The sequence below is a fragment of the Rothia sp. SD9660Na genome, from assembly GCF_030064065.1.
Lineage (GTDB): Bacteria > Actinomycetota > Actinomycetes > Actinomycetales > Micrococcaceae > Rothia.
Genome location: NZ_CP125946.1, coordinates 686,746 through 744,019, shown reverse-complemented (window position 1 = coordinate 744,019; position 57,274 = coordinate 686,746). Strand labels below are relative to the sequence as shown.

General features: G+C 59.4%; 53 protein-coding genes and 2 pseudogenes (1 of these 55 cut by a window edge). 26 read left to right on the top strand and 29 right to left on the bottom strand.

The genetic code is table 11. From position 1 onward, the window contains the following. The 4 genes from QM007_RS03670 to QM007_RS03655 form a co-directional block, all read left to right on the top strand. Positions 1-945 carry the 3' portion of a glutamyl-tRNA reductase gene (locus QM007_RS03670; protein ID WP_283490598.1) on the top strand. It extends 348 nt beyond the left edge of the window, so only the last 945 of its 1,293 coding nucleotides appear in the window; its start codon lies beyond the left edge, outside the window; it ends in the stop codon at positions 943-945. Between the two features lie 63 nt (positions 946-1,008). Then, the gene (locus tag QM007_RS03665) at positions 1,009-1,665 is read left to right on the top strand and encodes a TetR/AcrR family transcriptional regulator (RefSeq protein WP_283490597.1); all 657 of its coding nucleotides are present in this window, start codon (positions 1,009-1,011) and stop codon (positions 1,663-1,665) included. A 138-nt stretch (positions 1,666-1,803) separates the two neighbouring features. Further along, on the top strand, positions 1,804-2,031 hold the full coding sequence (locus QM007_RS03660) for a DUF3107 domain-containing protein (RefSeq protein WP_237185793.1): 228 nt from the start codon (positions 1,804-1,806) through the stop codon (positions 2,029-2,031). A 270-nt stretch (positions 2,032-2,301) separates the two neighbouring features. Continuing rightward, positions 2,302-3,924: a DEAD/DEAH box helicase gene (locus QM007_RS03655; protein WP_283490596.1), complete on the top strand. Its 1,623-nt coding sequence runs from the start codon at positions 2,302-2,304 to the stop codon at positions 3,922-3,924. A 79-nt stretch (positions 3,925-4,003) separates the two neighbouring features. On the opposite strand, the gene QM007_RS03650 is transcribed toward QM007_RS03655, so the two are convergent. Next, positions 4,004-5,437 carry a GuaB1 family IMP dehydrogenase-related protein gene (locus QM007_RS03650; protein ID WP_283490595.1) on the bottom strand — a complete coding sequence of 478 codons (1,434 nt, stop codon included), beginning with the start codon at positions 5,435-5,437 and terminating at the stop codon, positions 4,004-4,006. 189 nt (positions 5,438-5,626) lie between these two features. On the opposite strand from QM007_RS03650, the gene QM007_RS03645 reads away from it, so the two are divergent. After that, positions 5,627-7,324, top strand: a complete 1,698-nt coding sequence (locus QM007_RS03645) for a glycoside hydrolase family 13 protein (protein WP_283490594.1) — start codon at positions 5,627-5,629, stop codon at positions 7,322-7,324. A 115-nt stretch (positions 7,325-7,439) separates the two neighbouring features. On the opposite strand, the gene QM007_RS03640 is transcribed toward QM007_RS03645, so the two are convergent. Next, complete coding sequence (locus QM007_RS03640; RefSeq protein ID WP_283490593.1) at positions 7,440-8,264, bottom strand: PHP domain-containing protein; 825 nt, start codon at positions 8,262-8,264, stop codon at positions 7,440-7,442. Positions 8,265-8,384: 120 nt separating this feature from the next. Between QM007_RS03640 and QM007_RS03635 the strand changes: the two genes are divergently transcribed. Further along, complete coding sequence (locus QM007_RS03635; RefSeq protein ID WP_283490592.1) at positions 8,385-9,935, top strand: aminopeptidase P family protein; 1,551 nt, start codon at positions 8,385-8,387, stop codon at positions 9,933-9,935. A gap of 224 nt (positions 9,936-10,159) precedes the next feature. On the opposite strand, the gene QM007_RS03630 is transcribed toward QM007_RS03635, so the two are convergent. Then, a complete protein-coding gene (locus QM007_RS03630; protein WP_283490591.1) occupies positions 10,160-10,525 on the bottom strand; it encodes a hypothetical protein in 366 nt (121 codons plus the stop codon). Beyond that, the gene (locus tag QM007_RS03625) at positions 10,522-11,622 is read right to left on the bottom strand and encodes a YflT domain-containing protein (protein ID WP_283490590.1); all 1,101 of its coding nucleotides are present in this window, start codon (positions 11,620-11,622) and stop codon (positions 10,522-10,524) included. The genes QM007_RS03630 and QM007_RS03625 overlap by 4 nt, the downstream gene beginning before the upstream one ends. 138 nt (positions 11,623-11,760) lie before the next feature. Between QM007_RS03625 and QM007_RS03620 the strand changes: the two genes are divergently transcribed. The 3 genes from QM007_RS03620 to QM007_RS03610 are packed head-to-tail and all read left to right on the top strand — an operon-like array spanning position 11,761 to position 14,905. Beyond that, complete coding sequence (locus tag QM007_RS03620) at positions 11,761-13,068, top strand: magnesium transporter MgtE N-terminal domain-containing protein (protein WP_283490589.1); 1,308 nt, start codon at positions 11,761-11,763, stop codon at positions 13,066-13,068. Then, positions 13,061-13,759 (top strand): DUF1003 domain-containing protein, encoded by a 699-nt coding sequence (locus QM007_RS03615; protein WP_283490588.1) that lies wholly within the window; start codon positions 13,061-13,063, stop codon positions 13,757-13,759. Before QM007_RS03620 ends, QM007_RS03615 begins: the two co-directional genes overlap by 8 nt. A gap of 12 nt (positions 13,760-13,771) precedes the next feature. Then, positions 13,772-14,905: a P-loop NTPase gene (locus QM007_RS03610; protein ID WP_283490587.1), complete on the top strand. Its 1,134-nt coding sequence runs from the start codon at positions 13,772-13,774 to the stop codon at positions 14,903-14,905. Positions 14,906-15,006: 101 nt separating this feature from the next. Here the strand turns inward: QM007_RS03610 and QM007_RS03605 are convergent, their stop codons facing one another. Beyond that, on the bottom strand, positions 15,007-15,372 hold the full coding sequence (locus QM007_RS03605) for a twin-arginine translocase TatA/TatE family subunit (RefSeq protein WP_283490586.1): 366 nt from the start codon (positions 15,370-15,372) through the stop codon (positions 15,007-15,009). Positions 15,373-15,482: 110 nt separating this feature from the next. On the opposite strand from QM007_RS03605, the gene QM007_RS03600 reads away from it, so the two are divergent. Continuing rightward, positions 15,483-16,124, top strand: coding sequence for an O-methyltransferase (locus QM007_RS03600; RefSeq protein ID WP_283490585.1), 642 nt, complete (start codon positions 15,483-15,485; stop codon positions 16,122-16,124). Between the two features lie 55 nt (positions 16,125-16,179). On the opposite strand, the gene QM007_RS03595 is transcribed toward QM007_RS03600, so the two are convergent. The 3 genes from QM007_RS03595 to QM007_RS03585 all read right to left on the bottom strand — a co-directional run bounded on the left by QM007_RS03595 (position 16,180) and on the right by QM007_RS03585 (position 18,144). After that, entirely contained in the window at positions 16,180-16,341 is a 162-nt protein-coding gene (locus tag QM007_RS03595; RefSeq protein WP_135013726.1) for a DUF3117 domain-containing protein, read from the bottom strand. A gap of 122 nt (positions 16,342-16,463) precedes the next feature. Further along, entirely contained in the window at positions 16,464-17,750 is a 1,287-nt protein-coding gene (locus tag QM007_RS03590) for a putative hexosyltransferase (RefSeq protein WP_283490584.1), read from the bottom strand. Between the two features lie 37 nt (positions 17,751-17,787). Next, complete coding sequence (locus QM007_RS03585; protein WP_283490583.1) at positions 17,788-18,144, bottom strand: hypothetical protein; 357 nt, start codon at positions 18,142-18,144, stop codon at positions 17,788-17,790. Positions 18,145-18,350: 206 nt separating this feature from the next. Here QM007_RS03585 and QM007_RS03580 point away from each other — a divergent pair. After that, positions 18,351-18,722 (top strand): annotated as a pseudogene (locus tag QM007_RS03580) (ATP-binding cassette domain-containing protein); the annotation flags it as partial. A gap of 586 nt (positions 18,723-19,308) precedes the next feature. Next, the gene (locus tag QM007_RS03575; protein ID WP_283490582.1) at positions 19,309-19,467 is read left to right on the top strand and encodes a hypothetical protein; all 159 of its coding nucleotides are present in this window, start codon (positions 19,309-19,311) and stop codon (positions 19,465-19,467) included. A 128-nt stretch (positions 19,468-19,595) separates the two neighbouring features. On the opposite strand, the gene dapE is transcribed toward QM007_RS03575, so the two are convergent. After that, positions 19,596-20,744 carry a succinyl-diaminopimelate desuccinylase gene (gene dapE / locus QM007_RS03570; protein WP_283490581.1) on the bottom strand — a complete coding sequence of 383 codons (1,149 nt, stop codon included), beginning with the start codon at positions 20,742-20,744 and terminating at the stop codon, positions 19,596-19,598. A gap of 50 nt (positions 20,745-20,794) precedes the next feature. On the opposite strand from dapE, the gene dapD reads away from it, so the two are divergent. From dapD to galE, 3 genes are all read left to right on the top strand, one after another. Beyond that, positions 20,795-21,760, top strand: coding sequence for a 2,3,4,5-tetrahydropyridine-2,6-dicarboxylate N-succinyltransferase (gene dapD, locus QM007_RS03565; RefSeq protein ID WP_283490994.1), 966 nt, complete (start codon positions 20,795-20,797; stop codon positions 21,758-21,760). Positions 21,761-21,915: 155 nt separating this feature from the next. Further along, positions 21,916-24,027 (top strand): 5'-nucleotidase C-terminal domain-containing protein, encoded by a 2,112-nt coding sequence (locus tag QM007_RS03560; protein WP_283490580.1) that lies wholly within the window; start codon positions 21,916-21,918, stop codon positions 24,025-24,027. A 122-nt stretch (positions 24,028-24,149) separates the two neighbouring features. Continuing rightward, positions 24,150-25,163 (top strand): UDP-glucose 4-epimerase GalE, encoded by a 1,014-nt coding sequence (gene galE / locus QM007_RS03555; protein WP_283490579.1) that lies wholly within the window; start codon positions 24,150-24,152, stop codon positions 25,161-25,163. A gap of 85 nt (positions 25,164-25,248) precedes the next feature. Here galE and QM007_RS03550 read toward each other — a convergent pair whose 3' ends face one another. From QM007_RS03550 to QM007_RS03525, 6 genes are all read right to left on the bottom strand, one after another. Further along, positions 25,249-26,529 carry a citrate synthase gene (locus QM007_RS03550; protein ID WP_283490578.1) on the bottom strand — a complete coding sequence of 427 codons (1,281 nt, stop codon included), beginning with the start codon at positions 26,527-26,529 and terminating at the stop codon, positions 25,249-25,251. 226 nt (positions 26,530-26,755) lie between these two features. Next, positions 26,756-27,886 (bottom strand): succinyldiaminopimelate transaminase, encoded by a 1,131-nt coding sequence (gene dapC / locus QM007_RS03545; protein ID WP_283490577.1) that lies wholly within the window; start codon positions 27,884-27,886, stop codon positions 26,756-26,758. A gap of 109 nt (positions 27,887-27,995) precedes the next feature. Beyond that, complete coding sequence (fdxA, locus tag QM007_RS03540; protein WP_283490576.1) at positions 27,996-28,319, bottom strand: ferredoxin; 324 nt, start codon at positions 28,317-28,319, stop codon at positions 27,996-27,998. Positions 28,320-28,440: 121 nt separating this feature from the next. Then, complete coding sequence (locus QM007_RS03535; RefSeq protein WP_283490575.1) at positions 28,441-29,739, bottom strand: PIG-L family deacetylase; 1,299 nt, start codon at positions 29,737-29,739, stop codon at positions 28,441-28,443. A gap of 198 nt (positions 29,740-29,937) precedes the next feature. Next, the gene (gene typA / locus QM007_RS03530; protein WP_185174363.1) at positions 29,938-31,851 is read right to left on the bottom strand and encodes a translational GTPase TypA; all 1,914 of its coding nucleotides are present in this window, start codon (positions 31,849-31,851) and stop codon (positions 29,938-29,940) included. A 277-nt stretch (positions 31,852-32,128) separates the two neighbouring features. After that, positions 32,129-34,123, bottom strand: a complete 1,995-nt coding sequence (locus QM007_RS03525) for a BCCT family transporter (RefSeq protein ID WP_283490574.1) — start codon at positions 34,121-34,123, stop codon at positions 32,129-32,131. 302 nt (positions 34,124-34,425) lie between these two features. Here QM007_RS03525 and pgi point away from each other — a divergent pair, with 302 nt between their 5' ends. Beyond that, positions 34,426-36,105 carry a glucose-6-phosphate isomerase gene (gene pgi / locus QM007_RS03520; protein ID WP_283490573.1) on the top strand — a complete coding sequence of 560 codons (1,680 nt, stop codon included), beginning with the start codon at positions 34,426-34,428 and terminating at the stop codon, positions 36,103-36,105. A gap of 177 nt (positions 36,106-36,282) precedes the next feature. On the opposite strand, the gene QM007_RS03515 is transcribed toward pgi, so the two are convergent. Next, entirely contained in the window at positions 36,283-36,960 is a 678-nt protein-coding gene (locus QM007_RS03515) for a pyroglutamyl-peptidase I (RefSeq protein ID WP_283490572.1), read from the bottom strand. Here QM007_RS03515 and QM007_RS03510 point away from each other — a divergent pair. Further along, entirely contained in the window at positions 36,953-37,429 is a 477-nt protein-coding gene (locus QM007_RS03510) for a DUF805 domain-containing protein (protein ID WP_283490571.1), read from the top strand. The genes QM007_RS03515 and QM007_RS03510 overlap by 8 nt on opposite strands. 6 nt (positions 37,430-37,435) lie before the next feature. Here the strand turns inward: QM007_RS03510 and QM007_RS03505 are convergent, their stop codons facing one another. Next, positions 37,436-39,439, bottom strand: a complete 2,004-nt coding sequence (locus QM007_RS03505) for an alpha/beta hydrolase family protein (RefSeq protein ID WP_283490570.1) — start codon at positions 39,437-39,439, stop codon at positions 37,436-37,438. Between the two features lie 23 nt (positions 39,440-39,462). Continuing rightward, complete coding sequence (locus QM007_RS03500) at positions 39,463-39,930, bottom strand: NUDIX hydrolase (RefSeq protein WP_283490569.1); 468 nt, start codon at positions 39,928-39,930, stop codon at positions 39,463-39,465. A gap of 125 nt (positions 39,931-40,055) precedes the next feature. Between QM007_RS03500 and QM007_RS03495 the strand changes: the two genes are divergently transcribed. Next, on the top strand, positions 40,056-42,275 hold the full coding sequence (locus QM007_RS03495; protein ID WP_283490568.1) for an NADP-dependent isocitrate dehydrogenase: 2,220 nt from the start codon (positions 40,056-40,058) through the stop codon (positions 42,273-42,275). Between the two features lie 261 nt (positions 42,276-42,536). Continuing rightward, entirely contained in the window at positions 42,537-44,360 is a 1,824-nt protein-coding gene (locus tag QM007_RS03490; protein WP_283490567.1) for a DUF262 domain-containing protein, read from the top strand. A 217-nt stretch (positions 44,361-44,577) separates the two neighbouring features. Here QM007_RS03490 and QM007_RS03485 read toward each other — a convergent pair whose 3' ends face one another. From QM007_RS03485 to QM007_RS03475, 3 genes are all read right to left on the bottom strand, one after another. Then, entirely contained in the window at positions 44,578-45,198 is a 621-nt protein-coding gene (locus tag QM007_RS03485; RefSeq protein WP_237223381.1) for a thymidine kinase, read from the bottom strand. A gap of 244 nt (positions 45,199-45,442) precedes the next feature. Next, the gene (locus tag QM007_RS03480; RefSeq protein WP_283490566.1) at positions 45,443-46,921 is read right to left on the bottom strand and encodes an amino acid permease; all 1,479 of its coding nucleotides are present in this window, start codon (positions 46,919-46,921) and stop codon (positions 45,443-45,445) included. 114 nt (positions 46,922-47,035) lie between these two features. Next, a complete protein-coding gene (locus QM007_RS03475) occupies positions 47,036-47,488 on the bottom strand; it encodes an OsmC family protein (protein WP_283490565.1) in 453 nt (150 codons plus the stop codon). Between the two features lie 134 nt (positions 47,489-47,622). Between QM007_RS03475 and QM007_RS03470 the strand changes: the two genes are divergently transcribed. The 3 genes from QM007_RS03470 to QM007_RS03460 are packed head-to-tail and all read left to right on the top strand — an operon-like array spanning position 47,623 to position 48,533. Continuing rightward, the gene (locus tag QM007_RS03470; RefSeq protein ID WP_283490564.1) at positions 47,623-47,988 is read left to right on the top strand and encodes an AzlC family ABC transporter permease; all 366 of its coding nucleotides are present in this window, start codon (positions 47,623-47,625) and stop codon (positions 47,986-47,988) included. Between the two features lie 4 nt (positions 47,989-47,992). Then, positions 47,993-48,214, top strand: coding sequence for a hypothetical protein (locus tag QM007_RS03465; protein WP_283490563.1), 222 nt, complete (start codon positions 47,993-47,995; stop codon positions 48,212-48,214). Continuing rightward, a complete protein-coding gene (locus QM007_RS03460) occupies positions 48,207-48,533 on the top strand; it encodes a branched-chain amino acid transporter permease (RefSeq protein ID WP_283490562.1) in 327 nt (108 codons plus the stop codon). Before QM007_RS03465 ends, QM007_RS03460 begins: the two co-directional genes overlap by 8 nt. A gap of 246 nt (positions 48,534-48,779) precedes the next feature. On the opposite strand, the gene tpx is transcribed toward QM007_RS03460, so the two are convergent. After that, entirely contained in the window at positions 48,780-49,274 is a 495-nt protein-coding gene (gene tpx, locus QM007_RS03455; protein ID WP_283490561.1) for a thiol peroxidase, read from the bottom strand. Between the two features lie 63 nt (positions 49,275-49,337). On the opposite strand from tpx, the pseudogene QM007_RS11085 reads away from it, so the two are divergent. The 4 genes and pseudogenes from QM007_RS11085 to QM007_RS03440 all read left to right on the top strand — a co-directional run. Continuing rightward, positions 49,338-49,502, top strand: a pseudogene (locus tag QM007_RS11085) (DNA excisionase); the annotation flags it as partial. A 5-nt stretch (positions 49,503-49,507) separates the two neighbouring features. Next, positions 49,508-49,672, top strand: a complete 165-nt coding sequence (locus tag QM007_RS11080) for a hypothetical protein (protein ID WP_502949075.1) — start codon at positions 49,508-49,510, stop codon at positions 49,670-49,672. A 235-nt stretch (positions 49,673-49,907) separates the two neighbouring features. After that, the gene (locus QM007_RS03445; protein WP_283490560.1) at positions 49,908-50,558 is read left to right on the top strand and encodes a TetR/AcrR family transcriptional regulator; all 651 of its coding nucleotides are present in this window, start codon (positions 49,908-49,910) and stop codon (positions 50,556-50,558) included. After that, positions 50,551-51,243, top strand: coding sequence for a TetR/AcrR family transcriptional regulator (locus QM007_RS03440; RefSeq protein ID WP_283490559.1), 693 nt, complete (start codon positions 50,551-50,553; stop codon positions 51,241-51,243). Before QM007_RS03445 ends, QM007_RS03440 begins: the two co-directional genes overlap by 8 nt. Positions 51,244-51,344: 101 nt before the next feature. On the opposite strand, the gene QM007_RS03435 is transcribed toward QM007_RS03440, so the two are convergent. The 7 genes from QM007_RS03435 to QM007_RS03410 all read right to left on the bottom strand — a co-directional run bounded on the left by QM007_RS03435 (position 51,345) and on the right by QM007_RS03410 (position 57,150). Next, on the bottom strand, positions 51,345-52,004 hold the full coding sequence (locus QM007_RS03435; protein WP_283490558.1) for a hypothetical protein: 660 nt from the start codon (positions 52,002-52,004) through the stop codon (positions 51,345-51,347). Between the two features lie 170 nt (positions 52,005-52,174). Beyond that, entirely contained in the window at positions 52,175-53,551 is a 1,377-nt protein-coding gene (locus tag QM007_RS03430; protein ID WP_283490557.1) for an MFS transporter, read from the bottom strand. Between the two features lie 24 nt (positions 53,552-53,575). Further along, a complete protein-coding gene (locus QM007_RS03425) occupies positions 53,576-53,932 on the bottom strand; it encodes a zinc ribbon domain-containing protein YjdM (protein WP_502949074.1) in 357 nt (118 codons plus the stop codon). Positions 53,933-54,053: 121 nt separating this feature from the next. Next, on the bottom strand, positions 54,054-54,551 hold the full coding sequence (locus QM007_RS03420; RefSeq protein WP_283490555.1) for a ribosome-recycling factor: 498 nt from the start codon (positions 54,549-54,551) through the stop codon (positions 54,054-54,056). Positions 54,552-54,708: 157 nt separating this feature from the next. Then, entirely contained in the window at positions 54,709-55,491 is a 783-nt protein-coding gene (locus QM007_RS03415; protein ID WP_283490554.1) for a hypothetical protein, read from the bottom strand. A 41-nt stretch (positions 55,492-55,532) separates the two neighbouring features. After that, positions 55,533-55,862, bottom strand: a complete 330-nt coding sequence (locus QM007_RS11075; protein WP_418950801.1) for a transposase family protein — start codon at positions 55,860-55,862, stop codon at positions 55,533-55,535. Between the two features lie 43 nt (positions 55,863-55,905). Beyond that, positions 55,906-57,150, bottom strand: coding sequence for an IS256 family transposase (locus tag QM007_RS03410; RefSeq protein WP_283489550.1), 1,245 nt, complete (start codon positions 57,148-57,150; stop codon positions 55,906-55,908). Positions 57,151-57,274: the final 124 nt, after the last annotated feature.

Here is a 57,274-nt window from a genome sequence, read left to right as displayed (position 1 = left end):
TCGGCCGTTGTGGGCGAACGCGAAATTACCGGCCAGGTGCGCCGCGCCCTATCTCTCTCCCAGGAGCAAGGACGGGCCACCGGCAACCTGGTGCGCCTCTTTGAGCACGGTGCCCAGACCGCCCGCCGGATCGGCCAGCAAACCATGCTGGGCTCCCGGGGCCGCTCCATCGTGTCGGTTGCCCTGGATATGGCCGATGACATCGCCGACAAAATCTGGGAGAACCGCCGGGTTCTGGTCTTTGGTACTGGTGCCTACGCCGGGGCTACCGTAGCTGCCCTGCACTCTCGGGGGACGACCGATATCTGGATATACTCCCGCTCAGATCGTGCAGCCACTTTTGCCGACAAACGCGGAGTACAGGCAGTGCCCCACGGGGAACTGCACGAGCAGATGGCAGCGGCCGATATCATCATCGGCTGCTCGGGTGGCGCTTCCCCCATGCTCCCCATCGAAATCCCCGCTGGTAAGCGCGTCATCCTTGATTTAGCGCTCTCTCGCGACTTCGCCCCCGAGGTAGCAGACCTACCCGAGGTAGAACTGATTACCCTCGAATCTGTGCGCCTGGCTGCCCCCGAAGAGACCGTAGAGTCCGTGCACACCGCCCGCACAATTGTGGACGAAGCCGCCGCAGAATTCTCCATCAAAGAGAAGGCCCGCAGTGTCGACGCTGCTATTGTTGCTCTCAGACAACACACCATGAGCGTACTCGACGCCGAGCTAGCTAAGGTGCACAACCAGTACGGATGCACCGCAGCAACTGAACAGCTTGAACTCGCAATGCGCCGCATGGTCAAGTCCCTCCTGCACACCCCGACCGTCCGTGCCCGAGACATGGCACGCGAAGGCCGGGTAGACGACTATGTAGCGGCCCTCGAAGCCCTCTACGGTATCGAAGTGCAAGAAACCCCCGAAGAGGCCGAGCCCCAAACCGACGCCTCCTAGCAGGCAGGCACCCCACCAGCCGTACCCCCGTCCGCCCACCATCCCAAAGGTTCGGCAGCAACGATGTCTACCACCATATTTTCAGCTGACTCCGACCCCGGCGACCCCATCGACCCGTCCGGAGCCTCCCGCCTGCCCAAAGACCTGCGCCGCCAGCAGCTCATCGGCAACGCCGTGCGTGTTTTTGCTTCCCGGGGCTATCACACCACTACCATGGACCACATCGCCACCGCCTCTAACGTGACCAAGCCTGTGCTCTACCAGCACTTCACCGGCAAACGCGACCTCTACCTGGCCGTGCTCGATGAACAAATCAATAACCTTATGACCCAGCTGGTGCAGCCCCTCTACACCACCAAGGTCAACCGCGAACGGGTGCAGGGCGTCATCGGGGCTTTCTTCAATTTTGCCCGCAACAATGTAGCAGGCTACCGCGTCATCTTTGAATCCGACATTCAGAACGACTACTCGGTACAAGAACGTACCGAAAACATGCACATCACTATCGCCAAGCGAATCGCCGAGGTACTAGCACCCAATGCGGGCATACCCTTTGAAGAGGCCCTGATGACGGCCCGCATGCTCACCGGTATGGTGCAGGCAGCTGCCCACATGGTCATCGGCACCGACGCCTCACCCCAGCAGCTTGCAATGGCTGAGCGCGCCGTCTTCCGCCTGGCCTGGGGCGGTATCTCCATCATCGACGAAGACTGGGAGTAGCGCTCTCACCCGCTGTCGCAGCCTTTCTCTACCCTGTCAGCTCAGACCGAAACCCCACCCCTTTCTTGCCCTTACTCACGTAGACTGGTGGGCAGAGACCCCCTACAGCCAGGTAGGGAACCATCGAAAGGAAACCTCATGGAAATCAAGATTGGCGTTATCAACGTGCCTAGCCAGGTCGTCATCGACACCGACGAAACCGCCTCAGACGTCCGCGCCAAAGTCGCTGCGGCTCTTGAACAGGGCGGCATCCTGGAACTGACCGATTCTAAGGGCTCCACCACCCTGGTTCCGGCCGCAAACATCGGCTATGTCGAGCTGGGCGCTGAAACCAAACACCGCATTGGCTTCGGTATCGGCCAGTAACATCGGGCTTACTCAGCCAGAGGGGCCCCGGGAGTTTGACACAAAACTCCCGGGGCCCCTCTTACATTTACAGCACTTGGCGGTAGAATAAAGAAGTTATTTGGTTGCCCGGTCGTACCATCCGTATAGACTCACCTGCCTTTAGCTCTCCCGCCCGACGCTCTGCAAGCGTCCACCCGGCGGTTGATAGAGCTTCTTTGCTGCATGAAAACCCACGATCGGCTTCCTCGTTTGCCCCGGGCCGGGGCCTCACCCGAAGGAACACGATTCGTGACTAACCCTGATACCACTAAAACTTTCGCAGACTACGGCGTGCGCCAAGACATTGCCGATGCCCTCGCCGAGAAAGGCATCGTCTCCCCCTTCCCCATTCAGGCCCTGACTCTGCCGGTGGCTCTATCTGGCCAGGACATCATCGGTCAGGCTAAGACCGGTACCGGTAAGACCCTGGGCTTTGGTCTGCCTGCCCTGCAGAGCGTTGCAGTTCCGGGTACGGACGCCTTCAACCAGCTTCCCGCCCCGGGTGCGCCTCAGGCCCTGATTATAGTCCCCACCCGCGAACTGGCTATCCAGGTGGGCGATGACCTCTCTGTCGCTGCCTCAAAGACCGGCGTGCGAGTAGCGACCCTCTACGGCGGCCGCCCCTACGACAGCCAGGTCAAAGAACTGGAAAAGGGCGTTGAGCTGATTGTGGGCACCCCGGGCCGCCTGATTGACCTGCACCGCCAGAAGTACCTCAACCTGAGCCAGATCAAGATTGTGGTACTCGATGAGGCCGACGAGATGCTTGACCTGGGCTTCCTGCCCGATGTGGAGCGCATTCTCTCAGCCATACCCGAGGTACGCCAGACCATGCTCTTCTCGGCAACCATGCCCGGGCCCGTCCTGACCATGGCCCGCCGCTACATGAGCCGCCCCATGCACATCCGCGCTGAATACGGCGAAGAAGAGACCATGACCAAGGCCTCAATCCGCCAGGTTATTTACCGAGCCCACCCCCTCGATAAGGACGAGCTGGTCGGCCGTATTCTGCGCGCCGAAGGCCGGGGCCGCACCGTCATTTTCACCAAGACCAAGCGCTCCGCTGCCAAGCTCTCTGACGAGCTGACTGCCCGAGGTTTTGCGGCCGGCGCTATCCACGGCGACCTCAACCAGGGGGCGCGTGAGCAGGCCCTGCGGGCCTTCCGCAACGGCAAGATTGACATTCTGGTTGCAACCGATGTGGCAGCCCGCGGTATTGACGTTGAGGACGTCACCCACGTCATCAACTACCAGTGCCCCGAGGATGAGAAGACCTACCTGCACCGTGTGGGCCGCACCGGTCGCGCCGAGAAGGAAGGCACCGCCGTTACCCTGGTGGACTGGGAGGACGTGCCCCGCTGGAAGCTCATCAACAAGGCCCTGGAACTGGGTGTGGACGAGCCGGTTGAAACCTATTCTTCCTCTCCCCACCTCTTCACTGACCTGGGTATTGCCAAGGGAACCAAGGGCCGCCTGCCCAAGGAGGAGCGCACCGCAGCAGGTCTGCAGGCTGAAGAGGCTGAGGACTTTGGTGGTGCCCAGGCTCGTGAGAAGCGCCAGGAGCGCGGTGGCCGCGGGAATCGTCGCGGACGTTCGGGCTCCCGTTCTCCGCGCCGCGAGGGCTCACGCTCTGGCGGTGAGGGCCGGGGGCAGAAGCGCGATGACCAGCGTGGCGGCCAGAGCGGGGAGGCTGATTCCAAGCCGCGCCGCCGCCGTACCCGCCGGGTCGAGGGGGAAGCCGGACAGGAGCGTCCGGCCCGCCGCCAGCGCCAGCAGAAGCCTGCTGACGCGGCTGAAGGTGGCCAGCAGGGTGAGGGCCAGAGCCGCCGTCGCCGCCGCACCCGCCGGGTAGAGGGCAGCCAAGACTCATAGGGACCGCAAAACTTAAAGGGGACCGCATATTATGCGGTCCCCTTTAGGTTTTAAGGTCCCCTTTCAGGGAAAACTTACCCTAGCGGGTGGCGCGGGCCTGGCCTTCTGCGTAGCCAGCGGCAGACTGGATACCCACAACAGCTCGCTCGGCGAACTCCTCGATGGAGGCAGTGCCGGCGTAGGTGAAGGATGAGCGGACCCCCGAGATAATCGAGTCAATCTGGTCTTCTACACCACCGCGGCCCTCGGGCAGGTAGATGCGGGCTGATGAGATGCCCTCTTCGAACATTTCACGGCGGGCCTTTTCAAAGGCTTCGGTCTTGGCGTTGCGGTTAATGACGGCGCGGCGGGAGGCCATGCCGAAGGATTCCTTGTAGAGGCGGCCGTCAGCGTCCTGCAGTACGTCGCCGGGTGACTCATAGGTGCCCGCGAACCAGGAACCGACCATGACATTGGAGGCACCGGCGGCCAGGGCCAGGGCGACGTCTCGGGGGTCCTTGATGCCGCCGTCCGCCCAGACGTGTACGCCCAGCTTTTTGGCTTCGGCGGCGCATTCCAGCACGGCGGAGAACTGGGGGCGGCCGACGCCGGTCTGCATGCGGGTGGTGCACATGGCACCGGGGCCAACGCCGACCTTGATGATGTCGGCTCCTGCTTCTGCCAGGTCGCGGACGCCCGAGGCGGTCACCACGTTGCCTGCGGCTATGGGGATGGAGGGGTTGAGGGCCTTGACCTTTTTGAGGGCCTCGATCATGGTTTCCTGGTGGCCGTGGGCGGTATCGACCACGAGCACGTCGGCACCCGCCTCGATCAGGGCGGCGGCACGACCTGCTACGTCACCGTTGATGCCAATCGCAACGCCGATGCGGAGCTTGCCCTTGGCGTCGGTGGCCGGTTCGTAGAGGCTGGCGCGCAAGGCGGCCGAGCGGGTCAGCACGCCGACCAGCTTGCCATCGGCGTCCACCACCGGCGCTACCTTGCGGGACTTCTCGTGCAGAATATCGAAGGCTTCACGCGGGGTGACGGTATCGGGCAGGGTGAGCAGTTCAGTGTTCATGAGGTCTTGTACCTGGTCAAAGTTGTCTGCCCCGCGCAGGTCCTTGGGAGTAATGACGCCGATGGGGGTCTCGCCGTCCACGACGACAGCAGCCCCGTGGGCACGCTTGGGCAGCAGGTGGCGCACGTAGCCTGCGGTGTGGTGGGGCTTGACGGTGATGGGGGTATCGAAAATCAGGTGAGAGTTTTTGACCCGCTGGATGGTTTCGGCAACGATGTCGGTGGGCACGTCCTGGGGAATGATGGCGATGCCACCGCGGCGGGCGACGGTTTCGGCCATGCGGCGGCCAGAAACGGCGGTCATATTGGCGATGACCAGGGGGATGGTGGTGCCGGTTCCGTCGGCGGTGGAGAGATCTACGCCCATGCGCGAGCCTACCGTGGAGCGGGAGGGAACCATGAACACGTCATTGTAGGTCAGGTCGGTGGTGGGAGTCATGTCGTTAAGGAACTTCATACCCTCAGTCTAGGCGGTGTGCCGCTGAGCAGGCAGTTTGTTAGCTTTGAGCGTGTAACCTGCGTAACTCCAGTTTCCGGCATTTTTGCCACGTGTACCTTTTCCGCTCTGGGGGCGGACGCCGGGGCGTAGGCTGGTGGGCAGGGGCAGATACCTGCCCTGTAGCTTCTTCCCGTGAAAGGTTCAACGATGAGCGATTCAAACCTCTTAGTCCCGGCAGCCGATGAACCCACCTGGTGGCGCCAGGCCGTGGTCTACCAGATTTACCCCCGCTCCTTTGCGGACGCCGACGGCAACGGAATCGGCGACCTCAAGGGAATCACGGCCAAGGTTCCCTACCTTAAGAAGCTGGGCGTAGATGCTGTATGGCTCTCCCCCTTCTACCCCTCAGCCCTGGCCGATGGTGGCTATGATGTCGATGACTTCCGCGATGTTGACCCGAAAATTGGTACCCTGGCTGACTTCGATGAGATGGCCAGCGCCCTGCACGCAGCGGGTCTGAAGCTCATTGTTGATGTGGTGCCCAACCATACTTCCAACCTGCATGTCTGGTTCCAGGAGGCCCTGGCGTCCGCACCGGGCTCGGCAGCCCGTGACCGCTATATCTTCCGTGACGGCCTGGGCGAGAAGGGCGAGCTGCCCCCGTCAGACTGGACCTCCATCTTCGGCGGCCCGGCCTGGGAGCCGGTGGGCGACGGCCAGTGGTACCTGCACAACTTCGCCGTTGAACAGCCCGACCTGAACTGGCATAACCCCGAGGTTCACGAAGACTTCAAAGAAACTTTCCGCTTCTGGGCCGACCGCGGCGTCGATGGCTTCCGCATTGACGTGGCCCACGGTATCGCCAAGGACCTACCTGAGGTTCTACCCAGCCAGGCAGAGCTCGACGCTATGCCTAAGGACGGCACTCACCCCATGTGGGACCGCGACGATGTGCACGAGATTTATAAGGAATGGCGGGCCGTTTTCAACGAATACACCCCGCCCCGCACCGCCGTAGCAGAGGCCTGGGTAGAGCGCGACCGCCGCCCCGCCTACGCGTCCGCCCAGGGCCTGGGCCAGGCCTTCAACTTTGACCTTCTCACCGCCCGCTTCGAGGCGGGTGAGTTCCGCAAGATTGTGACGGAGAACCTGGAACTCTCAGCGGAATCTGGTTCGTCGAGTACCTGGGTGCTGTCCAACCACGATGTGGTGCGCCACCCCACCCGCTACGGCCTGCCCTTTGTAGAGGGTAAGACCAACGAGAAGGTAGGCCACGAGTGGCTGCTGGCCGGTGGCCCGGCTGAGGAACTTGACCGGGAATTGGGTTCAGCCCGTGCCCGCGCAGCTACCCTCTTCGAGCTGGCCCTACCTGGTTCGGCCTACCTCTACCAGGGTGAAGAGCTGGGCCTGCACGAGGTCGCTGAGATTCCCGATGCAGACCGCCAGGACCCCACTTTCTTCAACTCCCCCGGCGTCAACGTCGGGCGCGACGGTTGCCGGGTCCCCTTGCCTTGGGAGGCGGACGGCCCCTCCTTCGGTTTTGGTACTGGCAAGCCCCACCTGCCCCAGCCCGCCTGGTTCTCAGGCTACGCGGTGTCGGCTCAGGACCAGCAGGAAGATTCGACCCTGAACCTCTACCGGGCAGCCCTGGCCGCCCGTCGCCAGCTCCAGGGCGCAGAAGAGCTGACCTGGCTTGAGACGGGGGACGAGGCCGTCCTGGCCTTTGAGCGCCCCGGCGGCTGGGTCAATCTGACTAACTTCAGCACCGAGCCCACTCCCCTGCCTGCGGCCCTGGCTGAGGCCGAGTTTGTGCTGGGCTCCGCCCCTGGCTCTCAGGACGCTTTCGCCGCGGGTTCCGTACCCGGGTCAGCTACGCTCTGGCTCAAGCGCTCAGTATCGGTCTAAATACGGTTCGGGCAGACGCGCCCCGGCGGCGACCCTCTCATGGCTCGCGCCGGGGCGCTCGTCATGATTCACGCCAGCCCCGAGCCAGCCGCCGGCTGGCGCGCCTGCCTTCGCCTTATGCCCGAGACATCTCACGAATCTTCTCAACCGTCTCGCGGGGCGTGGTGTTTTCGCCCAGACGGTTGGGTTTACCTGCGCCGTGGTAGTCGGATGATCCTGTGACGAGAAGGTCGTGTTTGGCTGCTGTTTCCAGCAGCCAGGTGCGGCCTTCTTCTGGGTTGTCGCGGTGGTAGACCTCAAAGCCGGCGAGCCCTGCCTCAATCATGGCGTAGATGGTTTCGTTGCTGGCGAGTTTGCCGCGGGCGGACGCCTTGGGGTGGGCCATGACCGGCACACCTCCTGCGGCGCGTACCAGTTCAACAGCTCGTACCGGATCCACGGCGTAGTGGGGTACGTAGTATTTTGAGCGTGTGGTCAAGATAGTTTCGAAGGCTTCTGACCGGTTGGCTACTGCGCCGAGGGCCACCAGGGCATCTGCGATGTGGGGGCGGCCTACGGTCGCGCCCACGTGCACCTGTTCTTGAACGGTCTCCCAGGTAATCGGGTAGTCTTCGGCGAGTCTTTCAACCATGCGCTGAGCGCGCCCCACTCGAGAATCACGGGCGCGATTAATTTCAGCTAAGAGAGCCTCGTTGGCCGGGTCGTGCAGGTAGGAGAGCAGGTGGATGCTTACCCCCTGAGCCGAACACGAGATTTCCATACCGGGCAGGAAGTCTAGCCCCAGGCGTCCGGCTGCCTGTTCAGCTTCAGCCCAACCGGCGGTGGTGTCGTGGTCGGTCAGGGCGAAACCGGTAAGCCCGGCGGCAGCCACGTCAGCGACCAGCTCGGTTACCGGCTGGGTGCCATCTGAGATTCGGGAGTGGGTGTGCAGGTCGTACATAGCACCAGACTACCTGCGGCGGCCCGTCCGTAACAGGCGGCAACCGTTAGCCGCCCTTAAGTATCGGTGCCACTATCTTCAGCTAGACGCGCCGTTACCCGGCTCACTAGACTGGTAGGCATGACTACTAGCGATAACACCCCCACCCCGGGCGACGACCAGCCCATCGAAGAGCGCGTCACCAACCGCTCTGCTGCCCCCAAGTCCAGCGCTTTCACTGACTTTATGGCAGCGAACTGGGCACCGGCGTCCGACGAGCTCCCGGCTCGTGCCCGTGTAGCCGACTTTGCTGCTGAGCGCCGCTCCAAGATTTCTGCGCTCTTCCCCGGAGAGCGCCTGGTTCTGCCTGCTGGCCCCCTCAAGGTGCGTTCAAACGATACCGACTACCGTTTCCGCCCTCACTCGGCCTTTGCCCACCAGACAGGTCTGGGCCTGGATCACGAGCCCGACGCCGTGCTCGTCTTTGAGCCCGTCGAAGAGGGCCAGGGCGATAACGGATCGAACCACGAGGTCACCCTCTACTTCCGACCCCTGGCAGGCCGTGATACCGAGATGTTCTACCGCGACCCCCGCTACGGGGAGTTCTGGATTGGCCCCCGCCCCACCCTCGAATCACTGGGTGCCGAGTACGGTCTGCGCACCAAGGACCTGGGCGAGCTTGAGGTAGCTATCACCAAGAACGCCGGACCCGAGGCTCTGGGCGGCGTGCGCATCCGCCTGGTACGCAATGTTGACCTGAATGTCGATGCCCTGGTCGATACCTCCCGCTACAACACCTCTGTTGACTTAGAAGAGTCAGATAAGCTCGACGCTGCCCTGACCGAGGCCCTGTCTGAGGCCCGTCTGGTCAAGGACGCCATCGAGGTGGAGAACCTGCGCCGCTCGGTTGATTTGACCATCGAGGGTTTTGCTGAGGTCGTCAAGGCCCTGCCCGCAGCTGTGGCCCACCGCCGCGGTGAGCGCGTGGTAGAGACTGCCTTCTTCGCTAAGGCCCGTGTTGAGGGTAACGACCTAGGCTACGACACCATCGCAGCCTGCGGCAACAACGCCACAATCCTGCATTGGATCCGCAATAACGGCACCGTCGATGAGGGTAAGCTGCTGCTGCTCGACGCCGGCGTTGAGGACGACACCCTCTACACCGCGGATGTCACCCGCACCTTCCCGGTCAACGGCAAGTTCTCCGAGGTTCAGGCTAAGGCCTACAACATCGTGCTCGAAGCAGCAGATGCTGCCTTTAAGGTTGCAGTGCCGGGTAAGAAGTTCCACGAGGTTCACGACGCTGCCATGCAGGTTTTAGCGACCCGCCTACACGAGTGGGGCCTACTGCCTGTCTCTGCCGAGGTTTCCCTGTCGGCTGAGGGCGGCCAGCACCGCCGCTGGATGCCCCACGGCACCAGCCACCACCTGGGCCTCGACGTGCATGACTGCGCCCAGGCCAAGAACGAACTCTACATGGAGGGCATCATCGAGCCCGGCATGGTCTTCACCATCGAGCCCGGTCTCTACTTCAAGGAAGAGGACCTCGCTATCCCCGAGGAACTGCGCGGCATCGGCATCCGTATTGAAGACGATGTGCTCATCACCAAGGACGGCAACGAGAACCTCTCTGCGGCCCTGCCCCGCACCGTTGAGGGTATCGAAGCCTGGATGGCAGAGAACTCCCGCTAAGTAAGGTGCTATGGGGCTTGTTCAGAGGAGTCGGTGAAGCAGGCTCGCAGCGAAGCTGCTGGCTCGGGGCTGGCGTGAATCGCTTGTGAGCGTTAGCGAACCAGCGAGAGGGTCGGCAGCGAGCGCGAGCCTGCGTAACCCCTGATGAACTAGCCTCTCAACTGCATAACGAAACCCCGCCTGCTCTCTTTCAGAGCGGGCGGGTTTTCATCAGGTTTTGCCGCTTAGACCTGGGTGATTTTCAAAGACTTGATGAACCAGTCTGAGAAGGTCCAGATGAAGGTAGCCTCGAAGCGGTGGGGGCCGGTGACGTCCTGTTCGTAGGCAGTTCCTACCAGCTGTACCTGGGCGGTAGCTGAGCCGGTTTCTTCCCCTGCGGTGGTGGCGATATCTTCAAGGGTTGCCTCGTCGAGGTCGAAGAGGTCTTCGTCGAGATCGTCAATCCATTCCTGGGCGGTTTTTACCGTACCGTTGGGTAGGGTGAGCTGAAAGTCGCCGGTGAGGAATTCGATAATCAGGTGCTGGTTGTTCTCGCCGATGTAGCCGATGAGTTCTTCAAAACGGGTGGCGAGTTTCTGGTCGGGTGTCATTGACCGTCCTTCTGCGGTGTCTGCTCGGCCTCTGCCGTTTCGGGGGCCTTACGGATGGTTGCCTCAAATTCTTCGGGGGTTTCCACGCGCAGGCCGTAGCGCTGCTCCCCCTTTTCTGCGCGGATCGCTTCGATACGCTCGTTGGTGGCAGGGGGCTCGGGGGCCTTACGGATCATCTGCTCAAATTCTTCGGGGGACTCCACGCGCAGACCGAACTTACCGGCGGCCTTGGAGCCGTCGCGGTTGGTTTCAGCGGGAGGGGTAAAGACTGGAGCGGACGGACGCTGCTCGGCTGCCGGCGCCTGGTCCTGCTTCTGCTCGGCGGGGTTGAAGCCGGGGAGGAAGGGTTCGGGCTTCTGCTCCTGCTGGGGTGCAGGGGCTGAAGGGTCAAACCACTGAGGTGCCTGCTGGCTGCCCTGGACTTGCTTGCTCCCCGGTGCCTGCTGCCCATTGGGAGCCTGCTGCTGGGGAGCCTGGGGCTGCTGGGCCGCGTAACCCTGGGGGTTAGCCTGGCTCATACCGGGGTGAACGTAAGGGCTGGAAGTCTGACCATTCTGAGCGAAGGGGTGAGCGCCGGAACCGTGCACACCGCTGTGGGCATCGCCGTTAGGCTGCACGGTGACGCGTAGCAGATGGCGGGCTGCCTGGGCGGTGGCGGGGATAGCCATCAGATCAAATCGCTGGGGTAGCATCTGGGTACGGGTACGGATACCGCGGCCCTTGGTGCGGGAAGCAACGATAATTGCGTAAATCATGCAGAAGGCAATAGCCAGGGGCACGATGCTCAAGAAGTTAGCCAGAATTGAGGTCTGGGTGATTACGGCGTTGAAGAGGGCGACCAGAGCGCCGAGGCTCAGGCCTTGGAAGACGCCGCTGAGGGCCGCCCGAGGGTAGGTGGCCTGACCGGTCACATAATCAACCTGCTGCACATCGTGCCCTACCAGGTACAGGGAGTGTACGGGGAACTTCTGGCTGGCCAGAAACTCGATAGCCTTGTTGACCTCTTTACGGTCGGTGAAGGTGGCTACCAGCTCACCGGGAGGTAGGTGGGTGCCATCTGCCATGGCCAGGGCGGGAGGTGCTTTAAGTTGATCCATGCTCCCATTTTTTCGCAAAGTGCACTGAGTTTGCGGGGAGCACGCCGGGGTATCGCCACAGGTGAACTAAGCAGGGTGATTCTCATTGTGCTGGCAACCGGTGGCAGCTCTGGGCTGAGGCGAGTACCCTTGATAACTGTGAGTAGCGTACCGAACAAGATTTTTATCGCCCGTCTTCTGGGCCTTGATGTTTTTGACCCCCACGGCGACCGCCTGGGCCGTCTGCGCGATGTGGTGGTGCTCAAAAGCGGCTTTACCCAGTTCAATACGGTGGGGTCTTTGGCCAAGCTCAAGGAGCCCGTTGTGGTGGGTATCGTCATCGAGATTTTGGGCAAGAAGCGCATCTTCGTGCCCATGACTCGCGTGACCAGTATTGACTCCACCCAGGTGATTCTGACCGGCCTGGTAAACCTGCGCCGCTTTGAGCAGCACGGCTCTGAGGCTCTGGTAGTGGGCGAGCTCTTTGACCGCAAGGTGCAGTTACGCGACGGATCGGGTCGGGCTCAGATTGAGGACGTTGCCATGGAGCAGCGCCGCAACGGCGACTGGTTTATCTCTGAGCTCTTTATCTCCCGCGGCCACGCTAGCCTGATGCGTCGCCGCAAGGAAACCCTGATTGTGGACTGGGATGAGGTTATTCTCTCCACCGATTTTGAGCCCCAGGCTGCAACAGCTTTTGTGGCCAGCCACGAGGACTCCAACCCCGCTGACCTGGCAGACGCTATTCACGAGATGCCCGATAAGCGCATGGTGGAAGTAGCCCAGGAGCTCCAAGACGAGCGCCTAGCAGACGTGCTCCAGGAACTGCCCGAAGAAGACCAGGTGCAGATTCTCTCCCACCTAGAGGTGGAGCGAGCCGTTAACGTTCTGGAAGAGATGGAGCCGGACGACGCCGCCGACCTTCTGGGTGAGCTGTCAGATACCCAGCGCGAAGAGCTACTGACCCTGATGGATCCCGAGGATTCGGACGACGTCCGCCGCCTACTCGAATACGAGGAAGGAACTGCCGGTTCGCTCATGAACCCGGTGCCCATCGTCCTCTCCCCCGAAGCCACCGTGGCTGAAGCCCTGGCCCATATCCGCCAGGAAGAAATTTCCCCGGCCATGGCAGCGGCGGTTATGATCACCCGCCCGCCCCTTGAAACTCCTACCGGCAAGTACCTGGGCATTGTGCACATGCAGCGCCTGCTCCGGCACTCACCCAGCGAGCAGGTGGGCAACATTATCGATACCTCCATTGAGCCGGTCACCGATGCTGCCAGCATTGAAGAAGTCACCCGTGTGCTGGCAACCTACGACCTCACCATCATCCCGGTGGTCAACGACCACGACCGCCTGGTTGGAGCGGTCACGGTGGATGACGTGCTCGATGAAATGCTGCCCGATGACTGGCGCACCTATGACGATGGAACCCCAATTCGAAAGGTAGGCCGCCGCTTTGAGTGATGCACGCGAACGCAACGATTCAGCGCAGACGCTAGGGACCCCGCAGCAGAAAAAGCGCCGCCCCCTCTTTCAGCTAAGCCCCAACCCCGATGCTTTCGGTCAAATGACCGAAAAAATTGCGCGTTTTATGGGTACCCCGCAGTTTTTGCTGTGGATGACGATTTTCTGTGCCCTCTGGCTGGGCTGGAATACTCTGGCACCTGAGGAGCTTCAGTTTGACCCCCGGGCCCTGAACTTTACCCTGCTGACCCTGATGCTATCTTTGCAGGCCTCTTATGCTGCGCCCCTACTGCTGCTGGCGCAGAACCGGCAGGACGACCGTGACCGTGTGGTTGCCCGACAAGACAGGCAGCGCGACCAGCGCAACCTGGAGGAGACCGAGTATCTGACCCGCGAGATTGCCTCCCTACGTATTACCCTGCGAGAGGTCGCCACCCGTGACTTCGTGCGCGGCGAGATGCGCGACATTATGGACGAGCTCGCTGAGGTGCAGCGGCGCCAGGAGGAACTGTTTACCCGGGCGGAAGCCCTAGCAACTAAGGCTAATAAGCGTGAAGAGCCCGAGGCTACGAAGCCCTTTGACCCCCGTGCGGCCCAGCCTGTGACCAGCGCCTTTGACGTGCTGAGCGACGACCACCCCAAGATGCGCAAGAAAAAGAAAGTTAAGGATATCGACCGCTCCTTTGAGTAGGCGATTTACCCCATGCACACATCACATCTGAACGAGGAGCTGCTTGCAGCTCTTGCAACCGTTATTGACCCTGAACTCCGCCAGCCCATCACCGAGCTGGGCATGGTGGACCGGGCCGAGTTGACCGGCTCAGTTGCCAGTATCAGGGTGCTCCTGACTATTGAGGGCTGCCCCCTGCGTTCAACGATTGAGTCGGACGTCCGCGCTGCGGTCTCTGCCCTGAAGCAGGTGAGCGAGGTGCAGCTTGAGATTGGTTATATGAGCCCGGATCAGCGCGCGACCCTGCGCCAGCGTCTTGGCCATACCAAGCAGAACCCTTTTGCTGCCCCCGGCTCCCTGACCCGTATTTTTGCGGTGGCTTCGGGTAAGGGCGGGGTGGGTAAGTCCTCTGCGACCGCTAATCTGGCTGCGGCCTGCGCCTCCATGGGTTTGAGCGTTGGCATTATTGACGCCGATGTGCACGGGTTCTCGATTCCCGGGCTGCTGGGCATTACCTCTGGCCTTACCCGCATGGACGACATGATTATTCCGCCGGTGGTTGAGGCCCCTTCAGGTGGCGGTGTCATCAAGGTCATCTCTATCGGTATGTTCGTGAAGCCCGACCAGCCGGTCGCCTGGCGCGGCCCCATGCTGCACCGGGCCCTGGAGCAGTTCCTCACCGACGTGCACTTCGGTCACCTGGATGTACTCTTCCTCGACCTGCCCCCGGGCACCGGCGATATCGCGATTTCAATGGCCCAGCTGCTGCCCCATGCCGAGATTCTGCTGGTCTCAACCCCGCAGCTGGCTGCTGTGGACGTGGCCCAGCGGGCTGGTACCCTCAGTCTGCAAACCGAGCAGAGGGTCATCGGGGTCCTGGAGAACATGGCTGCCATGCAGTTGCCGGACGGCACCGCCCTGCCCCTCTTCGGAGAGGGGGGCGGGGCCGTCCTCACCGATTCCCTCGGCAAGGCCCTGGGCTATGAGGTACCCCTGCTGGGGTCGGTGCCCTTGGAGCTTGCCCTGCGTGAGGGTGGGGACACCGGCACCCCGATCGTCTGGGGCGCACCCGAAACCGTCGCTGCCCAGGAACTGGTGAAGGCTGCCAGGGCTCTGACCCACCGTCCGCGCGGGCTAGCGGGAGCCCCCCTGCCCTTTACCGTCTAGCCCGGCCCAAGGGGACCGCAAAACTTCAAAAGGACCGCATCATATGCGGTCCTTTTTTGAAAATCAGGTCCCCTTGGTTCCTAGGCGGGGAGAGAAAGAGTTTAGGTGGCCTCGGTATCGAAGGGGGCCCAGGCGCCGCGGGGCAAGCGCACACTCACAGAGGGAGCCGGTGCAGCCGCCGCCTTTTCTTCAAGTTCCTTGCGGCGCTCTTCGTCGTCCTCGGCAAAAGCCTCGCGCACAATCACGCGAGGGTCGTACTGGCGGGGATCGTACTGGCGCCAGTTAATATCGCCCAGGTCGGGGCCGAGAGTTTCTTTGAGGTCGTCCTTAGCCTCAAAGGCCATACGGCGAACCCACTTGATAAAGTCTTTGAGCTGCTGGGCATATTCGGGCATACGTTCTGGCCCGATGACAACAAACACCAGGATCGCTAGAACGATAAATTCGAGGCCGCTAATTCCTAACACACAAAGAGATTACCAGCTCAGCCCGAGTGTTCGCCTATAAAACGAGCGGGGTTGATTAAGATGTTTCCAGAATCATTCCCACGCGCACTCATGTGAAGGTGAAGTACTAGGTGAATACTCAGGAACAGGCTCGAAGCTGGGTTTATGCTGAAGAGTTCCCGCTGGAGACTCCGGCGGTAGCTTCTGCCCGGGCTGGGGCCGAACGGTTGGACGCCGCCCCCGTCGCCCCGTCGATTGCCTCCCTGCTCACGGTGCTCGCTGCCGCTACCAAGGCCCAACACGCTGTAGAAATCGGTTGCGGGGCCGGGGTCGCTACGGCTGCCCTGCTCACAGGTCTGGCCCCCGGTGCCGCGCTCACAGCCATCGATATCGATGCCACCCGCTGCCAAGCAACCCGCACTCTGCTGGCAGCTGCCGGTCTCGATAAGAGCCACCGGGTGCGCGTCATCACCGGTGATGCTGCCGAGGTACTCCCCCGCCTCTCGGCGGCCTCCTACGATTTGGCCTTTATAGATGCCGGTAGCCAGCTAGCTGAACAGCTGGTCTACGATACGCTGGCCCTCCTAGAACCCGGTGGGCTCCTCATCCTGCACGATCCCCTGGTGGGTGGCGCTGTTGCTAAGCCCACGGCCCGCGATGCCGTTACCGTTTCGGTTCGCTCTGTCTTACACGAGGTAGCGGCCTGCACCGCAGATGTTTTTGTCTCGCTCGTGCACGCGGGTAAGGGTCTCTACCTGGTCTACAAACGCTAAAGCCCCCGCCCAAACCTGTGTGGTTCGAAGCAGGGGCCGGGCTTAGAGCCGAAGCCTAGACGTTTTCAACGCACTTGCGAATCGCTTCAACTTCTTCTTCGGTGATATCAAGAACCAGGCGGCCGCCACCTTCAACGGGAATGCGCATGACGATGCTGCGCCCTTCGCGCACGATTTCGAGGGGGCCGTCGCCGGTGCGTGGTTTCTGAGCTGCCATCTTGGTTCTCCTTCAACGAGGGTTGGTCTGCGGGTTCTCGGCTTCTGTTGCCGGTCTCACCTTCTTTTAATCATAGTGCTTAGTGGCTCACTTCTGGCGTTTTTGGGTGGAAACTTACAGGTTTAGGGCGGGTAGTCGCCGCCGCCGGGTAGCTGCTTCCAGTGCCAGAGCCAGCCGACCCAGCCAAACTGCAGGGTTGCTCCGCTGAGAATCAGCAGCCAGCGGTAGGCCCGCGAAGCAGATAGGGCAACAAGGGGCAGCAGAAGCGGGAAGAGGGGCAGCAGCAGGCGGAAGGTGGAGGACTGCGGGTTGAAGAAGGCCAGCATATACACCGCGTAGACAGCGCACCAGGTGATGAGCGCCGGGTGGAGTACCCTCCGGGTCACGGGAGCCAGCAGGGCCAGCAGGTAGGCGCCCAGTAGCAGAATAAGGACGAGGGGGCCTCTCCCCTGCCCCAGATACAGCTGGCTCTGGGTGTACCAGGGCACAAAGGGCAGCACATGCTCCCCGCCAGCTCTCCACGCGGCCTCGGTAGCGGTGTAGGCGTCGATACGCCCGGTGGACGCCCAGGCGATAGCCGGGTGGATAAAGGCGAAAGCACACACGGCCAGGGCAGAGGCAAGTTGCGGGGCGGTTACTTTCAAGGCGCTCAGCAGGTTCTCAGCGCGGGCCTGTTGAACCCAGCAGACGAACCACCAGATGCCAACCAAGGCCCCCAGGGGCACCCCTACAGGGCGGGACAGGGCCGCCCCAAGGGTCGGAAGAAGCAGAAGCACATAGCGTTGCTGCACCAGCCAGTAGAGGGCCCAGGCCAGGAAGAAGAGGCCAGTTGCCTCGGCATAGCCGGTTTGCAGAATCGGTGCAACGGTGCAGAAACTCACCGCCGCGGTTGCCCACAGGGCGGTTGTCTCTAGCTCAGTGCCCCGGTGGGCAGTAGCGCCCCTGGTCACTGCCCCGCGCACCTGTAGGCTGGCTTCAAAAAGTCGGTAGATAAACCAGGCCGCCCCAAAGCCAAACAGCAAGGAGACAGTAGGGGCAACCGTCTGATAGCTCAGCCCGGTCACGCTCGCAATGGCACCGCTGATCAGGGGGTAGAGGGGGTAAAAAGCCCACTCATTTTGGGCAACGTGACCGTTGGCGTCCACGGGGAGAACCGCAGGGTAGCCGCCGGCGGCTATCTTGGCGTACCAATCAGCGTCCCAAATAGTGACAAATTCCAGGTAGCCCATTGAGGTATTTTTCCAGGGGCTAAAGGTCTGGTGCAGGCCCACGGTTGAGAAAATAAACCAGCCCCAGAGCCGGCTTGCGGTATAGACCAGGGCTACCCGCAGAGCGATGGGCAGGCTCGTGAAGAACAGTAGGCCCCGGCTGGCGCTCACGCTCAGGGTCGCAGCGGTGCGGTCAAGCACCCCGCTGTGCTGTGGTGCGGACGGACGCCCCACTCCCCTAACCCTCCCCACCAAGGTCGGTAGCGGCGTCCTGACCCCGGGCACCGCGCAGGGCCTTAAGTTCTGCCCGCAGGCGGCCGTTCTCGGCAACCACCTTAGCAAGCACCCCATCAACCTCATCACGGTTATAACCCAGGGCCGAGATAGCAAAACGAACCTGCCCCAGCTCGTCCGCACCCGGGCGGTCCGAAAGAATCAAGGGCGGCTCAGCGGCAGGAACCAGCGCTACACCGTCCTTGCTTACCGCGTCGATAGCCTTCTGCCCCGGGATCAACCGGTCAGTACCCAGTACCGCACACCCGGCCATCACCGCCGCCAGCACCACAAAAGTCACCGCAACCAGTAGATAATTCATACCGTCCTCCCGCAGGAGCCAAGCCCTTTCGCCCAGCGCCACTCAACAAAACCCAACAAATATGACTGCAAAAACACGACACCCCGTGTAACAAGTTGTTCACCTTAAAGGGGGGTGAGGTAAGGCACATACACCATTTGGTTTGTGCCACAGCACCTCAATGCTACCGGCGCACGCACTGAATCCACCACAAGAGAGGAAGCCCAGTGACTACTGACGCACTGGTTCAGCTCACCCACGTCAACAAGCACTACGGTGAGAACCACGTCCTCAAGGACATCAACCTTTCCATCGGCAAAGGCGAGGTTGTCGTCCTTCTCGGCCCTTCGGGCTCCGGCAAGTCAACCCTCTGCCGCACCATCAACCGTCTTGAAACCATCACCGATGGCAACATCACCATCGACGGCAAAAAACTGCCCGAAGAAGGTAAGGAACTCTCCAACCTACGCGCAGAAGTCGGTATGGTCTTCCAGTCCTTCAACCTCTTCGCCCACAAGACCATCCTCGAAAACGTCACCTTAGGCCCCCGCAAGGTACGCGGTATAGGCAAGTACTCATCCGAGGTCCAGCTGGTGCAGCAGAACTCCTGCTCAGACTGCGTCGTCGCCCTCAACGCAGCCATCAACAAGATGGTCGAAACCGGCGCCTGGGAAGAAGCCATCGAAAAGAACGTAGGTGCCACTAACTACACCTACGACGTCATCGGCGCCTTCTGGACCAACGTCCAACTGACCTTCTGGGCAGCTATTCGGATCATTCGTCCTCGGCTCCCTCCCGGCACTTATGCGTATTTCGCCCGTGCCCACACCCGCATCTTCAACATCGTGGCTCTTCTGCTCTTGGCGGCAGGCTTTGCCTACGTCATGATGGTGATGCACCGCCAGGGCCAGCTGGAAGCCGATAAGTGGACTTCCCTCTTCTCTGGTAACCTCTGGACCAACTACATCCTGCCCGCCCCCTGGAAGGTACTGACCCTGATTCTGGTGCCCCATGCCTTGACCGCCATGATGCCCTCCCTGATCTCGCACTTCGTGGTTATTCTCAAGGACACCGCTCTGGGCTACATCATCTCCTACCCCGAGCTGCTGGCAGCCGCCCGCCGCTTCGGCTCCGGTGAAGGCAATATCTTGCAGATGATCCTGCTGGCAGCCCCCCCCCATCTTCGTGGTCATCAACTTCGCCCTAACCCTCTTCGCCGAGTGGCTGGCTAAGTACATGAGCTCCCGCTCCGACGTAGAGATCAAGCACGCCGACGGTGTGCCCGGTGAAGTGGACGAAGCCCGCCCCAAGACCGAGCTGATGTTCAAGATTCCCAAGCACTAGCGTCCACGCTTTGCGCTCCGGTTACAGGCCAAGGGGCCCCATCACACGATGGGGCTGTGCAGGGTTCTTAGGCTGTGAGCAGGTTTTTCTCTGCACACAGCCCAAGAAGTCTGCACAGGCTGGCAGGGTTAGGACGCCGTCAGCCAGCTTTCCAGCGCCGTATAGCAGGCGTGCACCTCGGAGGCTTTCACATGCTCGTTATCAGTGTGGGCCAGCAGGGCGTCGCCGGGCCCAAAGTTTACGGCGGGAATGCCAATCTCACTGAAGCGGGCGACGTCCGTCCACCCGTACTTAGGCTTGGGGGCCTGCCCGACCGACTCAATCAGAGACCTAGACAGCGGAGCGTCCAGGCCGGGGCGGGCCGCTGATGAAAGATCCACGAAATCCAGCTCGTAGCCCTCGAAGACCTCGTGCAGATGCGCGACGGCTTCATCCAGGGTCTTATTGGGGGCAAAACGGTAGTTGATGTGCACGCCCGTGTCATCGGGAATCACGTTCCCAGCAACCCCGCCTGAAATCTGCACGGCATTGAGCCCCTCGCGGTAGGCCAAGCCCTCAACCTCATAGGTGGCAGGCTGGTAGGCGGCAAGACGCCCCAGCACGTCCGCCATCTTATGGATAGCGTTGACGCCCTTCCAGGCCCGACCCGAGTGGGCTGCGATACCGGCAGTACGAATCCAGAAGCGGATGGTGCCGTTGCAGCCACCCTCAATGGTGCCGTCGGTTGGTTCTAGCAGGACGGCAAAGGCCGCGTCGGTCAGCTTCTCCCGGTGGTTGCGCATCAGGCGGGCAAGCCCTGAGAGCTCTGAGGCGACCTCTTCGTTGTCGTAGAAGACATAGGTAATGTCGTAGCGGGGTTCCTTCAGGTGGGCGGCTAGGGCTAGCTGCACGGCAACCCCGCCCTTCATATCCACGGCGCCGCGGCCGTAGAGAACCCGCTCCCCCGCTTCCTCAACCCAGGTAGCAGGAACAGTCCCCAGGGACCCCTCGGTACGGGGCAGGGGCACCGTATCCAGGTGACCGGCCAGCACAACGCGGGTATCTCGCCCCAAGTTAGTGCGGGCGATGATAGCGTCGCCGTCGCGGGTTATCTCTAAGCCACCGATCCCCTCAAGGGCCGCCTGCACGGCGTCCGCCAGGCGCACCTCGGCGCCAGAAACGGAATAGATATTGAGCAAATCAGCAGTGAGATCTTCAACGGGCTGGGTTAGGTTCAGGACGCCGGGGCCAAGGTGGGCGAACTCGGCGGCCTGGGTGAGGGTAGGGTTCTTGGTCATGGTTCCACCATACAAGCAGATAGCACCCCGCACCCGCCTGATTCCGTAGACTGGTAGGCATGACTGAAAACAATACCCGTGTAGCATCCGGCCTGGGTCTGGCCACCGTCGTCGCCTCCGGCGAGAACGAAGGCACCGTACTCGATGTCTGGTACCCCGCCCCCGCCCTCACCGACACCCCCGATGACTCAGTAGCAGCCGACCTCGAAGCCCTGGTCGAAGCCGACGAAGACCGTAACGTCGTGCGTGAGCTGGTCAACGTCACCATCAACCTCGATGAGGCCCCCACCAACGCCGCGGACGCCTACCTGCGCCTGCACCTGCTCTCCCATACCCTGGTTGCCCCCAACACCATCAACCTCGACGGTCTCTTCGGCAAGCTGGCTAACGTCGCCTGGACCAACTTCGGCCCCGTCCTGGCCAGCGAATTCAACACTGTCTCGCTGAAGCTGCGCCGCCGCGGCGCCCTGGTCGTCACCCACGTTGACAAGTTCCCCCGCATGATTGACTACGTCGTGCCCGCCGGTGTTCGTATCGGCGATGCCGACCGTGTGCGCCTGGGTGCCCACCTGGCCACAGGCACCACCGTCATGCACGAAGGCTTCGTCAACTTCAACGCCGGTACCCTCGGCGAGTCCATGGTCGAAGGTCGAATCTCCCAGGGCGTTGTCATTGGCAACGGCACCGACATCGGCGGCGGCGCTTCCACCATGGGCACCCTCTCCGGTGGCGGCACCCAGCGAGTCTCCATCGGCGAGCGCTCCCTGCTCGGCGCTGAAGCCGGCATCGGTATTGCCCTGGGCGATGACTGCGTGGTTGAAGCTGGCCTGTACGTCACCGCTGGCTCCCGCGTGACCGTCCTCAACCCCGGCGCTGAGCCCAAGGTCGTCAAGGCCCTAGAACTCTCAGGCCTGAATAACCTGCTCTTCCGCCGCAACTCCATGACTGGCGCTATCGAAGTTCTGCCCCGCGCCAACAACACCGTGGAACTGAACTCAGAGCTGCACGCTAACTAAAAAGTAAGTAATTATTTCGTGAGACGGGCTTATGCTCGTTTCGCCTGACGATATTTACTGAAGATTAATCTGTTCAAGACCCGCCCTAACGGCTGACCGGTAGGGCGAGTCTTTACAATGGGAGAACACACTCACAACACATCAGAAAGCTATTCATGAAGCGTTCTCTTTCTCTGCTGGCAGGTCTTGGCCTGGTTTCTTCCAGCGTTCTCGTTCCCGCAGCTTTTGCAGCAGATGGTACTACTGACCTGGGTGATTTGACCGTGTTGGCCTCAACCGACGTTCACGGCCGCGCCCTCAACTACGACTACTTCACCGGCGCCACCTATGGCGAAGGTGCTAAGGCTCTGGGTATGGAGCACCTGGCAACCGCTATCGCCCAGACCCGGGCAGCAAAGGGTGCAGAGTCCACCCTGGTACTTGATAACGGGGACGCCAACCAGGGCAGCCCCTTACAGACCTACTACCAGAACAACCGCACCGCCACCAGCGTTGACCCCATGGCCTCGGTCTTTAACCTGCTCGGCTATGACGCCGGTGTAGTGGGCAACCATGAGTTCAACTATGGCCCCGATGCAGCCGCCCAGTACACCCAGAATCTGACTATGCCCCTGCTGGGTGCTAACGTCATCGACACCGCAACCGGCGCTCCCGCCTACGAGCCCTACACCATGATTGAAAAGACCGTGGGCGGCGAGAAGATTCAGGTAGCCGTGATCGGCGTGGTAACCCCCGGCGTTCGCGTGTGGGATAAGGCTACCGTCGAGGGCAAGCTGGAGTTTAAGGACGCCGCCGCTACCGTCGCCGAGTGGGCACCCAAGGTTAAAGCGGCAGGGGCCGACGTGGTCGTCGTCCTCGCCCACACCGGTCTGGACGCCGAGGGCTACACCTACAATCCGGCTGACCTGACCGAAAATGTCGCTAAGTCTGTTGCTGAACAGTCCACCGATGTTGATGTGGTTGTGGGCGGCCACTCCCACGTCACCAACAAGGTTCAGGAATACTTCACCAACAAGAACGGTGAGCCGGTGCTCTACACCCAGCCCGGCTATTGGGCCCGTTTCCTCTCCGAAGTCACCCTACCCCTGGTCAAGGAAGCAGATGGTGATATCGAGGTCAAGTGGACCGAGGACGAAAAGCCCACCGCCGTTGCCCTCAACGCCGGTGATTACGCCGCCGATGCGTCCGTCCTCGCCGCTATCGAGCCCTACCACTCAAAGACTACCGAGTGGGTGCAGACCGTCGTTGCCCAGGCAAGCGCTGAAATGCCCGCCGCCACCAGCGCCTGGGAAGACACCGCTGTTTTGGACTTCATCAACATGGTGCAGACCAAAGAAGTCACCCGGGCCCTGGTCGGAACCCAGTACGAGGGCCTGCCCGTCATTGCTGAGGCCTCCCCGTTCTCCCGCACCGCCGTCTTCAAGCAGGGCGATGTCACCATCGCCGATATGGCAAGCCTCTATATCTACGACAACACCCTCTACGCTGTTGAACTCACCGGCGCCCAGCTCAAGGACTACCTTGAATGGTCAGCCCGCTACTACAAGCAGCAGGAGCCCGGCGCTGAAATCACCGACTGGTCCACCGCCACTAACGCCCTCTACGAGGGTGCCACCCGCGGTATTCCCGACTACTCCTATGACGTGCTCTCGGGCGTGAACTACCACATCAACATCTCCAAGCCTGTCGGCGAGCGCATCGAGGGCCTCACCCTGCCCGACGGCACTCCCCTCGCCGATGATCAGAAGGTCATCCTGGCTCTGAACAACTACCGCTGGTCAGGCGGCTCAGGCTACCCGCACGTCACCGCAGCTCCTATCGTCTACGAGGAGCAGAAGGCCGTACGCGACCTCATGATTGACTGGGCTATCACCAACAAGACCATCGACCCGACCACCTTCTTCGTGAAGAACTGGACGGTCGGCACCAGTTCCCTGCCCACCGAGCAGGCACCCGAGGAGACCCCGGCTCCGGCTCCCAGCGCCAGCCCCACCGCTGCTCCTTCGGCTGAGCCCACGGTAGCCCCCACCCAAGAGCCGACTGCAAGCGCCAGTGCGGACGCCCCCGCACCGGCTCCCAGCGAAAGCCCAGCTTCATCGGCCTCCGCTGACGCCAGCCAGAGTGCTGTGGCAGGGGACCGTGAAACTGGAAAGAGCGGCGCGCTAGCCCGCACCGGCGCTACTGCCCTGCCCTTCCTCGCAGGTGCTGCCCTCCTGCTGGGTCTAGGCGCTACCGTCTTCTTCGCCGCCCGCCGCAAGAACAGCTAGGGGAAGCATCCGCGTCTAACGCCCACTTTGATATATGCTCAGCCCCGCCACCGCTTCTACCGGCTGGCGGGGCTGAGTGCAGGTAAGCTAGAGAAAACACCAATCGTCTACTAGGGGAAAACGTGAAGATTCTCGTTACCGGCGGCGCCGGCTACATCGGCTCCCACACCGTACTCGAACTGCTCAAGGCAGGCCACGAGGTAACCGTTATGGACAACCTCTCAAACTCCTCCATGGAGTCCCTGGCCCGCGTTGAAGAACTCACCGGCAAGACTGTGGAGTTCCGCAAGGTCGATTTGCTGGATCTACCCGAGATGAAGCAGCTTTTCAACCTGGTCAAGCCCGATGCCGTGATTCACTTCGCCGGCCTTAAGGCTGTAGGCGAGTCTGCTGAGAAGCCCCTCTGGTACTACCAGACCAACGTCGCTGGTACCCTCAACCTGCTCTACGCTATGGAAGAGGCAGGCTGCCACTCCATCGTCTTCTCATCCTCGGCTACTGTCTACGGTGAGCCCGAGTCTATGCCGCTAACCGAGAAGCTGAATATGGACGCCCAGTCCTGCTACGGCCGCACCAAGGAGCACATCGAGGATATGCTCATTGACCTGGCAGCCTCAGATTCTAAGTGGAATGTTGCCCTGCTGCGTTACTTCAACCCGGTAGGTGCCCACGAGTCCGGCCGTATCGGTGAAGACCCGGCCGGCATCCCCAATAACCTGGTCCCCTTTATCGCCCAGGTCGCGGTGGGTCGCCGCGAATACCTCAACGTTTTCGGCAACGACTACCCCACCGTCGACGGCACCGGCGTTCGCGACTACATCCACGTCGTTGACCTGGCGGACGGCCACCTCAAGGCCCTGGATTACGTCACCACCCACGGCGGCCTGCACACCTGGAACCTAGGTACCGGCAACGGCTACTCGGTTCTTGAGGTTCTGCACGCTTTTGAGAAGGCTGCGGGTAAGGAGCTGCCCTACAAGATTGTGGACCGCCGCCCCGGCGATGTGGCCGTCTCCTATGCTGACCCGGCTGCTGCCCTGGCAGATCTGGGGTGGTCTGCTACTCGCGACATCGACACCATGGTGCGCGACCACTGGAACTGGCAGAAGAATAATCCCCAGGGCTACGAAGTGTAGCGGGTAGCCCCTAAAACCAAGCCCCGGCGTCCTTACCTCCTGGAAGGTGCGGATGCCGGGGCTTAGTGATGTGCTGCCTGGCAGGTTAACGCTCGGGGTAGTGGCGTTCGGTTTCGCCGATGTAGACCTGGCGGGGGCGGCCGATCTTGCGGTCGGGGTCCTGGATACCTTCGGTCCACTGGGCGATCCAGCCGGGGAGGCGGCCCAGGGCGAAGAGGACGGTGAACATGTGCTCGGGGAAGCCCATGGCCTTGTAGATAAGGCCGGTGTAGAAGTCTACGTTGGGGTAAAGCTTACGTTCAATGAAGTAGTCGTCGTTGAGGGCCTTCTCTTCGAGACGCTTGGCGATATCGAGTAGTTCGTTGTTGCCGCCAATGGATTCGAGGATTTCGTCTGCGGTCTTCTTGACGATACGAGCGCGGGGGTCGTAGTTCTTGTAGACACGGTGGCCGAAGCCCATGAGGCGGACGCCGTCCTCCTTGTTCTTGACCTTTTCCATGAAGTCTTCGGGGCTGATGCCGTCCTTCTGGATCTGGTTGAGCATCTTGAGCACTGCCTCGTTGGCGCCGCCGTGCAGGGGGCCGTAGAGGGCGTTGATACCGGCTGAGACGGAGGCGAACATGTTGGCGTTTGAGGAGCCGACCAGGCGCACGGTGGAGGTGGAGCAGTTCTGCTCGTGGTCTGCGTGCAGGAGCAGCAGCAGGTCAAGGGCCTTGGCGTGCAGGGGGTTGACCTCGTACTCTTCGGTGGGGAAGCCGAAGCACATACGCAGGAAGTTCTCGGTGTAGTTGAGCTCGTTCTTGGGGTAGATGGAGGGCTCGCCCTTAGACTTCTTGTAGGCGTAGGCTGCCAGAGTGGGCACCTTGGAGAGCAAGCGGTAGGTTGAGATTTCTACCTGACGGGGGTCGAAGGGGTCAAGGGAGTCAGAGTAGAAGGTCGACATGGCTGAGACGCTGGATGCGAGGACGGCCATGGGGTGGGCATCGCGGGGAAAGCCGCGGAAGAAGAATTTGAAGTCTTCGTGCACCATGGTGTGGCGGCGAATCATCTGGTCGAAGTCTTCGAGCTGGGTGGGGGTGGGTAGTTCCCCGTAGATGAGCAGGTAGGCGGTTTCGATGAAGCTGGATTTTTCTGCCAACTCTTCGATGGGGTAGCCGCGGTAGCGCAGAATGCCGGCGTCACCGTCAATGTAGGTGATAGCTGACTTGGCGTTTGCGGTATTCATGAAGCCCGGGTCGTAGGCTACCTTGCCGGTTTCTTTGAGCATGCCCGCAACTTCGAAGGCACCGTTACCTTCGGTTGCTTCTACTGCGGGCAGGGGCAGTTCTTTGCCGTCATAGCTCAGCAGCGCTTTGTTCTCAGTCATTGTGTTCCTCCTGTCATACGAGGCAACGTACGTGCTGTGTGATGAAGTGGGATTCTAAAAAAGGACGGTGCGGCTTTCGCGGGGTGGCGGGAGGCCGCACCGTGCACGTACGCACGTCATCTATGGTCTACATTACAGCAGAATGATGTGCGGGGTCACATTGGTGTGGGTTCAGAAGCTACATTACGTTCTTTAGCTGAGCTTATTTGACATTAACAGGTTTTCTTTACTCTGTTAGACGGGCAGCGGCACGGGAAATGTCGTCATCTGAGCCCGTCAGGGCAATGCGTACATAGCCCTCACCTGCGGTTCCGTAGAAAACACCGGGGCCAATCACGATGCCTTTTTCTGCAAAACGTTGCACGGTCACCCAGGTATCTTCACCTGCTGTAGCCCACAGGTAGAGTCCGGCCTCGGAGTGCTCGACGGTCAGGCCAAAGCCTTCCAGGGCCGGCAGCAGGGTCTCGCGGCGGGCCCGGTAAAGGTCTTTCTGGGCCTCAACGTGGGCGTCGTCTGAGAGGGCTGCGGTCATGGCAACCTGCACGGGAGCAGGCACAATCATGCCGGCATGTTTACGGGAATTCACCAGGTTAGCCATGATCTCAGCATCACCGGCGATAAAAGCCCCGCGGTAGCCAGCAAAGTTGGACTGCTTAGAAAGAGAGTAGGCGGCCAGCACCAGCTCCTGGCTCTCGCCACAGACGCGGGGGTCAAGAACGGAGGGCACCGGCTTCCCGCCGCGGGCAGCGTCCCACTCACCCCAGCCCAGTTCTGCGTAGCACTCGTCGGAGGCAACTACGGCGCCCAGGGCACGGGCGTCCTCCACTATCTTTTTCAGCTCCTCCACATCACGCACAATGCCGGTGGGGTTGGCCGGCGAGTTGATCCATACCAGGCGGACGCGGGCACGGGTCGCTTCATCGAGCTCATCCAGGGAGTCAGCTGCCACGGGGGTTGCGCCAGCGAGCTGGGCACCGATGTCGTAGGTGGGGTAGGCAACGGTGGGGCGGACGACCACGTCCCCCTCCCCCAGCCCTAGCAGGAAGGGTAGCCAGGCAACAAGCTCCTTAGAGCCGATGGTGGGCATGACCTGGTCGGTGGTCAGACCGGGCACTCCACGGCGACGCTCAAACCAGTCAACGATAGCCTGACGCAGGGTGAGGGTACCGTGGGTCGTGGGGTAGCCGTGGGCGTCGGTGGCACCGGCCAGGGCGTCACGGATAACTGAGGGGGTAGGGTCAACCGGGGTTCCAATAGAAAGGTTAATGAGCCCCTCGGGGTGGGCTTCAGCGGTGGCCCGGTAGGGAGCCATGGTGTCCCAGGGGTAGTCGGGCAGGTCGAGGCCAAATTCGCGCATGGTCTGCTTTCTCTTGTGAATATGTTTGTTTTCTAGTGTAAGCCTTCGCATAAAACTAAAGGAGCGAGTATCTCACGAGATACTCGCTCCTTGAACCGCGTTTAGAAGCTTAGCCCTGATTCTGCGGGGGCAGGGCCGCAATCATGGGGGCATCCTTAGCGATGACGCCCAGGCGGGCTGCGCCGCCGGGTGAGCCAAGGTCGTCGAAGAAGTCGGCGTTAGCTGCAGTGTAGTCTTCCCATTCTTCGGGTACATCGTCTTCGTAGTAGATAGCTTCTACGGGGCAGACGGGCTCGCAGGCACCGCAGTCGACGCATTCGTCGGGGTGAATGTAGAGGGAGCGCTCGCCTTCGTAGATGCAGTCGACGGGGCATTCTTCGACGCAGGCGCGGTCTTTTACGTCGACGCAGGGCTGGGCGATGATGTAGGTCATGGGTGCCTTTCTGGTGGTGACGCACCGGTGCGTGGTGTGTTGGTTAACTGTGCTCTAGTGTATCTGGTCACCGGTGTTGGGGCAGATTTTTGTGATGGATGAGATAGCTTGTCGAGCCGGGTTAAGTTTTGTTGCGGCGGTACCCGGTAGCGCTCACCATACCGAAGGTTGCGGCGACCAGGGAGCCTAGTGCCCAGACGGTTCCGGCTGTTCCCACGGGGTTGATGGGGTTGATGTAGACCAGCATTGAGGTGCCTTTGGTGAAGGCGAAGATGCCGATGAGCACGAAGGCGGTGGCCCCAACGACGGCTGCGGCCCAGTTCTTTTCGGTGTGGATTGCTGCCCAGGTCGCCGCGAAGTAGACCGTGAGCAGGCCGAGGGCAGCTCCCCAGGGCACCCAGAGGGTGCTGGTGGGGTACCAGATGTGGGCGTGGTACATGGTTCCGGCAAAACCCGCGATTAGGCCGAGCGCGACGGCGGTAATGGCCGAGTTGATAGGGCCGGGAGCTTCGACGCTCTCTTCGGGGGCAGCGTCCGCTGGGGTTCCCGACTGGGCTGTGCCCCAGAGCAGGCGGTAGGTTTCGGTGGGGTTAATAGGCTGAGAGACCCCGTTTGAGTACTCGAAGGTGGTATCGCTGGTGATGACGATTTGGGTGGCGTGGGCCCGCATAGCTTCACGTTTGCGGTCCAGGTTGCCCATGATAACGGCCTGCTGGCGGGTGTCCTGCGGGTTGGGGTCGCCCTCGATACCCCAGAGGGCGATGGGGGCTGAAGGGGTTCCGTCCAGGAATCGGACGGCCGCCAGAGTAGCTTCGTGGGTGCGTTTGTGGTCGGGGTGGCCGTAGCCGCCGTCCGCGTCGTAGGTGACGACGACGTCCGGCCGGATCTCGCGGATAGCGCTGGCGATTGCCTCAGCCTGGGGTTTGAGGGGCAGGCGGGTGAGGCAGTCGTCAGCTGCGGCGGGGTTGGCGATGGCGCGCCCGTCCGACCCCCAGGTCATACCGGAATCGCGGTAGCTGGTACGTTCGCCGGGCAGGTAGCTGGCCCCTTCGCCCAGGTAGAGGTGGTGGCGTATACCCAGGGCTTCGAGGGAGACCTTGAGTTCCCCGGTACGGTACTCGCCCAGGGCGTGGCCCCGGTCGGTGTTAGCGGGGTGGGTCGCTTCAAGGTGGCGCAGGGCAGGGTCGATCACTTCACCCATTTCGCCGCGGGTCATGGTGAGCAGGTGGACGGTGACACCGGCGGCGGTGAGGGCGCCAATGGTGGCGCCGGTGGATGAGGCTTCGTCGTCGGGGTGGGCGTGGACGAAGAGGACGGTGGCGTCCTTGGGCTTGAGCCCTTCAGGGATCAGGCTGAAAGTGGCGCTGTCGGTGATGACTTCACCGGCAACCGGGTAGTGGGGCTGGGCGTCAAGTTCCATGGTGGCGGTTTTCTGCTGGGTGCTGTTTGATTCCTAGCAATTTTAGCTTTACTTACTGAGCTCTAGCTGGGTTTGCTGTTTTAACGATGTGCTTTGGTCATCTCGCTCTTATCCCTGTGGTTATCAGTAGGGCCGTGGCCCGCTCCCCTGTTCAGGAGAACGGACCACGGCCCTGAGAGCGTCTATCCCTTTGTAACCTTAGGCGCGGGCGCGGCGGCGTGCTTCGCGCACACGCTCGTTGGAGTCAAGGATAACCTTGCGAATACGGATCGCTTCGGGGGTGACTTCCACGCACTCGTCCTCGCGGGCCCATTCCAGGGACTCTTCGAGGGTGAGCTTCTTGGGAGGAGTCATGTTTTCGAAGTTATCTGCTGAAGCTGAGCGCATGTTGGTCAGCTTCTTTTCGCGGGTGATATTCACTTCCATGTCGTCGGCGCGTGAGTTCTCGCCGATGATCATGCCCTCGTAGACCTCTGAGGTGGGTTCGACGAAGATGGTGCCACGTTCCTGCAGGCCGATGATGGCGTAGGGGGTGACGACGCCGGCGCGGTCAGAAATCATGGAGCCGTTGGAGCGGTAGTCGATGTCGCCTGCCCAGGGCTCGTAGCCGGTGGAGTAGGACGATGAAATACCGGCACCGCGGGTCTCGGTGAGGAACTTAGTGCGGAAGCCAATCAGGCCGCGGGCGGGCACGGCGAATTCCATGCGGACCCAGCCGGTGCCGTTGTTGGCCATGTTTTCCATGCGGCCCTTGCGAGCTGCCATGAGCTGGGTGACGGCGCCCAGGAATTCTTCGGGCACATCGATAATCATGTGCTCCATGGGCTCGTGGACCTTGCCGTCGATGGTCTTGGTGACGACCTGGGGCTTGCCCACGGTCAGTTCAAAGCCTTCGCGGCGCATCTGCTCAACGAGGATTGCCAGGGCGAGTTCGCCACGGCCCTGAACTTCCCAAGCGTCGGGGCGCTCGGTGGGCAGAACCTTGAGGGAGACGTTACCGATAAGTTCCTTGTCCAAACGGTCCTTCACCTGGCGGGCGGTGACCTTGGCGCCCTTGACCTTACCGGCCAGCGGTGAGGTGTTGATACCGATGGTAACGGAGATCGCGGGGTCGTCGACCTTAATCAAGGGCAGGGGCTTGGGGTTCTCGGGGTCGGTGAGGGTTTCACCGATGGTGATGTCTTCGATACCGGCAACCGCGACGATTTCACCGGGGCCAGCAGATTCCGCGGGCACGCGTTCCAAGGCCTTGGTAGCCAGCAGTTCGGAAATACGGACGTTCTTGGTTTCGCCGTCCTGACGTACCCAGGCAACGGTCTGGCCCTTCTTCAGGGTGCCGTTGAAGATACGCAACAGGGCCAGACGGCCCAGGAAGGGTGAGGAGTCGAGGTTGGTCACGTGAGCCTGCAGCACCTCGTTGGGGTCGTAGGTGGGGGCAGGAACGTGTTCCAGAATGGTCTCAAAGAGGGGTTCGAGGTCGTCGTTATCGGGCAGGGCGCCGTCGGCGGGCTGGTTCAGTGAAGCAGCGCCGGCCTTACCGGAGGCGTAGACGACGGGGACGTTCAGCAGGGCGTCGATATCGAGGTCGGGAACCTCATCGGCCAGGTCGCTAGCCAGACCCAGAAGCAGGTCCATGGACTCGCCAACAACTTCGTCAATACGGGCATCGGGGCGGTCAACCTTGTTAACAACCAGAATAACGGGCAGCTTAGCAGCTAGGGCCTTACGCAGCACGAAACGGGTCTGGGGCAGGGGGCCTTCTGAGGCGTCCACCAGCAGCACAACGCCGTCAACCATAGAGAGGCCGCGCTCAACCTCACCACCGAAGTCAGCGTGACCGGGGGTGTCGATAACGTTGATGGTGATTTCTTCGCCCTTGGCTGCGGGGCCGGAGTAGAACACGGTGGTGTTCTTAGCCAAAATGGTGATGCCCTTTTCCTTTTCAAGGTCACCGGAGTCCATGACGCGGTCTTCCACGTCGGCGTGGGCGGAGAAGGCGTTGGTCTGCTTGAGCATCGCATCAACGATGGTGGTCTTGCCGTGGTCAACGTGAGCCACGATTGCCACGTTGCGAAGGTCGCTCCGTGAAGCGGTGTTCTGAGTTTCAGACATGCGGAAAGTATCTCGCTTACATGTTGGGGATAAGGACGCCGGTGCGCGGCTTAACTGCCGAATTTTCGGCACCTGCGCAGAGGGCTTTCGCTTTGATTATACCGGCGGCTCCTAAACTAACCGCTATCTTCTGGGACACATTAGAAATGAATAAGGGAGGCGGACGCTCTCGGAGCCGACTGGCTGGGGCTGGCATGAATTGCCCGTGAGCGCCAGCGAACCGGCAAGAAGGTTAGTCGGCAAGAGAGCGTCCGCCTCCCTAGAGGCAGTTCATTTCCTATTTATTCCAGGGTGTCTGCTTTATATCCTGGGGCTTGACCACAGGAATAGAGCCGGTGACGGTGCGGATCTGTTCGATAGCAGCGGTGTTGGCTTCCACCTGTAGGGAAACCTCGTCAACGGCCTTTTCTACGGCTTCTTCCACCTTGGCTTCAACGGCACTTTCAACGGCCGAATCGACCGCTTCTTCTACCTTGGCTTCGACCGCCTTATCGACGGCTTCTTCCAGGGCGGCTTCTAGCTGGCCGTCCAGGTGTTCATCGAGGTGCTCACCCACAGCCGCGTTAACGCGGTCCTCAACGCCTTCGGCAACCAGCTCGTTGACACGGTCGTCGATCTGCTCGGCAACAGAGGCTTCAATCTCGCGGCGGGCATTGCGGCGCTGGGCTCGTACGAAGAGGCGGTGCTCAACACTCAGGGCCTTGTAGAGAGAAATACACATGAGCACGATGACCACGGAGAAAGGTAGAGCCGTCAGGATTGCCACGGTTTGAATGGCCGAGAGCGACTCGCTACCGCCAATGACCACTAGGGAGATGGCGGTGGCTGCTGCAACCAGCACCCAGAAGACACGGATCCAGGTCTTAGGTTCGGGTGAGCCGTTGGTGGAAAGCATGCCCAGTACCAGGGCACCGGAGTCCGCTGAGGTGACAAAGAAGACGGTAATCAGCAGTACCGCACCGGCAGTTAAAACAACTCCGCCGGGCAGGTTGTGGAACATCTGAAAGAGGGCGTTTTCAGCTGAGACACTGCCATCTTCACCTACCAGGCTGGTGCCTGAGCCAAAGATTTCCTGATGCAGTGCAGTACCGCCGAGTACAGAGAACCAGAAGAATGAGGTCAGAGCGGGCACCAGCAGAACACCGATGACGAACTCACGTACGGAACGCCCCTTGGAGACGCGGGCGATGAACATACCGACGAAGGGCGACCAGGAGATCCACCAGCCCCAGTAGAAGGTGGTCCATGCTGCTTGGAATTGTTCACCGTCTACCCCGTAGAGGGCCAGAGTTTCGAAGGTCATGGCAACGACATTTTGCAGGTAGTTTCCGATGGAGCCTACAAAGTTACGGAAGAGGAAGAGGGTGGGCCCTACGACCAGGACGAAGAGACAAACGATAGCGGCCAGTATGAGGTTACCGTTGGAGAGCATTTTCATGCCCTTTTCGAGGCCGGTCACTACGGAGAAGAGGGTAATGCCCATGAGCACCACGATGATACCAACCAACCAAGTGTTACCCTCAGCTGGAATGTTCATGTAACCCAGACCTGCGGCAATCTGCATGACGCCCAGGCCCAGGGATGTTGCCACACCAAAGAGGGTACCGACGAGGGCGACGATATCGATGACGTCACCGGCCCCACCTTTGATGCGATCGCCCAGCAGGGGCTTGAGTGAGTAGCGGATGGAGAGCGGAAGCTTGAGGCGGTGGGTTGCATAGGCAATCGCTAGACCTACGATGACGTAGATAGCCCAGGGGTGAAGACCCCAGTGCAAGAATGCCTGGCTCATAGCAGCCTGGGCAATTTCTTCTTGAGTCCCGTTACCTATACCGGGGCGGGGGTCAACATAGTGCATAAGTGGCTCGGTTGCACCGTAGAAAACCAAACCAATACCCATACCGGCTGCGAAGAGGAAGGCGAACCACGTCGTAAAGGAGTAGGCCGGCTCATCGTCGTCATCACCTAACTTGACGTCGCCCATACGGGAGAAGCCCAGGTAAAGGGCAAAGATCACGAAGAAAGCAACGAGGGCGACGTAGTACCAGCCGAAATAGTTAATGACGTCAGCTTGGAGGGCATCGAAGATTTCTTTGGTGCGCTGAGGGAAGGCCAGGGTAATGCCGATGAAGGTGGCCATGATGACGGCTGCAGGGATGAAAACCTTGGGGGCCAGGGAGCCTTCACGCATGTTTTCCTTGGCGGCCGCGTCGATGTCCCCCTTCCTCAGGTCGGGGCCCGTGCCGGGCGGAGTTTGTTGAGTTATAGCCATGTGGGTGTCCTTTATTTCTTCTTTAGTTTCGACCAAGGTGACATGCAAAAGCACCTCGTGCGCCGCCGTCCGCACCCACGTTCAAGCAAGGGGCACGGGGCCGCACAGCGTGGCTCGGGAGATAGCAAGAGATGCCTGTTCCACCCCAATAATAACACCACTGATAATAAGTAGGCGTGGCCTTAGCGCGCCCGGTGCCTACAAAACCACAAAAAGCCACACCCCACAGCGGGGTCAAAAACTACCAAACCAACATAAAATAGAGGTAAGAACACCCAAATCGACAGGAAGGCAGAGCACGTATGTCTCTCCCCGCCACCACCGATCCCGTCCAGACCAAGGCCTGGGCAGCCCTGACCGACCACCAACAGAAAACCACCGCCGACCTGCGCACCTGGTTCGAGGCCGACCCCACCCGTGCTGACAAGCTCAGCTTCACCGCCGCCGATCTCTACGTTGATCTTTCTAAAAACCTCATCACCGAAGAGACCCTGACTCTGCTGACCCAGCTAGCAGATGAGGTAAACCTCGAAGAGCGCCGCAACGCCATGTTCGCAGGTGAGCGCATCAACGTCACCGAAGACCGCGCCGTCCTGCACACCGCCCTGCGCCGACCCGCAGGCATGGAACCCAAGCTCGTCGTTGATGGCCAGGACGTCGACGCCGATGTCCACGAGGTCCTCGCCAAGATTTACGACTTTGCCGATCGCGTCCGCTCCGGCGAGTGGGTAGGCATTACCGGCAAGCGCATCGAAACCGTTGTCAACATCGGCATCGGCGGCTCCGATCTGGGCCCCGTCATGGTCTACGAGGCTCTGAAGCCCTACGCCCAGCCCGGCCTGACCGCCCGCTTCATCTCCAACATCGACCCCACCGACGCTGCCGAGACCGTCAAGGACCTGGATCCCGAGACCACCCTTTTCATCGTCGCGTCCAAGACCTTCGGCACCCTGGAAACCCTCACCAACGCCCGCGTCTGCCGCGAGTGGCTGCTCACCTCTCTGCGCGAGGCTGGCGCCCTGGAGGGTAAGGACGAAAAGGACGCCGTCGCCGCCCACTTCGTCGCCGTCTCCACCGCCCTGGATAAGGTCGAGGCCTTCGGTATCAACCCCGAGAACGCTTTTGGCTTCTGGAACTGGGTAGGCGGACGCTACTCCGTCGACTCCGCCATCGGCACCCCTCTTGCTATTGTGTTAGGCCCCGAGGTCTTCGAACAGTTCCTGGCCGGCTTCCACGCCATGGACGAGCACTTCCGCACCACTCCCCTGGCCGAAAACGTTCCCGCCCTCATGGGTCTGCTGAACATCTGGAACGTCAACTTCCTGGGCGCCGAAACCCACGCCGTCCTCCCCTACGACCAGTACCTGCACCGCTTCCCCGCCTACCTGCAGCAACTGACCATGGAATCCAACGGCAAGTCCGTGCGCGCCGACGGCAAGCCCGTCACCACCGCCACCGGCGAAGTCTTCTGGGGCGAACCCGGCACCAACGGCCAGCACGCCTTCTACCAGCTGATCCACCAGGGCACCCGCCTGATCCCCGCAGACTTCATCGCCTTTGCCAACCCGGTTCACGCAACCCGCGACGGCGAGCAGGACGTCCACGAGCTCTTCCTGGCCAACTTCTTCGCCCAGACCAAGGCCCTGGCCTTTGGCAAAACCGCCGACGAGGTCCGAGCCGAAGGCACCGCCGAAGAAATCGTTCCGGCCCGCGTCTTCTCAGGCAACCGCCCCACCACCTCCATCATGGCCGCTCAGCTGACCCCCGCCGTCCTGGGCCAGCTCATCGCCCTCTACGAACACATCACTTTCGTTCAAGGTATTGTCTGGGGCATCGACTCCTTCGACCAGTGGGGTGTTGAGCTCGGCAAGCAGTTGGCCCTGCAGCTGGCTCCCGCCGTGGGCGGCGACCGCGAGGTTCTGGCCCAGCAGGATTCCTCAACCCAAGGTCTGATTGGCTACTACCTGGATCAGCGCAAGTAAGCCTGAACTGATGCAGGGGGCTACGTGGGCATATCACCTGCCCGCAACCCTCTCACATCTCGCCCCAGGGGCTCGCTGTGATTCACGCCAGCCGCCGAGCCAGCGGGCAGGTGATATGCCCACCTTCGCCCCGGTATGCAAGACCCCGGTAACTTTGTAAGTTACCGGGGTCTTGCGCTAAAGCTGGGCGAGCGTGGCGAGTACGGCCTGCTGAATCATTCCGATAACCTGGGGCTCAGGCAGGGTAGGCAGGCTCTTTCCCTCGACTCCTCCGGCGTCCGTACTGGCCGTAACCTGCGGACGCCCGGGCGCGGCGTCCGCTCCCCCACCAGCTTCTACATGCGTGAGAGGAATGTGGATGAAGCCCGCAGGTATAGTCCCTTTGGTTGCATGCATGAGCTCGTAAAAAACGTGGTTGCAGACAAAGGTTCCGGCGGTGTACGACAGCTCTACGGGCAGCTGCTGAGAGCTAAGCTCTTCAAAAATTGCTCGGGTAGGCAGGGTAGAAAAATAGGCATCGGGGCCGTCACCGCGAATGGGCTGGTCGATGAGCTGGGCACCAGCATTATCTGGAATACGAGCAGAGTCGAGATTGATGGCAACCCGTTCCAGGCTGACCTTATCGCGGCCAGCCGCAACACCAAGACTTATAGCTAGTTGGGGTTTAATGCGCTTAAGCAGGTCACCCAGAACACGGCTAGAGGCCGCAAACTCCACCGGCAGTTCATGCACCTCAACAGTGAGATGTGGAGCCGAAATCGCCAGGGCTTCCTGTGCCCCAAACGCTACCACCTGGCTGGGGTTGATGGGTACCCCTTCAAAGGGGCCGAAATAGGTCAGCAGAAGGGTGGTCATCGTCGACTCCTGCGGTTTAGGTATTCTTGAGGGTATGTCTGAGCACAAGCCTACCCGCTATATCCGCAGCGAAGAACCCCTGGAAGATACCCCCGAAGCCCTCAACCTCGATGGATTCGACGGTGAAGAGCACCCGGACGAGCGCCGCGTCCCGGCCGTGGCCCAGCAGGTAGGCTTCGCAGGGGCTGTACGCCTCTTTTACCGGCACTACTGGAATAGTAAAGGCCATGCATCAGCCAGCGAATTTTGGTGGGCAACAGTTTATTTAGCTGCGGGCACCGTTTTATATTTTGGAGCCACCATTTGGCTTAACTATCTCACGCTAAGTGAAAATGCTTCATCACTTTTACGCACCGTATTTATGTTGCTTGTTATAACAAACCCCCTATGGGTTGTTGTTAATATCGGTCCCGCCGTCTCCCTCTTCAGAAGACGGCGGAACGCGGTAACTGGTCTGACCAGCTTATAGGGTCTCCTAGCCCAGAATTTCAGGAGTCTTGAATTCTTGGCCCAGGAGGTGGTGGTCTAGCCAGGCGGTGAATACCTGGTACCAGAGGCGGGAGTTGCCGGGTTTCAGGATCCAGTGCCCTTCATCGGGGAAGTAGAGGTACTTGTGCCCTAGCTCCGGGGAGTGGCGTTGTAGGTCAGCCCAGAGGTGATGGGCCTGGCCGATGGGCACGCGGTAGTCCTTGTCGCCGTGAATCACCAGCATAGGTGCCGCGATATCGGCGGCACGGTGACGGGGCGAGATGCTGTCGCCCTCTCCCCCGAACTCGACCTTCCATTCGTGCCAGGAGCCGTTATCTGAAAGGTAGTACATGGTGTTGTAGTCCCAAATCGAGGCGTGGGTGACGTAGCACTTAAAGCGGGTGCCCGCGCGTCCTGCCACCCAGTTGGTCATGAAGCCGCCATAGGAACCGCCGGAGAAGGCCACGTTATTGCCCTGGATATCATCACGAGCCGAGACCTCTTCGACCACCTGCATGATGTCGGTGTAGGGGGTACCGCCCAGGTCGTCGCCGCCGCGGTCAAGCATGTGCTGGCCGTAGCCGGTGGAAATCGCGGGGTCGGGCATGAGTACGGCGTAGCCGGCTTCGGTGAAGGCCCAGGGGTTCCAACGGTAGGTCCAGGAGTTCCAGGACCCCCAGGGGCCGCCGTGCGCAAAGACGAGCAGGGGCAGGGGGCCGTCCGTGTCCTTTTCGGGCAGGGCAAGGAAGGAGGTGAACTCGGTGCCGTCAGCTGCGGTGGAGCTCAGGCGCTCGAAGCGGCCCGGGGCGCGCAGCTCTTCGACCGGCGAAGCCAGGCGGGTCACGTCGCCGGTTTCGATATCGACACGGACGGGGTAGGCCGAGTGCTGGTGGGCATCGCGCAGGGCAATGAGAGCCCCTTCGTTGTAGGCCAGGGCTGAGAAGTGGCTGGCGCCGTCCTCGACCAGTGTGCGGGTAGCACCGTCGATGCTGCCGGTGAAGATGGCGGTAGCTCCCAGGTGGTCGGTGACGAAGGCGTAGCGGGTGCTATCGATCCACACGATGTCACCCGCCCAGCGGTCGACGTCGCGGGAGAGCTCGGTCAGCTGGCCGGTCTCGAAGCTGTAGTGGCTGGCGTTGACCTTGATGGACTGGCCGGGCAGCCAACGGCGTACCTCGGTGATAGCCAGGCCGCTGCCGTCCGGGGTGAAGGCACCTGCTGAGTAGTCGTGGGTTTCGGTTGCTTCGGCCAGCAGCTGGGGTTCTTTCTCGCCATTGAGGTCAAGCAGCCAGGTGCTGTAGCGCTGGTGGATGCCGCGGGTCTTGGTGTGCAGGGTAATAGCGGCACGATCGCCGGTGGGGCAGACTTCGAAGCCAGCGAGTTCTACGCGGCCCCCGGGTAGGGCAATACGGCGGGGTTCGCCGTCCCCGTCCTTGACGTAGAGGGCGCGGACGCCGGTGCCCAGGTCGTGATCCCAGAAGCGGGTGGGGAATTCGGTGTAGAGCACGCCGGAGGTTGCGGTTTTCTCGCGTTCGTCGAGGGTCTTGGATTGCTCTTCGAGGCTGCCCCGGTGAGCTTTGGCGCTGTAGATGTAGCGGGTGGTTTCTGCGCGCTGGCGCACGGCGAGGGACTCTACACCGCCGGGGTGGGTGAAGATGAGTTCAGGTTCGCCGTGCTCGGGCAGGCGGTAGACGCCTTTGAGGCTCTTGGAATCGGCTTCGTCGACGTCCTTGCCCAGGGTCAGGTAGATGTGCCCCTCATCGGTAACGGTAAGGACGGAGGCGCCCGACTCGGGTGCCGTCAGCGGGTAGGGCTTGCCCTCTTGACCGGCGGGAAGGGCCCAGAGGCGGGGGCGCCACTTTGCGCCGTCCTTGTTGAGGGTGTTGACGGTGAGCACGGGCGCGCCGGTGCGGCCTGCAGCCAACCCGACCATGCGGGGGTGTTCGATGAGCTGCGAGAGATAGGCGGCGTTCTTCTGCTGGTTGTTTTCGCTAGATGTGGTGTCAGTCATAGGTTCTACGGTATCACCAGCACCTATCGGGACGGTAGCGCGTCCGCGTCCTCAAAATCATCGCCGGTGAGCAGCGGGAAAATATGCTGAGTATTCAGCGGGGCCTGGTTGCTGTGGTCATCGCGCGCAGGGTCGGGGTGAACCCACCGGATTTCCTCAATTTCAGCGCTGGGCACAGCCTGCTCCAGATCAGCGACGCCCCCAGCAGTTACCACAAGATAAACATGGGCACGGACGGTTCGCCCCGCCTCGTTGAGGGCAGCCGCTTCATAGGTGCCCAGATTCATCAAGGAATAACTGTCGAGCACAAGGCCCAGTTCCTCGGTAGCTTCGCGACGGGCGGTTTCTTCGGCGGTTTCACCCGGCTCAGGTTTACCACCGGGAAGCATGAACCCCGTAGTGCCACGCTTGCGAACGGTGAGTACCTCACCCAAGGAATTACGAATGACAAGGGCAGAAACAACAATCGGGGCTGAAGTATCGGTGCTCATACCAGTAACCCTATCGCAGTAGCCGACCTCTGTCGTCACACAGGCTCTCTTATTTAGTGAGCACAGGCACATCGTTGTATTCTTGAATATGAAACTGCCCACAAGCGACAAGGGAGACGCCCTTCATGGCAAAGATTATCTACACCCACACCGATGAGGCTCCGCTGCTGGCGACCTACTCCTTCCTGCCCATTCTTGAGGCTTACGCTTCAACCGCCGGTGTTGAGGTAGAAACCCGCGATATTTCACTTTCGGGCCGTATTCTGGCTCAGTTCAGCGATATTCTCCCTGCAGAGCAGCAGGTAGCGGACGCCCTGACCGAGCTGGGCGAGCTGGCTAAGACCCCCGAAGCTAACATCATCAAGCTACCTAACATCTCGGCGTCCGTGCCCCAGCTCAAGGCCGCTATCGCTGAGCTGCAGGAAAAGGGCTTCGCCATCCCCGATTACCCCGATGAGGTTGTGACCGAGCAGGATAAGGACGTCCGCGCCCGCTACGACCGCGTCAAGGGCTCAGCCGTGAACCCGGTTCTGCGTGAGGGCAACTCAGACCGCCGCGCTCCCCTGTCTGTTAAGAACTACGCCCGCAAGAACCCCCACTCCATGGGCGCCTGGTCAGCAGATTCCAAGACCAACGTCGCCACCATGGGCCACGATGACTTCTTCTCTAACGAGAAGTCCGTGATTATTGAGGCTGACGATACCCTGAAGATTCAGCATGTTGGCACCGACGGCACCGTGACCGTCCTCAAGGAATCTGTGCCCGTACTGGCTGGCGAAATCGTCGACGGAACCTACATGAACGTGGCTGAGCTCGATAAGTTCCTGGCTGAGCAGGTTGCCCGCGCCAAGACTGAGGGTGTGCTCTTCTCTGTGCATCTGAAGGCAACCATGATGAAGGTTTCTGACCCCATCCTCTTCGGCCGCGTTGTACGTGCCTACTTCTCCGAGCTTTTTGAGACCTACGGTGAGCAGCTGGATGCCGCCGGCCTGAACGGCAACAACGGCCTGGCCGCTATTATCTCCGGTATTGACACCCTGCCCGAGGATATCCGTGAGGACGTCCGCGAGCTCATCCACAAGGGTCTGCAGGAAGGCCCCGAGCTGGCCTACGTCAACTCTGACAAGGGCATCACCAACCTGCACGTTCCTTCGGACGTCATTGTGGACGCCTCCATGCCCGCGATGATTCGTACCTCCGGTCAGATGTGGGGCGAGTCAGGCCAGCAGGCTGACACCCTGGCTGTGCTGCCCGATTCTTCCTACGCTGGCGTCTACCAGACCGTTATCGAGGACTGCCGCGCCAACGGCGCCTACGACCCCACCACCATGGGTACCGTGCCCAACGTGGGCCTGATGGCTCAGAAGGCTGAGGAATACGGTTCACACGACAAGACCTTCCAGCTTGAAGCGGACGGTAAGGTTCAGGTAGTGAACTCTGCCGGTGACGTTCTCATTGAACACGAAGTTTCTGCCGGTGATATCTGGCGCGCCTGCCAGACCAAGGACATCCCCGTTCAGGACTGGATCAAGCTGGCCGTCACCCGCGCCCGCGACTCCCAGACCCCCGCTGTCTTCTGGCTCGATAAGAACCGTGCCCACGACGCTAACCTGATTGCCAAGGTCGAGAAGTACCTGCCCGAGCACGATACTTCAGGTCTGGACATTCGTATTCTGGCTCCCGCCGAGGCAACCCAGTTCTCCATCGACCGCATCCGCAAGGGTGAGGACACCATTTCGGTGACCGGTAACGTGCTGCGTGACTACCTGACCGACCTCTTCCCCATCCTGGAGCTCGGCACTTCTGCCAAGATGCTGTCCATTGTTCCGCTGATTAACGGTGGTGGCCTCTTTGAGACCGGCGCTGGTGGTTCTGCCCCCAAGCACGTTCAGCAGGTTCTGGAAGAGAACCACCTGCGCTGGGATTCCCTGGGTGAATTCCTAGCCCTGGCTGCTTCCTTTGAGCACCTGGCCAAGACCACCGGTAATGCTTCTGCCCAGGTTCTGGCTGACACCCTGGATAAGGCGACCGGTACGTTCTTGAACGAGAACAAGTCACCTTCCCGCCGTGTGGGCGAGATTGATAACCGCGGTTCGCACTTCTACCTGGCTAAGTTCTGGGCTGAGGAGCTGGCTGCTCAGGGTGAGGACGCCAATCTGGCAGCTAAGTTCGCCCCGGTGGCTGAGGCTCTGGCTGCGAATGAGGAGAAGATTGTGGCTGAGCTGCTGGACGCCCAGGGCTCCCCCGCCGACCTCGGCGGCTACTACAAGCCCGAGGACGCCAAGGCATCCGCGGTGATGCGCCCGAGCGCTACGCTGAATGACGTGGTGGATAAATTAAAATAATAAAAATACCTATTCAGATGAGGTCCGCCATAAAAATTGCATTGAAAAATATTTTAAACTCAAAAGTTATTAAACATGCATGTATTATTGCGGACCTCTCTGAAACATCAATTCTAAAAGGTCTCGCACGAAGTTTTATCTTCATCTCTATAAAATGAGAAAATCTTCAAAATAAATTTTGAAGTACGAGCACAAAATTATGACATAAGATTCCACTTATCTAAATTAAACCTATCATTAGTTCAAAAAGAAGAGAACATTATGGAAAATAAATCACTTTCAAACATCGAAACCATTGAAAGCAATGCGCTCTCGATACAAGAATGTCTACGGTCCTATATTTATGAGATCCCCAACTTTCAGAGACCGTACAGCTGGGAAAATGACCAGCTAAATGATTTCTGGACCGACATCAATTCATCAGACAACGAATTTTTCTTAGGCTCAACTGTTATTTGGATCAAAGAGAAGCGCCCTCTTTTCAACGACTTACACTCAGTTATCGACGGACAACAACGACTCACCACGTGCACAATATTACTGTCAACAATTAGGGACTACTTCCATGAAATTGAAACTTCTAGCGGTAATGAAGAAATAAAAAAGATTGCGAATACTCAATTCACAAGCACACAAAACAAAATTATTGTTACAGATGACGATGGCGAGTCCCATCGAGTGCTAATCCGCAAAGAAGATTTATTCTACGAAAAAATCCAGCGTCCAAATGCTATCCCCTCAAACTCTGCACTAAACGCAAGTGCCACCCGAATCGAAAAAGCAAGAATTTTCTTTGAAGAGAAAATTAATGATGAGATTAATTCACTTAACGAGGAAGATAAAATATCAAAACTTAAACAGTTAAGAAGCAATGTCTTAGCTTCGAAAGTTATTCAGGTTGAATTAAACTCTGAGGAGGATGGATTTTTAGTATTTGAAACACTCAACACCAGAGGAGCTGATTTAAGACTTGCCGACTTAGTTAAAAACCTCCTCGTACGCGAGTCTGCTAAAAATGGGGATGACAGAGCAACAGTCTCTAAGCGCTGGGAGAATTTTTCTGAAAAAATTCAAGGGTCTTCAACCGATTTTGATTTGGTGGATCGGTTTATTTGGCAATCTTGGAATTCACGCAGAAAAGCTGTTAAACAACAAGAGCTTTACTCCGCACTTATTAGGCATTTCAAAAACACAGACTCGTCTTCGAATGCCTATTTAGACTATTTGGAAGAACTCGAAGTTGACTCAGAAATTTATATCAAATTTGATAATGAAAATATTCAGCCTGAACCTCAAGTTCAGGGCGTGAGAAATGCCTTCTCAGTCCCTCAGTTCGTTGACAGCGTAAGAGCGCTCTCCATATTTAATGTTTCCGTCGCAAATTCTGCTATGATTGCCATCGCAAGAAAATATAATTTACATAAAAAGTTTACAAAAGCGAATCTAATAAAAGTTGCACGTGATATTGAAAATTTCCATTTTCAATTTAGCGCTCTCAACAATTCTGGTTCAACAGGAGGAACTAGAACGAGATACAATAATTTTGCGCTTGAACTCGAAAATGCGAAAAATGCCGCTGAATTTAATTTAGCTGTTGAAAACCTCTCAGCAAAGCTTCGTGCAAGTCTCCCAGATAATTCAAAGACTACAGAAATTTTTTCAAAGCTATTCTATGCGCCTAACCTAACGTTGCGTCAGGCAGATAAGAACAAATCAAGAAAAGCTTTCATCACTTATGTTCTGTTGACAATTTCGAAGCATTTCAAAGCACTCCCCCCTGCCCAATCCATTTCTTCATGGTCTATCGAGCATATTAAGCCCCAAAGTAAAGCTTCTAAGCGTACATCTGATCCGATATATTCAATTGGAAACCTCACACTGCTCACAACAGAGCTCAATTCAGAAATAAGTGATGGAGATTTTGCTGACAAACATAAACAGCTTAAAGATGCCATAACTTTTAAAGATGAGGAAATAAAGAAATGGTTTTCAGAAGCACCCCAAGAAATTACTTCTACCCATATTGAAGAACGCTCAAAGTACTTATCAACATTAGCTCTAGAGAAGATTTGGAATATCGGATAGACTCCGCCGTTGATGTGACTTTGAATTCAGTTACACTAAAGATACTTTTCTATCCAAAAAAATCTCTAATGGTCTGGCCCTAGACGAGCAAGAGACTCATGAGTATACGGAAGCTTCATCTGCTTGTTCTTTGAACATGCAGATGAAGCTTTTGATTACATTCAAGTTTTTTTGGGGGGGCGTTCGACGGGCCTCAACTAGCTTGCCTCACTGCCTGCTACTGGTAGAGCTTGCCGCCCGATTCTTCCAGGTAGCAGGTGGGGCAGAGCGACTCGTAGCCCACGTGCACGCCGTCAATGGCCACCTGGTCACCGGCAAAAACAAACTTTCCATCAACGGTGCGGCCGTTAAAGAGCGCCTTCCGTCCGCACCGGCAAATAGTCTTCAGCTCTTCAAGCGTATGGGCAATCTCCAGCAGGCGGGCAGAGCCGGGGAAAGCCCGCGTCCTAAAATCCGTACGAATGCCGTAGCACATCACCGGTACATTCTCTTCCACCGCAATCCGCATGAGATCATCCACCTGCTCAGCGGTCAAAAACTGGGCCTCGTCCACCAGCAGACACGAGACGGGCAGATGCCAGTGCATACGGTCATCATCAGCATTAGGCTCAGCAGCAGCATGGAAGAGCTCGCGCACCGAGTCGTCCGCCCCCACCAAAAAATCAGCCTGGCGGGTCACGCCCAGACGGGACACAATCTCAGTATCGCCCTTGGTATCAACCTGCGGCTTAGCCAGCAGCACGCGCTGGCCCCGCTCCTCATAGTTATGGGCAGCCTGCAACAGCGCAGTTGACTTACCCGAATTCATGGCGCCAAAACGGAAATAGAGCTTAGCCACGCGGCCACACCTTTCAACCCAGAACACGTACACAGAAAACAAAACCAAACCACACCATTCTAGCCCGGTGCGCTCCCCTGCCCACAGGCGTCCGCGTCCTGCCCAGACGACTTTGTACCAGGCAGTGTTCAGAAATCGGTCTCAAAGTGGGCAGGGGCTGGTACAAACGGGAGTCAACGCACCTAGATACACGAAAAGGGAGGGCCCCGGAAAACCCGGTGCCCTCCCCTTTCTTGCACGAGACCTACTTGCCTGAGACCTCAAGGCCAGAGACGTCCACGTCCTTGAGCGGAATAGTCTTTGAACCGGTCACCAGCTTGTGTACCAGCCACACACCAATAATGATGGGCAGACCGATGTAGGCCGAGACAACCTCGAACCAGTGGCCAGCGAAGATAGCGTTGTAGTTCTGGCCGGCAATCACCAGCAGGCACATCAGCAGCGCAACGATGGGGCCAATCGGGAAGAGAGGGGCCTTGTAGGGCAGGTCGTTCACATCGTTGCCCTGGGCAACGTAGGCGCGGCGGAAGCGGTAGTGGCAGATAGCCACGCCCACCCAGGTGATGAAGCCCGACAGGCCGGAGATGTTAATCAGCCAGGTGTAGGCAGAACCCTCGCCCACAACGGCAGAGACGAAGCCGAAGAGGCCGATAGCGGCGGTCATGAGCAGGGCGGGCATGGGAATGCCGCGGGAGTTCACGCGGGCAAAAATCTTGGGAGCACGCCCCTCCAGTGCCAGGGCATAGAGCATACGGGATGAAACATAGAGGCCCGAGTTACCGGCAGAGAGAATCGCGGTCAGAATGACGGCGTTCATCACCGAAGCGGCAAATGCAATACCCAAGTTCTCAAAAACCATGGTGAAGGGTGAGTAGGCGATATCGGTGGTGTCCGCCCGCAGCAGGTTGGGGCTGGTGTAGGGAATCAGGGTACCGATAATTGCGATAGCACCGATGTAGAAGAGCATGATGCGCCAGAAAACGCTCTTGAGGGCGCGGGGCACGTCGCGGCGGGGGTTCTCAGATTCACCAGCGGCAACACCAATCATTTCGGTGCCCTGAAAGGAGAAACCAGCGACCATGAAGATAGCCAGGATAGAGAGGAAGCCACCCTTGAAGGGTGCTTCGCCGTCGGTCCAGTTAGCGAAATCGTTGTCGTGGTTGCCCAGGATGCCGAAAATCATGGCGACGCCGGCAATTAGGAAGACGATAACTGTGACCACCTTGATGGTAGCCAGCCAGAACTCTGATTCGCCGTAGGAGCGGGCCGAGAGCACGTTGATACCCAGAATGATGGCCAGGAAGACGCCTGCCCAGACCCAGCCGGGAACGCCTGGGAGCCAGTAGGACATGATGACGCCGGCAGCCACCAGTTCAGCAGCTACGGTAATGGCCCAGTTGAACCAGTAGTTCCAGCCCATGGCGAAGCCGAAAGAGTCTGAGACGTAGCGGGAGGCGAAGGTCTGGAAGGAGCCTGCAACGGGCAGGTTGGCTGCCATTTCGCCCAGGGACTGCATGAGGAGCAGCACCATGATGCCGATGAGGGCGTAGGCCAGCAGGGCGCCGCCGGGGCCAGCTTCGGCGATGGTGGAGCCGGAGGCAACAAAGAGGCCGGTGCCGATGGCGCCGCCGATGGCAATCATGGAGAGGTGGCGGCTGGCGAGGCCGCGCTTGAGCTCTTCTTTGGTCTGCCCGGTGGGTGCAGACTGCGCTTCAGTAGACATAGTGTGCTGCTACTTTCGGTGGTAATGAGCCCCCAACAGTTTTGCTTAGGGGGCATAAGACAAACTTTAGATTACCACCGCAAGCACCCTGCACCCCCGGGTGGGCAGCGTGATTTAGCTCTGCTTATCTTCGTTGATGAAGGTGACGGACGCGCCGTGTTCGACGGTGCGGGAGACGGTGCAGTCTTTTTCGGCGGAGAGTTTGATCAGGCGGTCGACCATGGAGCGGGCTTTTTCACCTTCTTCGGTGGCAGGGAATCGCACGTTGAAGCTGACTTCGATGTCGTCGAGGTTAACTGCCTTGTTCTCATCGACCTTACGCAGGCCGGAGGAGTGCACGGTGAAAGTTTCGGGTTCTGACTTGCGGCCGGTGACCACATCGACGTCGATGGCGGAGCAGCCAGCGATAGCGGCTAGGAGCAGTTCGACGGGGGTGAGCAGGCCTTCGCCCTGGCCAAAGTCGAGGGTGTCGCCCTTGGCGTTGGTGGCGCGGTAGTGGCGGGAGGCGACCCGCTCGACGGTCACGGCGCGGTAGTTGGGGTCTTCGGTGCGGGCGGTGTTGGTCATGGTTCTTCTTTCTCTCGGGGTTGGCGCGGACGCCGGTACCCGGGTAACGGTACCAGCACGGGTTTTATTTCTGAGCAGGCAAGCAGTTGCATACTAATCAGAAAATTGGAGTTCCTCTAGTTTTATCTAAACTTATGGCTATGCACCACACCAGCCCAGATACAGGTCAGCTCTCGGCGCCTTCTACCCCCGCCAATCTGCCGAGCCCCGCCAGTGGGGCGACGGCGTCCGCTCCCATTACAGGGGAACACATCAGCCAGCTTCCCGGCGAAATCGGCTTCAAGGAAGGCCTGCGCGTAGCGGGCGTGCTCTGCATCGGCTTTGTGGTCATGGGCATGGGCCTGGGCGTGCTGGTCGCGTCGATGGGCCTGCCCTGGTGGGTTGCCCCGGCTCTCTCAGCTATTGTCTTTGCCGGGTCGGTGGAGTTCCTGCTGGTGGGGTGGATCCACCCTGGGCGTGATTCTAGGAGCCACTTTCCTCTCCCATTTAGAGGGCGTTGACTTCGTGATGACGGGCATGTTCCTGGCGCTCTCTATCGACGCCTACCGGGCGGTCAAAGACCGGGTGACTGCCTCACTCGCGGTTATTGCTTCGCTGACGGCCATCGTTCTTGCCCCGCATTCCATGCTGCTGGTACCCCTGCTGGCCCTGGTAGCCCTGCTCGTCATTCGCCATCTAAGCACCCAGCGCAAGGGTGTATCTGCCCAGGAGGCCCCGCATGCCTAGCACCGGCTACATTCTCTCAGCTATTTTCCTGGCCGCCGGCATCACCTTTGCCTTGTGGCTGATTCCCTTCGGTGTGAAGTCCGTGCTCAAGGGTTCAGCCCTGGTTGCTAATCTGGCTGCTTGGCTGCCCATGGGCGCCATCATCTGCCTGGGCTTTTACGTGTTGGCAGAAATCGACTACTCTTCCCGCGAGACAGCCCTGCCCTACCTCGCCGGAGCGGTAGTAACTGTTGCTACCCACCTGTGGCGGAAGAACCTGGCGCTATCCCTCATCGTGGGCACAGCAACCTGCGTGGTGCTTGCTAACTGGATCTTCTAAGGAGATGCCTCAAAGAGAGACCTACCAAAAAGCGCAGCAAACATACTCGGAGCCGACTGGATGGGTCTGGCGTGAATCGCGACGAGCCTCTAGGCGAGGAGCGAGAGGGTCAGTCGGCGAGAGTATGTTTGCTGCGCTCAATGTTGCGCGGTGTCTCTGTTCTAGAGAGCTGTGAGCGCCCCAGCGCGAGCTGGGAGAGGATCAGCAGGCGGAAGGGATATACCCACCGCGTAAGTGATGTTGGTTTTAGAGGGCGGCCAGCGCTGCGTCGTAGTCAGGTTCGGTGGTGATTTCGTCGACGAGCTGGGTATAGACGATTTCACCGGCGGCGTTGACGACAACAACGGAGCGGGCCAGCAGGCCGGCCAGGGGGCCGTCGGTCATAGTTACGCCGTAGTCTTCGCCAAAAGAGTCGCGGAAGGCTGAGGCTGAGACAACGTTTTCGATGCCTTCAGCGCCGCAGAAACGGCCCAGAGCGAAGGGAAGATCCTTGGAGACGCACACGACGGTGGTGTTCTCGAGCTTGGATGCTTCTTCGTTGAATTTACGGACGGACGCGGCGCAGACACCGGTGTCGATGGAGGGGAAGATGTTGAGGACCAGGTTCTTACCCTCAAATGAGTCTGAGGTGACTGCGTCGAGGTCGGTGCCCACCAGAGTGAATGCGGGTGCTGTGGAACCTACGGCGGGCAGGTCGCCTACGGTCTGTACGTCATTGCCTTCAAGATGTGTAGTAGCCATAGTTGTATTGTGGCGCAGGCAACCGGGGTGGTGCAAGGTGTTGCGCTGTGCGGGTAACTGTAGGTCTTTACCGGTGTATCGGGGTCGGGTAAGTCGTCCTTGGCTTTTGGTGTGGTGGCGGCTGAGTCCCAGCGTCTTATTAACGAAACGTATTCGGCTTTTGTGTAGGGTTTTATGCCGCATCAGGATCGGCCCGATGTTGATGTGGGTGAGGGTCTGACCAGCTCGCCAAGATGGTGCGCCACTTAGGTTCCCCGCTCACCGACGTCACCTATGTCTTTGACGAGTCCACCACCGGCCTGCACCTGACTGATATTCAGCAGTTCCTCGCCCTGCTCGACCAGCTAGTCGATGCCGGCACCACCGTTTTCTCTGTATCGGGCACCACCAGGCCGTGATCGCCCATTCTGACCACATCATAGATGTGGGTCCAGAAGCTGGCCACGGTGGCGGTACAATCGTGTTTAAGGGGACTCCCGCTCAGCTTGCTGCCACAGATACCCTCACCGGGGAGCACCTGGCTGCCTACCTGGCGTCCTAGCGCCCCTGCTACACCTCGTCATAAACTCGTTATCCTACGAAAAAAAGACAGGGTGCAGTACCAGTAACCACACCATCATCTAAAGTCAAACTGTGCCTAAGCTCATCAACCACGAAGAACGCAAACAAGAAATCGCCCAGGCGGTCTGGGCGGTGCTAGCCCGTGAAGGCGTCCGCGGCGTATCTGTGCGAACCGTAGCCGCCGAAGCTGACATCTCTACAGGCTCCCTGCGCCATGTTTTCCCTTCCCACGAAGAGATGATGCAGTTCTCCCTCGACTATGTGGGCAAGCGCTTCATTAGGGCCTTGACCAGCCGGACCTTCAACTACGAGCTGATTTACAGCCTCGAAGAAATCTTCACCGAGCTCTCCCCCGTCTCTGAAGACGGCAAGCTCTTTATCACCGTGGTTGCGGGCATGCTGGCCGATGCCTCAACAATTCCCGGTATCGCCAAGATTCTGCAGTCCCACGAAAAGGACTTCCTCTACGCCTACGGCTTCCTGCTCAGCCAGCTACGGGCCCAGGGGTTTGTGCGCGACGATATCGATATCGACCTAGAGGTAGAAAAGCTCGTAGCCCTGCTGTGGGGTATCAACTGCCTCTACCTGCTCACCGACGGTGAAGCCAGCGACGAGGAGCTCATGGCCCCCATGCTCACCCACTTCGAGACCCTGCTGGAAATCTTCACCTACCCCGAAGAGCAGGCCCTCGACTACTTCAGTCAGGAGTTCTTCAGTGCCTAAGCTCATTGACCACAACGAACGCAAGAAAGTCATCTCCCAGGCGGTCTGGAAGCTCCTGAACGAACGCGGCGTCAGCGCTATCACCATTCGCAACGTGGCAGCCGAAGCCGGCATTTCCACCGGTTCGCTGCGCCACTCCTTCGACAGCCGCGTCGAACTGGTCACCTACGCCCTGGAACTTATCAGCGTAGAAACTGAGGCCAGTATGCGGGCGGTATCGGTACAGGGGCAGGACGTGCTCAACACCGTCAAGATTCTTGAGCACTTCATCCCGCTCACCCCGCGCTCCCGCGCGGTTTCCCGCATCACCCTGGGCATGGTGGCCGAGCTACGCTCCACCCCCGAAATCAAGAACATCTCGGTGACCAGCCTAGAGCGCATCCGCACCCTCTTCTACGACATGCTGGTACACCTTGACCAAGCAGGCCAAATCAAGGCCGGAACTGACGTCAAGGTACAGGCTAACCAGCTCACCATGCTCAGCTACGGCCTAACCACCAAGGCTATTATCGGCGGCAAGGGTTCAGACCCGGTCAACCTCAGCTACATCTTCCGCTCCAGCATCAACGAGCTGCTCGTACACCCCGTCCCCTATGCAACCCAGGAAGACATCGACGAGTTCATTGCCCTATCAGAGGGCGTGGGCGAGCTACACACCCCCGAAGAGACCGCAGAAGAAAACTAAAAGCGGGGCAAACCTATAGCGAAACTTTTTAAACGCCGCAGCGGGCGGAACCGGTGCCGGTTCCGCCCGCTGTGTGTATAGGCTTCTGGCTAAGGTGCCTGCTACCAGGCGAAGCCGATAGAATCCTCAATCTTCTTCAGGAAGTCAGGATTGGCGTCGTCTACCAAGATAGCGGCGTGCATCAGCTCGTGCCCGTTATCCAGGGTAAAGATGTAGCCGGGGTTATTGCCTGAGGCAAAACGCACCTCAGAGCGAATTACCCGCACGCCGTCCTCGCGGGTGTAGTTGATAGTCTCAACGGTCTCGTTGATTGACCAGGCCGGGGTAAGACGGGCGACGGTTTCCTTTTCCATTTCCTCGGCGCTACGCCCCTGCTCATCGTTATAGGGGGTGCTCACCATAAAGCGGCCGGCCGCGTCCTCGGCGCTACGGTAGTGGGTGAACTGGTAGGTAAAGATTTCTGCCTGGGAGGGGGTGGCGTCCTGCACATAGTCCTGGGGTACAAAGAAGGTCACGCCGTTCTCGGCAAAGACGGTACCGGGGAAGGGGTCTTCGGGAGTCGGTTCAGGGGTTGGCTCTTCGGTCGTAGGCTCAGGGCTAGGTGTCACGGAAGTAGCCTCGGGGGTAGGGCTGGGTGAGGCTGAGCTGGCGCTTGCTGAAGCGGTCTGCGGGTCAACGCGGGTAATCACTTCTTCCTGCTGGCAGGCGGTGAGGGCCAGCAGAGCAAGGCTAGTGAACAGGACAACTGATTTTCTGGTCATGGTTCCTTCACGGGGAGTAAGGCGTGGTGTGCGGCTTTTAATTCTAAAGAGCACCGTCGAGGCTGCCCAGTGAAAACCTAAAAATGTGGGCAAGATACCGTTACTTTCCCCGCGTGCTGCCTGTCTGGCGGCTGGGAGGGGCAGCAGGCGTCCGCCCCCTCCCGCAGAATTTAGGACGCCTGCGCCCGACCTTCCAGCGCCTTTTTGGCTTTGGGGTAGAGCAGGGCAATCATGATAATTCCCAGCAAAATCACCGGGATGTGGCTGGCCATAGCCCAGCGGAAGGCTTCGCGGGTATAGGTCTCGGGGGTGCCTGCGCCCAGACTGTCAAGGATCAGACCAATCAGAAGCACGATGACCAGGGCTCCGGTAAACCCGCCCATGTTGGCGATACCGGTTGCCAGGCCACGCTGGTGCTGGAGCACATGCGAGCGCACCACCTCAAAGGCCGCCATGGACACCGGCCCGTTGATCCCTAAGGTGATAGCTGCGGCATAGAGCAGGGCTGTCGGTAGGGTTCCGGGCCAGAAGAAAATCAAGGACCAGAGGCTAAGGTTGAGCAGGCTGCTACCCACCGCGATGTGGACTCGGTAGGCAGAGAAGCGGGAGAGAATCGAGCCGGTGAAGAAGCCAGCTAACACGATAGCGGCAACCACCGTACTGATAATGGCCGAGGCTAGGGCCCGGCTATAGCCCAGGCCCCCGGTTAAAAAAGGCATGCCCCACAGCAACATGATAGAGAAAATCATAGAGGCGGTGACGTAGTGTACCCAGAAGGCCAGGCGCACTCCCGGGTAAGCCAGCACCTGTTTGATGGAGGAAAGGAACCCGGGGTTGGGGGCCGGGGGAAGAACAGGTAGGGAGTCGGTGACGAGGTAGGGGTGATTGGTGCGGGCCTGATTAGCTTCGTCCTGGTGAGGGTGCGGACGCCGGGCGGACGCGCTCCCCCGTCCGCGCCGGGCCCGGCGGCCCAGCCCCTGGGCTACGGTAGCCCTGCCGGGAGCCGGCCTGAGCGTGAAGAGGGCCAGAAGCAGAAGGCAAGAACCGATAGCGGCGAGAACAGTAAAGCCGCCCTGCCAGCCCAGGGCAGCAACCAGGGCAACCAGGGGCGTGACGGCAACCAGCTGGCCCAGCTGGCCCATATTAGCGCTGATTTGGTTGACCACCGGAATCTGTTTAGGAGTAAACCAATCTGAGATTAGGCGGATCAGGCTGACGAAGATACAGGCGTCCCCGCTGCCTACCAGCACGCGGGCTAGTAGAGCTATGGGTACGGTGTCGCTGTGGGCCAGCAGGAGCTGGCCAGCCGTCATGAGGGTCAGGCCATCAGCAATCAGCACCGGCGCCCCCTTACGATCCAGCAGGGCACCCACCGGCACCTGACAGCTGGCATAGACCACCAGTTGCAGCATGATGAAGAGGGAAATCGCTGTAGCCTCTACTCCAAAGTGGGTTTGGGCAGTGGCCCCCAGCGCCGAGAAGGAGCTGCGGTTGATAATTGAGAACACGTAGGCGGCTATAGCCACCGCCCACACTAGCCATTTCATGAGTGGGCCACTGCTTTCAAGAGATTAGTTGCTCTTTTTGACCACGGAGGACTTGAGGTACATCTGGCCCGCGCCGGGAACCTTAGCCTCGATGTCGTGGCCGTTGACGGGGCTTTCGAGCAGGCGGATACCGCGCACCTTGGTGCCGGCCTTAATATCTGCGCCGCCCTTAACCTTGAGGCCCTTGGTGATGGTCACAGAGTCACCGTCAAGCAGCTCATTGCCCACGGAGTCCAGTACCTTGGAACCGGTTTCTTCTGCTGCGGAGTCTTCGCCTTCTGCCCATTCATGTCCACACATAGGGCAGACCCAGAGATCCCCCTGCTGGTAGGAATATTCTTCAGAGCAGGCAGGGCAAGCGGGTGCGGGGGCATCAGACATGGAAATCTCCATCGGTTAGGTGAAAATTTTGGTCGCTCTCATTATCCCAGAAAGAAAGACAAAAACCTCCCGCTCCTCGGACTGGAAGGAGCGGGAGGTTGTGGAATTGTATCTAGAGGGCTTACTTGGTGGGAGCGGGGCCTTCGTCGTTCATGTCGGTGGCGGGATCTGAGATAACATCGGCGGGAGCCTCATCGACTAGCTTCTGGGCCTTCTTGTCGGCCTTCTCGGTTTCCTTTTCAGCTTTCTTTACAGCCTTCTCGGTTTCCTTGTTGGCCTTAGCTTCTGCCTTTTCAGCCTGCTTTTCGGCCTTAGCCTGGGCGTGGGCGTGGGCGTCCTTGACCTCTTCAGCCTTTTCCTTGGCCTTTTCGGTGCCAGCGGCGGCTGCTTCTTTAGCCTTTTCGGTACCGGCTACAGCTGCTTCCTTGGCCTTTTCAGCAACAACGGGAGCCTGTTCCTTGATGGTCTCTTCGGCGGTCTTGATGCCGTTCTGTACCTTGGGGTCGTTCCAGATGTTGGTGGCCTGGGTCTTGATCTTTTCGTACTGGCCGCGGCCTGCACGGGCACCCAGTACGTAGCCGATACCTGCACCGGCGATGAACGCTAGACGTGCTTTCATGATAAACCTTCTTTCATCAGGGGGCTTGTTATCTCCTATTGTGCCAAAGCGTGCTGAGGAGCGGCGGACGACACACCGCAACCACATTTAAGATGCCATTGAAAAAGTGCACGTACCCCGCACTTTTCGCGGGGCACGTGCACTTTAAGACAGGCTCTTACTTGCTTCCCCCCGATAGCTGCTTTTGACCCTCCAGCTCGAAGATTGGGTCATTCTTTTTCTCGTCTACAGGAAGATTCATTACGGTTGCCAAAATATCTGCTAGCCTACGAGCCTGAGAGAGGTTCTCCCCAGAAGTAATCCACCGATCAAAATCAACCTGGAAATTTTGATCCTTTGTGATGATATGCAACTGCGGGTCACGGGACTTTCGTTCATCTAAACGCACATAGCGAATATCGGCCAGGGGGTGAAGCTCACCCACCAGCCCCTTCTTCCGCAAATCTCCGTAGCTCACAATAAAGAAGTCTGTCTCTGTGATTCCCAAGTATGAGTTGGTGAATCCCTCATTAACATCCGCAAAGGCCAGCAACCGAGTCCCAGGAGGCAAGGCCCACCGAAGAATACGATAAAGTGACTCTTCAACTTCCTGATTAAATACGGTGAAACTTGGTTCTGGTTGTGCTGGCGCACGGTAAGCTTTTCCAGCTAGCGCTGAGACTGCTTGGGCTAATGATTCCGCCTTGTCAGCTGAATTTAGGCTGCGTCGACCCTTTCCAAAAGGTATACGAGCCAACCCTCCCTCTGGGGTAAGTTCCTTGATCAGATTCAACTGTTGAACGAGTGTACTCAACAAGTTCTCAAGTTTTTTACGTGATTCCTGATATTCATTCTCGGTAGTAGCCAGAACGGTTTCTAACAGGTCATATGCACTCTCATCTAAGCTAATACGCGCCGACCGCAGCACATTCCAGCGATGCCTTGTCCATTCAGCCAGCAAAAGACCATTAGCGTCATTGAGTATGGCCTGTTCATTGAGGCTTATTCAAAAGTCCCACCCGCAGCCAAAAACACCAACCCCCGCACCACCGCAAACACCCGCCCATACAACCCCAACGGCCGCCTAAACCCCGTATGAAGAATCCGCCAAGTCTTGATGTGAGCGATAACCCGCTCCACCACCGACCGCAGCCGATTCAGCACCCGATTATTCCGCCTCTGCTCCCGACTCAGCCGCTGACCCGGCTTGCGCCTGGCCGGGGTAGCCAACCCCAACCCGATATAGCCCTTATCAGCCACAGTGCTCTCATCAAGATATCTTTCCAAGCCATGATGTTTGAAGGCGTAAGCATCATGCCTGGCCCCGGGCACCGGGTCGGGACTGTCAGATTAACGGTGTAAACCCACAACAAATCTAGCGACCAGCCACCTGCGGCAACCGATCACCAAAAACAATAGCAAAAGCATTCAATGCCGGCTTCCACCGAGTCATCCACCGCCGGGCACCAGCACCTGAAGGATCCAAAGACCGAACCGTCAAATACATAAACTTCAAAGCTGACTCCTCAGACACAAAATGCCCACGCGACCTGGCAGAACGCCGCAACCTAGCATTCAAAGACTCAATCGCATTCGTCGAATACAACACCCGACGAACCTCCATCTCATACGACAAAAAAGGAATAAATTCCTCCCAGCGACGCCACCACAAAGCACTAATAGCCGGGTACTTCTCATCCCACTTCTGCCCAAAGGCCTCCAAAGCCGCCTGCGCAGCCTGCTCGGTCACCGCCTGATAGACCGGCTTCAAATCCCGGCAAATCGCCTCCCAGTGCTGCCTGGGGGCGTAATGCATGGAATTGCGGATCATGTGAATGACGCAGTTTTGCACAATCGTGCGTTCATAGACCGCATTCACGGCCTCAGGCAGGCCGGTGAGCCCATCACAGACCAGGTAGAAGATATCAGCGGTGCCACGGTTCTTCAGCTCGGTCAGGATCTGTAGCCAGAATTTGGCTGATTCGCCTGCCCCTTCAGGGCCTGCCCAGATTCCTAACACATCCCTAGCGCCTTCGACGTTGACTCCCATAGCCACGTAGAAGGGGCGGTTGCTTACCTGCCCTTCGCGGACTTTCAGGTAGATTGCATCGATAAACACAGCCAGGTAGACCGTTTCTAGGGGCCTGGCGGCCCATTCATTCATCTGGTCAAGGACCGTTGTGGTGATACGGCTGATGGTGTCTTTACTGATGCTGGCCCCATAGATTTGCTCGAAGTGGGCTGCGATGTCACCGTAGGTGAGTCCTTTGGCGGCCAGGGAGAGGATGATTTCATCGACGTTTTTGAGTCGACGGGCTCGTTTGGGCACGATGGTCGGTTCGAAGGAGCCGTCGCGGTCGCGGGGGACTTTGATGTCGATGGGGCCGACGGTGTCGGTGAGGATTCTTTTGGTGCGGTAGCCGTTTCTGGTGTTTTGGCTTGTCTGGTTGGGGTTTTCGGCGTGTTTGGGGTAGCCGAGGTGGTCGGTGAGTTCTTCGTCGAGGGCAGCTTGGATGATGTCTTGGGTGAGGGTTTTGAGTAGGGTGTCGCTGCTGAGGTCTAGGCCTTGTTCTTTGGCTTGGGTGATGAGGTTTTGGGCGAGTTGGTGTTCTGTTGTCATGGTGTTATTTTCTCCTGTTGGGGTTGGGGGGGGTTACACCGTTTTCCTGACAGTCCCCATTTCTGCCCTAGCTGCCCAGCTTGAGCTGATTCTGGCACAGCGTAGTGAAGCAGAGCAGCAGATA

Coding starts and splice junctions, on each gene's coding strand:
- typA (WP_185174363.1), bottom strand. CDS start 31,851: ATGTCTGAAACTCAGAACACCGCTTCACGGAGCGACCTTCGCAACGTG.
- fdxA (WP_283490576.1), bottom strand. CDS start 28,319: ATGACCTACATCATCGCCCAGCCCTGCGTCGACGTAAAAGACCGCGCC.
- QM007_RS03480 (WP_283490566.1), bottom strand. CDS start 46,921: ATGTCTACTGAAGCGCAGTCTGCACCCACCGGGCAGACCAAAGAAGAG.
- QM007_RS03435 (WP_283490558.1), bottom strand. CDS start 52,004: ATGACCAGAAAATCAGTTGTCCTGTTCACTAGCCTTGCTCTGCTGGCC.
- dapE (WP_283490581.1), bottom strand. CDS start 20,744: ATGACCAAGAACCCTACCCTCACCCAGGCCGCCGAGTTCGCCCACCTT.
- QM007_RS03560 (WP_283490580.1), top strand. CDS start 21,916: ATGAAGCGTTCTCTTTCTCTGCTGGCAGGTCTTGGCCTGGTTTCTTCC.
- QM007_RS03650 (WP_283490595.1), bottom strand. CDS start 5,437: ATGAAGTTCCTTAACGACATGACTCCCACCACCGACCTGACCTACAAT.
- QM007_RS03425 (WP_502949074.1), bottom strand. CDS start 53,932: ATGTCTGATGCCCCCGCACCCGCTTGCCCTGCCTGCTCTGAAGAATAT.
- QM007_RS03550 (WP_283490578.1), bottom strand. CDS start 26,529: ATGACTGAGAACAAAGCGCTGCTGAGCTATGACGGCAAAGAACTGCCC.
- QM007_RS03665 (WP_283490597.1), top strand. CDS start 1,009: ATGTCTACCACCATATTTTCAGCTGACTCCGACCCCGGCGACCCCATC.
- QM007_RS03640 (WP_283490593.1), bottom strand. CDS start 8,264: ATGTACGACCTGCACACCCACTCCCGAATCTCAGATGGCACCCAGCCG.
- QM007_RS03515 (WP_283490572.1), bottom strand. CDS start 36,960: ATGACCACCCTTCTGCTGACCTATTTCGGCCCCTTTGAAGGGGTACCC.
- QM007_RS11080 (WP_502949075.1), top strand. CDS start 49,508: ATGGTGCGCCACTTAGGTTCCCCGCTCACCGACGTCACCTATGTCTTT.
- QM007_RS03410 (WP_283489550.1), bottom strand. CDS start 57,150: ATGACAACAGAACACCAACTCGCCCAAAACCTCATCACCCAAGCCAAA.
- QM007_RS03535 (WP_283490575.1), bottom strand. CDS start 29,739: ATGGAACTTGACGCCCAGCCCCACTACCCGGTTGCCGGTGAAGTCATC.
- QM007_RS03645 (WP_283490594.1), top strand. CDS start 5,627: ATGAGCGATTCAAACCTCTTAGTCCCGGCAGCCGATGAACCCACCTGG.
- QM007_RS03610 (WP_283490587.1), top strand. CDS start 13,772: ATGCACACATCACATCTGAACGAGGAGCTGCTTGCAGCTCTTGCAACC.
- QM007_RS03585 (WP_283490583.1), bottom strand. CDS start 18,144: ATGAATTATCTACTGGTTGCGGTGACTTTTGTGGTGCTGGCGGCGGTG.
- QM007_RS03460 (WP_283490562.1), top strand. CDS start 48,207: ATGCCTAGCACCGGCTACATTCTCTCAGCTATTTTCCTGGCCGCCGGC.
- QM007_RS03470 (WP_283490564.1), top strand. CDS start 47,623: ATGGCTATGCACCACACCAGCCCAGATACAGGTCAGCTCTCGGCGCCT.
- QM007_RS03660 (WP_237185793.1), top strand. CDS start 1,804: ATGGAAATCAAGATTGGCGTTATCAACGTGCCTAGCCAGGTCGTCATC.
- QM007_RS03420 (WP_283490555.1), bottom strand. CDS start 54,551: ATGAAAGCACGTCTAGCGTTCATCGCCGGTGCAGGTATCGGCTACGTA.
- QM007_RS03495 (WP_283490568.1), top strand. CDS start 40,056: ATGGCAAAGATTATCTACACCCACACCGATGAGGCTCCGCTGCTGGCG.
- QM007_RS03635 (WP_283490592.1), top strand. CDS start 8,385: ATGACTACTAGCGATAACACCCCCACCCCGGGCGACGACCAGCCCATC.
- QM007_RS03525 (WP_283490574.1), bottom strand. CDS start 34,123: ATGGCTATAACTCAACAAACTCCGCCCGGCACGGGCCCCGACCTGAGG.
- QM007_RS03595 (WP_135013726.1), bottom strand. CDS start 16,341: ATGGCAGCTCAGAAACCACGCACCGGCGACGGCCCCCTCGAAATCGTG.
- QM007_RS03630 (WP_283490591.1), bottom strand. CDS start 10,525: ATGACACCCGACCAGAAACTCGCCACCCGTTTTGAAGAACTCATCGGC.
- QM007_RS03475 (WP_283490565.1), bottom strand. CDS start 47,488: ATGACCAACACCGCCCGCACCGAAGACCCCAACTACCGCGCCGTGACC.
- QM007_RS03490 (WP_283490567.1), top strand. CDS start 42,537: ATGGAAAATAAATCACTTTCAAACATCGAAACCATTGAAAGCAATGCG.
- QM007_RS03505 (WP_283490570.1), bottom strand. CDS start 39,439: ATGACTGACACCACATCTAGCGAAAACAACCAGCAGAAGAACGCCGCC.
- tpx (WP_283490561.1), bottom strand. CDS start 49,274: ATGGCTACTACACATCTTGAAGGCAATGACGTACAGACCGTAGGCGAC.
- QM007_RS03500 (WP_283490569.1), bottom strand. CDS start 39,930: ATGAGCACCGATACTTCAGCCCCGATTGTTGTTTCTGCCCTTGTCATT.
- QM007_RS03430 (WP_283490557.1), bottom strand. CDS start 53,551: ATGAAATGGCTAGTGTGGGCGGTGGCTATAGCCGCCTACGTGTTCTCA.
- pgi (WP_283490573.1), top strand. CDS start 34,426: ATGTCTCTCCCCGCCACCACCGATCCCGTCCAGACCAAGGCCTGGGCA.
- QM007_RS03625 (WP_283490590.1), bottom strand. CDS start 11,622: ATGGATCAACTTAAAGCACCTCCCGCCCTGGCCATGGCAGATGGCACC.
- dapC (WP_283490577.1), bottom strand. CDS start 27,886: ATGCGCGAATTTGGCCTCGACCTGCCCGACTACCCCTGGGACACCATG.